Origin of the sequence: Rhodococcus sp. ACS1, from assembly GCF_002300155.1 — a bacterium.
GTDB classification, from domain to species: Bacteria; Actinomycetota; Actinomycetes; order Mycobacteriales; family Mycobacteriaceae; genus Rhodococcus_F; species Rhodococcus_F koreensis.
This window is the reverse complement of sequence record NZ_NSDZ01000010.1, coordinates 278,275-335,374: the sequence shown is the minus strand read 5'-3', so window position 1 is coordinate 335,374 and position 57,100 is coordinate 278,275. Positions and strand designations below refer to the sequence as shown.

The 57,100-nt window shown below is 69.0% G+C and carries 56 protein-coding genes and 1 pseudogene (2 of these 57 running past the window's edge); 19 read left to right on the top strand and 38 right to left on the bottom strand.

Translation table 11 applies throughout. The features are described from left to right. Both CJ179_RS39855 and lepA read right to left on the bottom strand, forming a co-directional pair. A protein-coding gene (locus tag CJ179_RS39855) for a nitronate monooxygenase family protein (protein ID WP_072946600.1) crosses the window boundary here: on the bottom strand, positions 1-595 show its 5' portion. Its footprint begins 344 nt before the window's first position; only the first 595 of its 939 coding nucleotides appear in the window; its start codon is at positions 593-595; the stop codon falls past the left edge of the window. A 50-nt stretch (positions 596-645) separates the two neighbouring features. Further along, entirely contained in the window at positions 646-2,538 is a 1,893-nt protein-coding gene (gene lepA / locus CJ179_RS39850) for a translation elongation factor 4 (protein WP_095865176.1), read from the bottom strand. A 65-nt stretch (positions 2,539-2,603) separates the two neighbouring features. Here lepA and CJ179_RS39845 point away from each other — a divergent pair, with 65 nt between their 5' ends. Continuing rightward, entirely contained in the window at positions 2,604-3,167 is a 564-nt protein-coding gene (locus CJ179_RS39845; RefSeq protein WP_072946598.1) for a type II toxin-antitoxin system PemK/MazF family toxin, read from the top strand. Positions 3,168-3,172: 5 nt separating this feature from the next. Here the strand turns inward: CJ179_RS39845 and CJ179_RS39840 are convergent, their stop codons facing one another. From CJ179_RS39840 to CJ179_RS39820, 5 genes are all read right to left on the bottom strand, one after another. Beyond that, the gene (locus tag CJ179_RS39840; protein WP_095865315.1) at positions 3,173-3,994 is read right to left on the bottom strand and encodes an SGNH/GDSL hydrolase family protein; all 822 of its coding nucleotides are present in this window, start codon (positions 3,992-3,994) and stop codon (positions 3,173-3,175) included. A gap of 71 nt (positions 3,995-4,065) precedes the next feature. Then, complete coding sequence (locus CJ179_RS39835) at positions 4,066-4,839, bottom strand: aquaporin (RefSeq protein ID WP_072946597.1); 774 nt, start codon at positions 4,837-4,839, stop codon at positions 4,066-4,068. Between the two features lie 64 nt (positions 4,840-4,903). Then, positions 4,904-5,734 (bottom strand): transglutaminase family protein, encoded by an 831-nt coding sequence (locus tag CJ179_RS39830; RefSeq protein ID WP_095865175.1) that lies wholly within the window; start codon positions 5,732-5,734, stop codon positions 4,904-4,906. 8 nt (positions 5,735-5,742) lie between these two features. Beyond that, entirely contained in the window at positions 5,743-6,714 is a 972-nt protein-coding gene (locus CJ179_RS39825) for an alpha-E domain-containing protein (RefSeq protein ID WP_072946595.1), read from the bottom strand. Continuing rightward, positions 6,714-8,342 carry a circularly permuted type 2 ATP-grasp protein gene (locus CJ179_RS39820; protein ID WP_095865174.1) on the bottom strand — a complete coding sequence of 543 codons (1,629 nt, stop codon included), beginning with the start codon at positions 8,340-8,342 and terminating at the stop codon, positions 6,714-6,716. The genes CJ179_RS39825 and CJ179_RS39820 overlap by 1 nt, the downstream gene beginning before the upstream one ends. Before the next feature lie 305 nt (positions 8,343-8,647). Here CJ179_RS39820 and rpsT point away from each other — a divergent pair, with 305 nt between their 5' ends. Further along, positions 8,648-8,908, top strand: coding sequence for a 30S ribosomal protein S20 (gene rpsT, locus CJ179_RS39810; protein WP_012688238.1), 261 nt, complete (start codon positions 8,648-8,650; stop codon positions 8,906-8,908). A 79-nt stretch (positions 8,909-8,987) separates the two neighbouring features. Here rpsT and holA read toward each other — a convergent pair whose 3' ends face one another. After that, positions 8,988-9,965 (bottom strand): DNA polymerase III subunit delta, encoded by a 978-nt coding sequence (gene holA, locus CJ179_RS39805; RefSeq protein ID WP_095865173.1) that lies wholly within the window; start codon positions 9,963-9,965, stop codon positions 8,988-8,990. Positions 9,966-10,081: 116 nt separating this feature from the next. Here holA and CJ179_RS39800 point away from each other — a divergent pair, with 116 nt between their 5' ends. Beyond that, a complete protein-coding gene (locus CJ179_RS39800; RefSeq protein ID WP_072946591.1) occupies positions 10,082-10,831 on the top strand; it encodes a hypothetical protein in 750 nt (249 codons plus the stop codon). Here CJ179_RS39800 and CJ179_RS39795 read toward each other — a convergent pair. Next, positions 10,824-11,933, bottom strand: coding sequence for a glutamate--cysteine ligase (locus tag CJ179_RS39795; protein ID WP_072946590.1), 1,110 nt, complete (start codon positions 11,931-11,933; stop codon positions 10,824-10,826). The genes CJ179_RS39800 and CJ179_RS39795 overlap by 8 nt on opposite strands. Before the next feature lie 48 nt (positions 11,934-11,981). Then, a complete protein-coding gene (locus tag CJ179_RS39790) occupies positions 11,982-13,532 on the bottom strand; it encodes a carboxylesterase/lipase family protein (protein ID WP_095865172.1) in 1,551 nt (516 codons plus the stop codon). A gap of 133 nt (positions 13,533-13,665) precedes the next feature. Between CJ179_RS39790 and CJ179_RS39785 the strand changes: the two genes are divergently transcribed. Further along, positions 13,666-14,394, top strand: coding sequence for an ANTAR domain-containing protein (locus CJ179_RS39785; RefSeq protein WP_072946588.1), 729 nt, complete (start codon positions 13,666-13,668; stop codon positions 14,392-14,394). 6 nt (positions 14,395-14,400) lie between these two features. Here CJ179_RS39785 and CJ179_RS39780 read toward each other — a convergent pair whose 3' ends face one another. The 11 genes from CJ179_RS39780 to CJ179_RS39730 form a co-directional block, all read right to left on the bottom strand. Beyond that, complete coding sequence (locus tag CJ179_RS39780; RefSeq protein ID WP_095865171.1) at positions 14,401-14,655, bottom strand: hypothetical protein; 255 nt, start codon at positions 14,653-14,655, stop codon at positions 14,401-14,403. A gap of 156 nt (positions 14,656-14,811) precedes the next feature. Then, positions 14,812-16,368, bottom strand: a complete 1,557-nt coding sequence (locus tag CJ179_RS39775; RefSeq protein ID WP_095865170.1) for a ComEC/Rec2 family competence protein — start codon at positions 16,366-16,368, stop codon at positions 14,812-14,814. After that, on the bottom strand, positions 16,368-17,234 hold the full coding sequence (locus CJ179_RS39770; protein WP_072946585.1) for a ComEA family DNA-binding protein: 867 nt from the start codon (positions 17,232-17,234) through the stop codon (positions 16,368-16,370). The genes CJ179_RS39775 and CJ179_RS39770 overlap by 1 nt, the downstream gene beginning before the upstream one ends. Positions 17,235-17,303: 69 nt before the next feature. Beyond that, the gene (locus CJ179_RS39765) at positions 17,304-18,170 is read right to left on the bottom strand and encodes a DegV family protein (protein WP_095865169.1); all 867 of its coding nucleotides are present in this window, start codon (positions 18,168-18,170) and stop codon (positions 17,304-17,306) included. Positions 18,171-18,174: 4 nt separating this feature from the next. Next, positions 18,175-18,972 carry a diglucosylglycerate octanoyltransferase gene (gene octT, locus CJ179_RS39760; RefSeq protein WP_072946583.1) on the bottom strand — a complete coding sequence of 266 codons (798 nt, stop codon included), beginning with the start codon at positions 18,970-18,972 and terminating at the stop codon, positions 18,175-18,177. Continuing rightward, complete coding sequence (locus CJ179_RS39755; RefSeq protein ID WP_072946582.1) at positions 18,959-19,618, bottom strand: histidine phosphatase family protein; 660 nt, start codon at positions 19,616-19,618, stop codon at positions 18,959-18,961. Before CJ179_RS39755 ends, octT begins: the two co-directional genes overlap by 14 nt. Then, on the bottom strand, positions 19,615-20,037 hold the full coding sequence (gene rsfS, locus CJ179_RS39750) for a ribosome silencing factor (RefSeq protein ID WP_072946581.1): 423 nt from the start codon (positions 20,035-20,037) through the stop codon (positions 19,615-19,617). The genes CJ179_RS39755 and rsfS overlap by 4 nt, the downstream gene beginning before the upstream one ends. Before the next feature lie 34 nt (positions 20,038-20,071). After that, complete coding sequence (nadD, locus tag CJ179_RS39745; protein ID WP_072946580.1) at positions 20,072-20,767, bottom strand: nicotinate-nucleotide adenylyltransferase; 696 nt, start codon at positions 20,765-20,767, stop codon at positions 20,072-20,074. A gap of 19 nt (positions 20,768-20,786) precedes the next feature. Continuing rightward, positions 20,787-22,247, bottom strand: coding sequence for a VWA domain-containing protein (locus CJ179_RS39740; protein ID WP_095865168.1), 1,461 nt, complete (start codon positions 22,245-22,247; stop codon positions 20,787-20,789). 10 nt (positions 22,248-22,257) lie between these two features. Beyond that, positions 22,258-23,139, bottom strand: coding sequence for a MoxR family ATPase (locus CJ179_RS39735; protein ID WP_095865167.1), 882 nt, complete (start codon positions 23,137-23,139; stop codon positions 22,258-22,260). Between the two features lie 64 nt (positions 23,140-23,203). Next, positions 23,204-24,484: a glutamate-5-semialdehyde dehydrogenase gene (locus tag CJ179_RS39730; protein ID WP_072946626.1), complete on the bottom strand. Its 1,281-nt coding sequence runs from the start codon at positions 24,482-24,484 to the stop codon at positions 23,204-23,206. A 113-nt stretch (positions 24,485-24,597) separates the two neighbouring features. Here CJ179_RS39730 and CJ179_RS39725 point away from each other — a divergent pair, with 113 nt between their 5' ends. The 9 genes from CJ179_RS39725 (at position 24,598) to CJ179_RS39685 (ending at position 34,608) form a co-directional block, all read left to right on the top strand. Beyond that, complete coding sequence (locus tag CJ179_RS39725; protein WP_072946577.1) at positions 24,598-25,698, top strand: NADH:flavin oxidoreductase/NADH oxidase; 1,101 nt, start codon at positions 24,598-24,600, stop codon at positions 25,696-25,698. Positions 25,699-25,941: 243 nt separating this feature from the next. Continuing rightward, entirely contained in the window at positions 25,942-27,411 is a 1,470-nt protein-coding gene (locus CJ179_RS39720) for an MFS transporter (RefSeq protein ID WP_095865166.1), read from the top strand. A 9-nt stretch (positions 27,412-27,420) separates the two neighbouring features. Beyond that, positions 27,421-28,287: a ribokinase gene (locus CJ179_RS39715; protein ID WP_095865165.1), complete on the top strand. Its 867-nt coding sequence runs from the start codon at positions 27,421-27,423 to the stop codon at positions 28,285-28,287. 57 nt (positions 28,288-28,344) lie between these two features. After that, positions 28,345-30,444: an ATP-dependent DNA helicase RecQ gene (locus tag CJ179_RS39710; protein ID WP_095865164.1), complete on the top strand. Its 2,100-nt coding sequence runs from the start codon at positions 28,345-28,347 to the stop codon at positions 30,442-30,444. A 151-nt stretch (positions 30,445-30,595) separates the two neighbouring features. Beyond that, positions 30,596-31,108 carry a diaminobutyrate acetyltransferase gene (gene ectA / locus CJ179_RS39705; RefSeq protein WP_009474013.1) on the top strand — a complete coding sequence of 171 codons (513 nt, stop codon included), beginning with the start codon at positions 30,596-30,598 and terminating at the stop codon, positions 31,106-31,108. 27 nt (positions 31,109-31,135) lie between these two features. Continuing rightward, positions 31,136-32,398, top strand: coding sequence for a diaminobutyrate--2-oxoglutarate transaminase (gene ectB, locus CJ179_RS39700; protein WP_095865163.1), 1,263 nt, complete (start codon positions 31,136-31,138; stop codon positions 32,396-32,398). Between the two features lie 17 nt (positions 32,399-32,415). Next, positions 32,416-32,814, top strand: coding sequence for an ectoine synthase (locus tag CJ179_RS39695; RefSeq protein WP_012688262.1), 399 nt, complete (start codon positions 32,416-32,418; stop codon positions 32,812-32,814). 9 nt (positions 32,815-32,823) lie between these two features. Further along, positions 32,824-33,759: a D-isomer specific 2-hydroxyacid dehydrogenase family protein gene (locus tag CJ179_RS39690; protein ID WP_072946572.1), complete on the top strand. Its 936-nt coding sequence runs from the start codon at positions 32,824-32,826 to the stop codon at positions 33,757-33,759. A gap of 21 nt (positions 33,760-33,780) precedes the next feature. Next, positions 33,781-34,608: an NAD-dependent protein deacetylase gene (locus tag CJ179_RS39685; protein ID WP_072946571.1), complete on the top strand. Its 828-nt coding sequence runs from the start codon at positions 33,781-33,783 to the stop codon at positions 34,606-34,608. A 3-nt stretch (positions 34,609-34,611) separates the two neighbouring features. Here the strand turns inward: CJ179_RS39685 and proB are convergent, their stop codons facing one another. From proB to mihF, 12 genes are all read right to left on the bottom strand, one after another. After that, positions 34,612-35,712: a glutamate 5-kinase gene (gene proB, locus CJ179_RS39680; RefSeq protein WP_012688265.1), complete on the bottom strand. Its 1,101-nt coding sequence runs from the start codon at positions 35,710-35,712 to the stop codon at positions 34,612-34,614. After that, a complete protein-coding gene (obgE, locus tag CJ179_RS39675; protein ID WP_072946570.1) occupies positions 35,709-37,169 on the bottom strand; it encodes a GTPase ObgE in 1,461 nt (486 codons plus the stop codon). Before obgE ends, proB begins: the two co-directional genes overlap by 4 nt. 156 nt (positions 37,170-37,325) lie before the next feature. Then, on the bottom strand, positions 37,326-37,589 hold the full coding sequence (gene rpmA, locus CJ179_RS39670; RefSeq protein ID WP_012688267.1) for a 50S ribosomal protein L27: 264 nt from the start codon (positions 37,587-37,589) through the stop codon (positions 37,326-37,328). 42 nt (positions 37,590-37,631) lie between these two features. Then, entirely contained in the window at positions 37,632-37,943 is a 312-nt protein-coding gene (gene rplU / locus CJ179_RS39665; RefSeq protein ID WP_005248081.1) for a 50S ribosomal protein L21, read from the bottom strand. Positions 37,944-38,149: 206 nt separating this feature from the next. Then, complete coding sequence (locus CJ179_RS39660) at positions 38,150-41,515, bottom strand: translation initiation factor IF-2 N-terminal domain-containing protein (RefSeq protein ID WP_095865162.1); 3,366 nt, start codon at positions 41,513-41,515, stop codon at positions 38,150-38,152. Between the two features lie 458 nt (positions 41,516-41,973). Beyond that, the gene (gene ndk, locus CJ179_RS39655; protein ID WP_087559506.1) at positions 41,974-42,393 is read right to left on the bottom strand and encodes a nucleoside-diphosphate kinase; all 420 of its coding nucleotides are present in this window, start codon (positions 42,391-42,393) and stop codon (positions 41,974-41,976) included. An 18-nt stretch (positions 42,394-42,411) separates the two neighbouring features. Beyond that, entirely contained in the window at positions 42,412-42,822 is a 411-nt protein-coding gene (locus CJ179_RS39650) for a DUF4233 domain-containing protein (protein WP_095865161.1), read from the bottom strand. Further along, positions 42,819-44,246 (bottom strand): folylpolyglutamate synthase/dihydrofolate synthase family protein, encoded by a 1,428-nt coding sequence (locus CJ179_RS39645; RefSeq protein WP_095865160.1) that lies wholly within the window; start codon positions 44,244-44,246, stop codon positions 42,819-42,821. The genes CJ179_RS39650 and CJ179_RS39645 overlap by 4 nt, the downstream gene beginning before the upstream one ends. Continuing rightward, entirely contained in the window at positions 44,243-46,951 is a 2,709-nt protein-coding gene (locus tag CJ179_RS39640) for a valine--tRNA ligase (protein WP_095865159.1), read from the bottom strand. The genes CJ179_RS39645 and CJ179_RS39640 overlap by 4 nt, the downstream gene beginning before the upstream one ends. 56 nt (positions 46,952-47,007) lie before the next feature. Then, entirely contained in the window at positions 47,008-47,160 is a 153-nt protein-coding gene (locus tag CJ179_RS53440) for a hypothetical protein (protein ID WP_009474026.1), read from the bottom strand. A 230-nt stretch (positions 47,161-47,390) separates the two neighbouring features. Next, entirely contained in the window at positions 47,391-47,858 is a 468-nt protein-coding gene (locus tag CJ179_RS39630) for an SRPBCC family protein (RefSeq protein ID WP_095865157.1), read from the bottom strand. A gap of 151 nt (positions 47,859-48,009) precedes the next feature. Continuing rightward, positions 48,010-48,321, bottom strand: coding sequence for an integration host factor, actinobacterial type (gene mihF / locus CJ179_RS39625; RefSeq protein ID WP_005248100.1), 312 nt, complete (start codon positions 48,319-48,321; stop codon positions 48,010-48,012). 215 nt (positions 48,322-48,536) lie between these two features. On the opposite strand from mihF, the gene CJ179_RS53435 reads away from it, so the two are divergent. The 3 genes and pseudogenes from CJ179_RS53435 to CJ179_RS39615 all read left to right on the top strand — a co-directional run bounded on the left by CJ179_RS53435 (position 48,537) and on the right by CJ179_RS39615 (position 49,504). Further along, entirely contained in the window at positions 48,537-48,668 is a 132-nt protein-coding gene (locus tag CJ179_RS53435; protein ID WP_257016020.1) for a hypothetical protein, read from the top strand. Between the two features lie 72 nt (positions 48,669-48,740). After that, a pseudogene (locus tag CJ179_RS39620) lies at positions 48,741-49,179 on the top strand (HNH endonuclease). Between the two features lie 64 nt (positions 49,180-49,243). Beyond that, on the top strand, positions 49,244-49,504 hold the full coding sequence (locus tag CJ179_RS39615; protein ID WP_072946563.1) for a WhiB family transcriptional regulator: 261 nt from the start codon (positions 49,244-49,246) through the stop codon (positions 49,502-49,504). A gap of 43 nt (positions 49,505-49,547) precedes the next feature. Here CJ179_RS39615 and CJ179_RS39610 read toward each other — a convergent pair whose 3' ends face one another. From CJ179_RS39610 to CJ179_RS39590, 5 genes are all read right to left on the bottom strand, one after another. Then, positions 49,548-51,596 carry a prolyl oligopeptidase family serine peptidase gene (locus CJ179_RS39610; protein WP_095865156.1) on the bottom strand — a complete coding sequence of 683 codons (2,049 nt, stop codon included), beginning with the start codon at positions 51,594-51,596 and terminating at the stop codon, positions 49,548-49,550. 48 nt (positions 51,597-51,644) lie between these two features. Beyond that, a complete protein-coding gene (locus CJ179_RS39605; protein WP_072946561.1) occupies positions 51,645-52,652 on the bottom strand; it encodes an iron-siderophore ABC transporter substrate-binding protein in 1,008 nt (335 codons plus the stop codon). 61 nt (positions 52,653-52,713) lie between these two features. Continuing rightward, positions 52,714-53,337: a GNAT family N-acetyltransferase gene (locus tag CJ179_RS39600; RefSeq protein WP_095865155.1), complete on the bottom strand. Its 624-nt coding sequence runs from the start codon at positions 53,335-53,337 to the stop codon at positions 52,714-52,716. A 103-nt stretch (positions 53,338-53,440) separates the two neighbouring features. Next, positions 53,441-54,082 (bottom strand): 3-oxoacid CoA-transferase subunit B, encoded by a 642-nt coding sequence (locus tag CJ179_RS39595; RefSeq protein ID WP_072946559.1) that lies wholly within the window; start codon positions 54,080-54,082, stop codon positions 53,441-53,443. Next, on the bottom strand, positions 54,079-54,828 hold the full coding sequence (locus tag CJ179_RS39590) for a CoA transferase subunit A (RefSeq protein ID WP_087559495.1): 750 nt from the start codon (positions 54,826-54,828) through the stop codon (positions 54,079-54,081). Before CJ179_RS39590 ends, CJ179_RS39595 begins: the two co-directional genes overlap by 4 nt. A gap of 152 nt (positions 54,829-54,980) precedes the next feature. Here CJ179_RS39590 and pcaH point away from each other — a divergent pair, with 152 nt between their 5' ends. The 3 genes in view from pcaH to pcaB are tightly spaced (at most 29 nt apart) and all read left to right on the top strand, a layout consistent with a single transcriptional unit that may run on beyond the window. Further along, on the top strand, positions 54,981-55,709 hold the full coding sequence (gene pcaH / locus CJ179_RS39585; protein ID WP_072946557.1) for a protocatechuate 3,4-dioxygenase subunit beta: 729 nt from the start codon (positions 54,981-54,983) through the stop codon (positions 55,707-55,709). Then, the gene (gene pcaG, locus CJ179_RS39580) at positions 55,709-56,350 is read left to right on the top strand and encodes a protocatechuate 3,4-dioxygenase subunit alpha (protein ID WP_072946556.1); all 642 of its coding nucleotides are present in this window, start codon (positions 55,709-55,711) and stop codon (positions 56,348-56,350) included. The genes pcaH and pcaG overlap by 1 nt, the downstream gene beginning before the upstream one ends. 29 nt (positions 56,351-56,379) lie before the next feature. Then, positions 56,380-57,100: the 5' portion of a 3-carboxy-cis,cis-muconate cycloisomerase gene (gene pcaB, locus CJ179_RS39575; protein ID WP_095865154.1), read on the top strand. Its footprint extends 632 nt past the window's final position; the window shows 721 of its 1,353 coding nt (coding positions 1-721); the start codon lies at positions 56,380-56,382; its stop codon lies beyond the right edge, outside the window.

Here is a 57,100-nt window from a genome sequence, read left to right as displayed (position 1 = left end):
GCAGCGCGGTTCCGATCATCGCGCCCTCCGCGCCCGACGCAAGCACGGCCGCGAGACCACGGCCGGTCGCGATACCGCCTGCGGCGAGCACCGGCAGCGTCGTGGCCTCCAGGACCTCCTGCAGCAGCGGCAGCGTCCCGATCCTGCCGGTGTGGCCGCCCGCCTCGCCGCCCTGGGCGATCACGAAGTCGACGCCCGCCGCCTCCACGACCCGCAGGTCGTCGATCGTGTTCACCTGGGACGCCACCAGTGCCCCGGTGGCGTGGATCCGCTCCACGTACGGGGCGGGGTCACCGAACGACAGCGACACGACCCGCGGGTTCTCCGCCAGAGCGGCGCCGAGGAGAGCGTCGTCGTCGTCGAGCGCCCAGGTCATCAACCCGATTCCGAACGCGTCGCCGCCGATGCCCCGCGCGACCGCCGTCTCCTTCGCGACCCACTCAGGGGTTGCGTAGCGGGCCGCGCCGAGCAGGCCGAGCCCGCCCGCCTTCGACACCTCGCCGACGAGGGTCCCGCCGGCCCGTCCGCCCATCGGGGCGCCGAAGATCGGCACCTCGATTCCCAGTGTCCGGGTCAGCCAGGTTTCGAGGGCCACGTGCCGCACCTACTTTCGATCAGACGTCGACGGACAACAGGATCGGGCGTCTACTTCTTCGGCTTGTCCCCGACGGACTCGGACGACAACGCCGCCACGAAGGCCTCCTGCGGAACCTCGACCCGGCCGATGGTCTTCATCCGCTTCTTGCCTTCCTTCTGCTTCTCGAGCAGCTTGCGCTTACGGCTGATGTCGCCGCCGTAGCACTTGGCGAGCACGTCCTTGCGGATCGCGCGGATGTTCTCACGCGAAATGATCTTCGAGCCGATCGCCGCCTGGATCGGCACCTCGAACTGCTGGCGCGGAATCAGCTCACGCAGCTTCGACGTCATCCGCCCGCCGTACGCGCCGGCCGCGGAGCGGTGCACGATCGACGAGAACGCGTCGACGGCCTCACCCTGCAGCAGGATGTCCACCTTCACCAGATCGGCCTGCTGCTCGCCCGACTCCTCGTAGTCGAGGCTGGCGTACCCCTTGGTCCGCGACTTCAGGGCGTCGAAGAAGTCGAACATGATCTCGCCCATGGGCATCTCGTAGCGCAACTCGACACGGGTCTCGGACAGGTAGTCCATGCCGCCGAGTTCACCGCGCCGGTTCTGGCAGAGCTCCATGATCGCGCCGATGAACTCGCTCGGGGCGATGACGGTGCACTTCACCATCGGCTCGTAGACCTCGCGGATCTTGCCCTCCGGCCAGTACGACGGGTTGGTGACGACGTGCTCGGCGCCGTCCTCCATCACCACCCGGTACACCACGTTCGGCGAGGTCGAGATCAGCTCGAGCCCGAACTCGCGCTCGAGGCGGTCGCGGGTGATCTCCATGTGCAGCAGTCCGAGGAATCCGCAGCGGAACCCGAACCCGAGCGCCACCGACGTCTCCGGCTCGTACGCCAGGGCGGCGTCGTTGAGACGCAACTTGTCCAGGGCGTCGCGCAGCACCGGGTAGTCCGAGCCGTCGAGCGGGTAGAGGCCGGAGTAGACCATCGGTTTAGGGTCGCGGTATCCCACGAGGGGTTCCGTCGCACCGCCGCGCGCGGCGGTGACCGTGTCGCCGACACGCGACTGCCGGACGTCCTTCACACCGGTGATGAGGTAACCCACCTCGCCGACGCCGAGGCCGATGCTCGCCTTCGGTTCGGGCGAGATGATGCCGACCTCGATCAGATCGTGAGTGGTGCCCGTCGACATCATGGTGATCTTCTCGCGCGGCGAGATCCGGCCGTCGACGACACGGACGTACGTGACGACTCCGCGGTACGCGTCGTACACCGAGTCGAAGATCATGGCGCGCGCCGGACCGTCGGGGTCGCCGACGGGAGCGGGGACCTGCTTCACGACCTCGTCGAGCAGTTCCTTCACGCCCATGCCCGTCTTGCCGGACACGCGCAGCACGTCACCCGGTTCGCATCCGGTGATGTGCGCGATCTCCTCGGCGTACCGGTCGGGGTCGGCGGCAGGTAGGTCGATCTTGTTGAGCACCGGGATGATGGTGAGGTCCTTCTCCATCGCCAGGTACAGGTTGGCGAGAGTCTGCGCCTCGATGCCCTGCGCGGCATCCACCAGCAGGACCGCACCCTCGCACGCCTCGAGTGCGCGGGAGACCTCGTAGGTGAAGTCCACGTGACCCGGAGTGTCGATGAGGTGGATGACGTACTCGTCGTCGCCCACCTTCCACGGGAGCCGGACGTTCTGCGCCTTGATCGTGATGCCCCGCTCACGCTCGATGTCCATGCGGTCGAGGTACTGGGCACGCATCTGCCGCTCCTCGACCACACCGGTGAGCTGGAGCATGCGGTCGGCCAGCGTCGACTTGCCGTGATCGATGTGCGCGATGATGCAGAAATTCCGGATCCGGGCAGGATCCGTGAACGTCTTGTCGGCGAAGCTGCTGATGGGGGACCCCTTACCTGGACCGGCACCGGCCCGGTTCCGGGCCACTGTCACCTGTCAGGATATCCAAGCCACCGCGTTGCGGCTGCTGCGGCATACACGCACTAAGCTCGGCGGCCATGGCGAGCACGTGGAGCAGCATCGGGAAGACGTTGGGCCGACTTGCACGGGACAAGGGACCGCAGCTTCTGGCGCAGCTGCAGAAGTCCGGCGCGCTGGACCGCGCGGCCGGTGTCCTGACCGGGTCGACGGCCGCCGCGCCGAAGCCGGCGCCGGGCCGTCCGGTCACCGCCGACTCCGCCCCGACCGCCCACCGGGCACGGAAGGTGGAGTACTCCCCCGACCTGGACGGTCGCGCGGATCCGGGCGAGATCGTCTGGACGTGGGTGGCGTACGAGGAGGACGCGAGTCAGGGCAAGGACCGGCCCGTGCTCGTCGTCGGGCGGGACGGCGACACCCTGCTGGGGTTGATGCTGTCCTCGCAGAGCAAGCACGACGGCGACCGGGACTGGATCGCGGTCGGCTCGGGGTCGTGGGACGCGGAGGGCCGTCCGAGCTGGATCCGGCTGGACCGGGTGCTGGACGTGCCGGAGGCGGGGATCCGCCGCGAGGGCGCCGTCATGGACCGGGCCAAGTTCGAGATCGTCGCGCAGCGTCTGCGTGTGGACTTCAGCTGGCAGTGACGCGGTCACCGACCCAGGTCTTCGGCGACCATCTCGGCGATCGCGGTCATCGCGAGTGCGTTGGGATGTGCCGGTTCGGCGGGTGACTGCGGCGCGAGGCCCTCGAACCACCGCTGCCCCGTCGGCGCGCACGCGTCGTGCCCGCCGTCCACGGCGGCCTTCGCGATGTCGATGTAGTGCACTCCGTACCGGGCGGCGGCGTCGACGTAGATCTGGTTGAACCGTTCGAAGTACCGGTTGAGCCAGACCGCGTCCGCGTCGGACACGGGCAGGTTCGGCCAGCAGCCGTGTCGGCCGACGGAACCGCCGTGCCCGATCAGGTAGACCTCGGCGTGCGGTGCCTTCGCCACGATCGCGGCCACCACGGCATCGACCTGCGGCGCCATCTTCGCGATCCCCTCGACCGTGAGCTGCTCCGCCCGCGGGTCGTCGCGGCAGTCGGCGTCGGCGCCGGGAACGAGGGCGCCGCAGCGCACCGACACGGGCAGGTGGTTGGATCCGCCGCCCCCGATGCTGAGCGTCACGACGTCGGTGTCCGCCCGCAGCGCATCGATCTGCGGCGGGGCGAAGCGCGTCCCCACGAATTGCGCGGTGCTGATCACGTGGGCGGGCGTGGCGGCGGAGCACGTGACGTCGGTGAGAGTGGCGGCGCCGATCAGCCGCGCCAGCTTCGCCGGGTAGTTCAGGTCCGGCGATCGCAGGCACAGGTCGCGGTGCTCCGAGAATTCGATGAGCGGTCCGGACGCGCGGGAGTCACCGAGGGCGACATACGACGGTCCCGGCCGTAGCGCGTCCTCGGCGGTCGCGGTCGCGGGGACCGTTCCGATGAGCGCGACGACCGCGCACGTGAGAATTCCGGCCCGCAGGCCCCGGGCACCCGGCCCGGGTCGGTCGGAGCTCAGCTCTGCAATCGGTCGTACCGGCCGAACAGCGAACGGTAGACCAGCGCGCCCACCGCGCCGCCGATCAACGGGAACACGATGAACAACCACACCTGCGCGAGCGCGCCGTTCTGGTAGGGCGCCACAGCGAGGCTGCGAGCCGGGTTGACGGACGTGTTGTCGATCGGGATCGACACGAGGTGGATCACGGCGAGTGTGAATCCGATCGACACGCCCGCGAGGGGGACGTCGGAGATCTGGTCGGTGGACGCGAGGACCACGAACACGAGCAGCGCGGTGAGGAGGATTTCGACGATCATCGCGGCGCCGATGCCGTAACCGTTCTCGATGACCCCGCCGAGCGGTCCCTTGATGGCGGACGGGCTGTGCGCGCCCCAGCCGTTGGCGCCGAGACCGTCGTCCGCCCTGTTGTACGACGGCAGGCTCTGCGCGATCGTGTAAACCACCACACCGGCGACGAGACCACCGATGACTTGGGCGACAACGTACAGCCCCGCCTTCGCGACGGACAACCGGCCGAGCGCGAGGTGCCCCACGGTGACGGCAGGGTTGACGTGGCAGCCCGAGATGGGCCCGATGGCGTAGACGAGGAAGAGCAGGGTCAGTCCGAATGCCAGTGCCACACCGAGGTTCCCGACCTTGGCCCCGGCGAAGACCGCCGTACCCACCGCCGCGAAGACCAGTAGGAAAGTACCGACCGCCTCAGCTACGTATTTCTTGAGATCCGAGATCGGTTCGACTTCTACGTATTCCTGTGCGGTTGGAGACATTGAACCCACCTTCGTCGAAATGGATCGTTAGTCCTGCTTTCCACAGATAGATCTGGGTGGCACTTTACGCCAGGCGTGTGATCTCCACGACGACTTCGAGATCTGTTGCCCGGCCACCGGAGAAGATGCCCTTGAGCGGCGGAACGTCCGCGTAGTCCCGTCCGACGCCCACCGACACGTGCTGTTCATTCACCGCTACGGCGTTGGTCGGGTCGTATCCCCACCACGCCCCGGTCCATGCCTCCACCCATGCGTGACTCTCCCCCGCCACCGTCTCGTCGACCGCCGCATCGGGTTTCGGGTGCAGATAGCCGGACACGTAGCGACTCGGAATTCCCATGCTGCGCAACAGAACCAGAGTCAGGTGCGCGTAGTCCTGGCACACGCCCTGCCGTTCGGCCCAGGCGTCGACCGCGGAGGTGTGGACGCCCGTCGTCCCCGGGACGTAATCCATCTCCCGGTGCACCCAGTCCGCCGCCGCGACGACGGCTTCGTCGGGGGTCCGCCCCTTGCGCAGGTCCCGCGCGATGGTGTCGAGCTTGCGGCTGCGCGGCACGAATGTGGTGTTGCTCAGCTGCTCGTTGAACCGGTCGGTGAGCGGCGGGCTCGCCAGTTCGTCCCAGTCCGCCTTCTCCTCCGGCTCCCAGAACGGTTCGGTCTCGACGACGGACAGTCCGGTGACCTCGAGTTCCTTGTGCGGCGCATGCAGATCGAACGCGGTGACGGCGGTGCCCCAGTAGTCGGTGTAGCGGTACGACCGCGTCGCCGGCGTCGTCTCCACCCGGTTCAGGATCACCGTCTGCCTGCTGTCACCGCGCGGGGTGAGCCGCGCCTCGTTGTACGAGGACGTAACCGGTGCGTCGTAGGCATACCCGGTGGTGTGCACGACTCTCATTCGCCAGCTCACAGCTCTCCCTCCACGACGGATTCGCCGCCGACGGCCCGTGCATCGGTCCACGCCACCCACGGCGCGGCGTGAAAATATTGCAGCGCGATGGCTTCTCCCAGCTCGCGGCAGGTTTCCTGCAATCCCGCGAGCCGATCCTGGAGATCCTCGAGGAGCACGCCGGGCGGCAGGAACTCGAGTTCGCTCCGCGCCCTGCCGAGGAGGCGCTGCGCCTCGGCCCGGGGCCCGACGCGACTGTCCGGCTGGTGGTCGAGTTCGGCGAGGCACAGCTCCGCCTGCCGGATGGCGTGGAACACCGACCGCGGGAACAGCCGGTCCAGCAGGATGAACTCGACCACCCGGTTGGCGTCCAGCGCGCCGCGGTACGTGCGCAGGTAGGTGTCGTGAGCCCCCGCGGAGCGCAGCACCGTCACCCACGCGGGCGAGGACGGGCGGTCACCGGCACGGGACAGCAGCATCCGCGCGAGCATGTCGACGCGTTCGATCGAGCGGCCGAGCAGCAGGAAGCGGTACCCGTCGTCGCGGCTCATCGTCGAGTCGGCCAGACCCGCGAACATCGCCGCGCGTTCCTCCACGTACCGGAAGAACTCGTGCGGGCCGAGACGCTTGGACGCCCGCTCCCGTTCGGCGAGGCCGTTGTACGTGGTGTTGAGGCACTCCCACATCTCGCTGGACGTGACCTCGCGGGCGCCGCGCGCGTTCTCGCGGGCGCTCGCGAGGGAGTCGATGATCGAGCCCACCTGGTTGCGGCTGAACGCCACCAGTTCGGTCACCGACCGGACGTCGAGTTCGGTGTCGGGTGCCTCGATGCCGAGCACCCGCAGCAGCAACCGGGACGTGCGGTCCGGGTCCACCGACGCGTCGTCGAGCAGTTGGTGCACGGCGACGTCGAGAATGCGGGCCATGTCGTCGGCCCGCTCGACGTACCGGCCGATCCAGTACAGCGATTCCGCGTTTCTCGCCAGCATCAGCGATCACCTCCCGGGCCCTGTTGCTGTTGCTGTTGCTGTTGCTGTTGCTGCAGCTGCGTGGTGCTGAGTTCGGGTCCCTGCTCGGCCTCGGCCGATTGCGCCGGTTCGGCCACGATCTCCTCACCTGCGAGTTCGCGCTCCTCGTCGGAGCTCCTGCTCGCGAGCACCCACGTGTCCTTGCTGCCGCCGCCCTGGCTGGAGTTCACGACGAGGGATCCCTCGGGCAGGGCCACGCGGGTGAGCCCGCCCGGCAGCACCCACACGTCGTCGCCGTCGTTGACCGCGAAGGGCCGCAGGTCCACGTGCCGGGGAACCAGTTCGTCCCCGATCTTGGTCGGCACCGTGGACAGCTGGACGACGGGCTGGGCGATCCACCCGCGCGGGTCCGCCTTGATCTTCCGTGTAATCGTGTTCAGCTCCTTCGGTGACGCGTCGGGGCCGAAGACGATGCCGTAGCCGCCGGACCCCTCCACCGGTTTGATCACCAGTTCGTCGACCCGGTCCAGCACCTCCTCGCATTCCTCGTCGAGCCAGCAGCGGAACGTGTCGACGTTCGCGAGCAGCGGCTTCTCCCCGAGGTAGTAGTCGATGATCTGCGGCACGTAGGTGTAGACGAGTTTGTCGTCGCCGACGCCGTTCCCGACGGCACTCGAGATCACGACGTTGCCCGCGCGGGCCGCGTTCAGCACACCGGCCACCCCGAGCACCGAGTCCGGCCGGAAGTGCATCGGGTCGAGGTAGTCGTCGTCGATGCGGCGATAGATGACGTCGACCTGGCGTTCACCCTCGGTCGTGCGCATGTAGACCATGTTGTCGCGGCAGAAGAGGTCGCGGCCCTCGACGAGTTCGACACCCATCTGGCGCGCGAGCAGCGAATGCTCGAAGTACGCCGAGTTCGCGACACCCGGTGTCAGGACGACGACGGTCGGGTCGGCCTCGTTGAGGGCGGCGGACGCCCGCAGCGCCCGCAGCAGGTGCGAGGCGTAGTCCCCGACGGACCGCACGCGGTGCGACATGAACAGGTCGGGGAACACGCGCGCCATCGTGCGGCGGTTCTCCATGACGTAGGACACTCCCGACGGCGAACGCAGGTTGTCCTCGAGGACGCGGAACACCCCGTTCTCGTCGCGGACGAGGTCGATTCCGGCGACGTGGATCCGCACCCCGTTCGGCGGGACGATCCCCGAGGCCTCCCGGTGGAAGTGCTCGCAGGAGGTGACCAACCGTTTCGGCAGCACGTGGTCACGCAGGATGCGCTGTTCCCCGTACACGTCGTCGAGGAACATCTCGAGCGCCTGCACCCGCTGCTTGATGCCCTTCTCGAGCCGCGTCCACTCCGCTGCCGCGATGACGCGGGGCACCAGGTCGAGGGGGAAGGGCCGTTCCTGACCGGACAGCGAGAACGTCACGCCCTGGTCGATGAACGCCCTGCCCAGCGCGTCGGATCGGGCGGCGAGGTCGGCCCGGTCCGCGGGCTCGAGCGCCTTGAACACGCCCTTGTAGGGCGGACGTACGGTGCCGTCGCGGTCGAACATCTCGTCGAACGCCAGCCCGTAGCGGCCGATGTCGGTGTACCCGTCGAAGACGTGGGCGGGTTCCGCGGGCTTGCGCGGCCGGGCGGTCACCCGCGTCCGCGGCGGGGTTCCCGCAGCCTTCGCACCCGCCTGTGTGCTGCCCCCCGATTTTCGGCCGGGGGCTTTCGAGGTTGCCGACGACTTCGTTATTGTTGACGACTTCGATGCTGGGGGCGTCATCCCAGACATGCTGCTACATGTACCCCCGTTCAGCAGCACAGCCGCAGGATTTGTCGGCGCGTCCGGCGCCGGTTTGAGATCGGACACCGATCACTGGTAATCTCGCCTGTCGGTGCATATGTGTGCGCCCAGAGCTTTCTCGACCGTAACCAGCTTAAGACGACAGGATTTTACGCGTGGCCAACATCAAGTCCCAGGTGAAGCGGATCCGTACCAACGAGGCGGCCCGACTCCGTAACCAGTCGGTGAAGTCCTCGCTGCGCACGGCGATCCGCTCGTTCCGCGAGGCTGCGGCGGCCGGTGACAAGGACAAGGCCAACGAGCTCCTCGTCGCCACCAGCCGCAAGCTCGACAAGGCAGCCAGCAAGGGCGTCATTCACGCCAACCAGGCTGCCAACAAGAAGTCTGCTCTTGCGCAGGCTGTCAACAAGATCTGACGGTTCTTCCGTCGTAGGCTCTCCAACAGCCGCTCGGTCCTCGGACCGAGCGGCTGTTGTCGTGTCTGCGTTGTCGTCGTCAGATCTGGCGTAGCCGGGAGACGCGTCCCACGGCACTCTCGACGGCGTAGTCCGCGTCGGCCGCCGCGCCCTTGACGTCGGCGTTCAGGGCGGCGACGATGCGCAGCGCCTCCCCGACCGACGTCGGTGTCCATCCCTTCGCGAGGGCCTGCGCCTTCTTGATCTTCCAGGGCGGCATACCCAGTTCCGACGCCATCCGGAACGGGTCGCCCCGCCCGGCCGGAGCGACCCGGGCGATCGAGTGCACCGCGTCTGCCAGTGCGTCCGCGAGCAGCACATGGGGCACGCCCCGCAGCATCGCCCAGCGCAGCGCCTCGATCGCGCCCGCGGTGTCGCCGGCGACGGCCTTGTCGGCGACGTCGAATCCGCTCACCTCGGCCTTGCCCGAGTAGTACCGCTGCACGGCGGCGACATCGATCTTTCCGCCGGTGTCCGCCGTGAGCTGCGAGCACGCGGCGGCCAGTTCGCGCAGATTCGAGCCGACTCCCTCGAACACGCTCTGCACCACGTCCGGCGACACCCGGACCCCGAGGGTGCGGAACTCGCCGCGGATGAACCCGATGAGTTCGCCGGACTTCAGTTTCGCGCACGGGTGCACCACGGCCCCGAGCTTCTCCAGTGCCCCGGTCATCGCTTTCGCACGCCCACCGCCCGAGTGCAGGATCACCAGGACGACGCCCGGAGGCGGGTCGCCCGCAGCGTCGAGGACCAGCGCCACCGCGTCCTTGCCCGCCTCTGCGGCGGCCTCGAGAACCACCACGCGGTCTTCGGCGAACAGGGACGGGCTGAGCAGTTCGGCGAGTTCGGCCGCCCCGGCGTCGCCCGCCCGCAGCCGGTTGACGGGGAGCTCGGCGCCGGCGGCCACGTTGGCGCTCGCGCGGACCTGGCTGACGACCTGCGCCACCGCGCGGTCGACGAGGAACTCCTCGTCGCCGAGGACCAGATGGAGCTGTTCGAGCTGAGTTGGAGTGCTCACGCGAAGATCGTGCCACGTGGGGCGGACACGTTCGCCGACACCCCGGAACCGGGCCGAGCACGGCGAACACCGGCGATCACCACGCAACGACGGCGTCGGCGGTGGACACTCGTGATATGACCGCGGAATCCGAGGTGGACGGCGTCACGCGCGAGGGCTTCGCGCACACGATCGACCTCGACGACGACCGCGCGGCAGGGCAACGGTACGAACTGAGTTTCCGGTACACCTGCCGCGACGGGCTGCTTCTGCGGTGGTCGGTGCAACTGGTGGCCCGCTGCTCGGTCTCCGGGCACGCCGAGGCCGTGTTCGCCGGTGGTCGATCCGCCCTCGAGCCGGTACTCGGAGTGGGCACCGCGAACGGCGCCGACGACGACTTCGACGCCGCGTGCGGCGTGTACGAGCACCAGTGGCGGTCGCTGCTCGACCCGGCGGGCGGCAGCCCGCGAGGCGAGGACGAGAGGCGTCACCTGTCCGACGCGCTCGCCCTGTACGGACGCACGTGGCGCAACGTCTCCGGCCGTGCGGTCGCCGACCGGCTCGCGTCGTTCGCGAATGTCACCGTGCTCGCACTGGGCACCGATCCGGCATTCCAGGTGATGCGCCGCACCGCCGCCCACTATCCCGAACCGGTCGTCCTCGCCGTGTATCACCCCGAGGGGCAGCGCATCGACCTCAGTCTCGCCGACACCGCGACGGTGGAGGCGCTGATCGACGATCCCGGTCCGCTGCGCACCGGACCGGATTCCAGCGCGGGCACCCTGCTCGCGGGGCCCGGATCCACCGGGCTGCTGCACCCCGGCTACCTCGGCTCCACCACCGCAGCCGGTCTCACCGAGCTGACTCCGCCACCACCGCTCAGCTGACCACTTCGCGGGTCAGCAGGTCGACCACCGCCGCGAGGGTGCCGACGCGCCCGAACTCGGCACGCTGTCGCTCGGCGCCGGTGCCGTCCCGCAGCACGGTGTCGAGTCCCGATTCGAGGAAGGCCCGGTCGCTCGCGCCCAGCCCCGGGGCCACACACTCGTTCAGCAATTCCAGGTGCCGGCGGATCGGCAGGGAAAGATCGGTCGCCGGGCTGGTGCATTCCCCGTCGAGTCCGTCCCGGGCCGCACGCCACAACTGCGCCCGCAGCAACTCGACGCGCAACCACGGCACGGCGACGCCGTCCCTGATCGAGCGCAGCGCCCACCCGACGAGGCCCTTCACCACCACCGCGTAGAGCGCCGCGTGCGCCGCGGTCATGGCGACGTCCGCGATCCGGACCTCGATGGTCGGCTGTCTGTCGGAGAGCCGGACGTGCCAGTAGATCATTCCCCGGTCCATGGCGGCACCGGTCCCGATCATGGCGCCGACCGAAGACTCGTACTCGTCCGCGGAATCGAAGTGCGGCGGCGGTCCCGCCGACGGCCACCGCGACCACATGATGTGCCGCCAGCTGTGATAGCCGGTGTCGTGCCCGCTGTGGAACGGCGAGTTCGCGGCGAGAGCGAGCAGGACCGGAAGCCAGCTGCGCACCTGGTTGCTCACCAGCACACCCACGTCGCGGCTCGGGATCCCCACGTGCACGTGACAGCCGCACGTGGTCACCGTGTCCACGATCGACCCGAAGTGGCGGGCCATCTCCTCGTACCGCGGGCTCGGGGTGATCGCCGGGGGCAGCCCCTCGGCGATCAGGGAGGTACCACTGGGCACCAGCAACAGGTCGCGGCCCGCGGCCGCCTTCGCCAGCCGGCGTCGGAGGCTCCGCAACTCCTCGTGCAGTTCCTCCCCGGTATGGCACACGCCCGTCGCCGTCTCGATCTGGCACCGGGCCAGCTCGCGCTGGAGCCCGTGAATGTCGTGGCCGGCCTCCGCGACCACGTCGGGTCCGGAGGAGGAGAGGTGACCGGACTTGTCGGCGAGGAAGAACTCCTCCTCCACGCCCACACTGAGGTCGCGATCCGATTCCGTTGCTGCAGGACTCATTCAGCAGGTATCCCCGACTTCCGCGGAGACGAAACCGGGCGCCGCCGGTCAGGTGAACCCGATGACTTCCTCACCCCACGCCCGGCGCAGTTCCCGGTCCGGATCGTCGACGACCGCGTCGGATCGGCCGATCAGCAGGGTCGTGCGGTCCGCCTCGTCGTACCGCGGCCAGCCGATGTCCGCTCGGGTTCCGTCCGGGGTGCCCTCGGTGGCGAAGGACAGCCACCGGCGCTGGATCCGCTCCGACACGTGACCGGCGGTCCGGTGCCCACCGAGCTTGAACGTGGGGTCGTGCGGGACCACGCCGAAGTTGCCGAAGACGTAGGGCACCTCGGTGCCGTGGGTGGCGCCGATCCGTGCGGCGCGCAGGAACGGCGTGGCGTAGTCGAACCGGTACAGCCAGGTGGGCGCGACACGGCTGTGCGCCTCCGCGATCCACAGCGTCGGCATCCGGAACGCGGCGTCCCGCGAGATCTCCATGGCCGAGCGTTTCTTCGGGTAGTCGGGATACGCGGCGGCCACCTCCTGCTCCTCGTCGGCGGGGAGGTCGGGGTGGTCGGCGGCGATCGCCACGAACATCTGGTGGACGGCGTCCGGGGTGATCGGCATCAGGGGCGATTTCATCAGCCGGAACATCGAGGCCTCGTCCTTGTTCGTCCCGATCAGCAGCGGAATCCGATGCGCGAGGCCTTTGCGGAACGCCGCGACCGGATAGTGCGGGACCACGTCCCCGTCGACGGTCGGGGCCACGGCCAGCGTGCCGGGAACGCGCGCGGGCACCTGCTGGACGAGTTCGACGCACGCCTTCGTCAGTACGTCGACGGGCAGGTCGCGCAGACGGCCCGCGTCGGCGGGCGCGATGTCGAGCAGTTCGAGGAACGACTCGGCGATGCTCTCGGCCCGCGCACTGCCGTACACGGACGTCGCCGGCGAACTCTCGGCGATCGCGCGATGGAACAGCCCCTCCGCCTGCGGCGACGTCATCAGCGTGGTGACCGAGCCGCCACCGGCGGACTCCCCGAACAGGGTGACGTCGCCCGGGTCGCCGCCGAACGCCGCGATGTTGTCGCGGACCCACATCAGGGCCGCGATCTGATCGCGCAGGCCGAGGTTCGTGTCGAACGGGTGCTCCTCGGTCGAGAACGCGGAGAAGTCCAGGAACCCCAGCGCACCGAGCCGGTAGTTGAACGTCACCACCACGACGTCGCCGCGTTCGACCAGCCGAGCCGGATCGAACATGCGCTGACCGGACGAACCGAGGTAGTACGCCCCGCCGTGGATCCACACCATCACCGGCCGTGGTCGCCCGGCATCCGCCGCCGGCGCGAAGACGTTCAGGGTGAGGCAGTCCTCGTCGATGGTCAGTCCGGGATCGATGGGCAGCGGCCCGTGCTCGTTCTGCGGCGCGATCGGACCGAACCGGGAACAGTCGCGCACCCCGTCGAAAGATTCGGGCGCGCGCGGCGCGCGGAGCCGCCACTCACCGATCGGCGGCGCAGCGTAGGGAATGCCCTTCCACGACAGAACGCCGCCCTCGTGGACGCCTCGCAGCAGGCCCTGGTCGACGGCCACGAGCGGGTTCTCGGTGTGCGAAACCATGACGTCATCTTGGCCCGGGCCGCCCGCTCCCGGAGTCCGTTCGCGAATTCCTCCGGCTCGGAGCGGCGCCGACCGCCCACTCTGGCAGACTGAATCAGTGAGCCGGGCACATGCCCGCACGCTGGAGGAACCGATGCGAGACACCGTGCCCGATACGACACGCTCGCAGGCTGTCGGCAAGTCTGCGGTGACGTTCGCGACCCTCGCCGATCTCCTCTACGCGGGCCAGGATTTCGGGCAGGTCCACCACGCCATCTGCGACGCCGCACCGCTACTCGTCGAGGGCTGTCAGCACGCGAGCCTGATGCTCCGGCAGGGGTCCCGCTACGTGACGGTCGCGGCCAGCGACGACATCGCCGCCCGCGTCGACGAGCTCGAGCGCGTCGAGAACGAGGGGCCGTGCGTCGACGCCATCGTCAGCGACACCCCCCAATTCGAAACGGACCTGTCCACGTCGTCGCAATGGCCGCGGCTCTCGCGGCGGGTGCTGGCCGAAACGCCGGTGCGCGGGGCGGCCGGATTCCGTCTCGTCATCCTGGGACGCAAGGTCGGCGCCCTCGATCTGTTCTCCGACACACCGGGGGCCCTGAACACCACCTCGGTCGAGCAGGGCATCATGCTCGCCTCGTTCGCTGCGGTGGCACTGGCGGCGGTGCACGAGCACCTCGAGGCCGAGACGCTGCGAGCCGGCCTCGCGAGCAACCGTGAGATCGGGAAGGCGGTGGGTCTGCTGATGGCGTTCCACAACATTTCCGAGACCCAGGCGATGGAAATTCTCCGTACGACCTCGCAGGACATGAACATCAAACTGGCGACTGTGGCGCAGGAGATCGTGGCGCACCATCACCGGAAGATCACCTGACCGGGGTCAGTCCGACTCCGGCGAATCTGGGTTACCCGCGATGCCGAGCATGGACAGCAGCATGCGGCAGTCTTCGGCGTCGAGTGACTGAGCAGCGACGACCCGCTGCGCTCTCCACACCTGTCCGGCGTCGAGTTCGTCGTCCGCGTCGAGATCCGTCCGCTCCGATTCCGACATCTCGCCCTCCAACGCGGGTGTGTTCCAAGACCGTTCGCCCTCGACATCTGCCACCGGATGGTAGTCGGTGTTCGGGGGTCTCATACCCACATCGGGAATCGAATTCGAAACGATACAGAAATCGCCCCACCCCCGGAATTTCAGCGTGCCGCCGGCCACCCTCCGCGCCCACTCCCCACAGGAGCAATGCGGTACAAACCATTGCAGCACAACTGGATTCACGTTTCCATTCGGGCGCATTCACACGAGGCGACCCATCCACGGCGGCCAGATCGGCGCCCACAGCACCAGCACCCCGACCACGATTCCCGTGAGCACCAGCCGGGTTCCCCGGCTGCGCAGCGCCGCGCCGATCGCCAGTACGGCACCGAGGACGAGGACCGCACCGGCGGGCCCCGAGGGCACCGGAACGGAGGCCCCGGGGATCCGCGCGCCCCGCTCGGCCACGGTCACCAGCCACCACAGCGGCCACTGAGTCAGGCGCACCACCACTTCCGCGACGGGCACACTGACGCCCGCGATCAGCGCGGTGATCGCGCCCGTCACGGTGATCACGCCGATCACGGGGGCCACCAGGATGTTCGCGCAGATCGACACCAGACTCACGGTGCCTGCCATCGCGGCCACGATCGGCGCGGTCACGGCGAAGGCGGCGGCGGACACCGCCAGCGTCTCCGCCGCCGCCCGCGGCCACCCGCGGCCCACCAGCGCGTCGACCCACACGGGCGCGATCACGATCAGCCCGGCGGTGGCCGTCGCCGACAGAACGAACCCGAAGTTCACCGCCAGTTCCGGCGCCCACACCAGCAGGGCAGTCACGCCCGCCGCCAGCGCGGGCATCGCCTGTTTCCTCCGCCCCGTGACGAGCGCCAGCAGGGCGACCGAGCCCATCGCGGCGGCGCGCAGCACGCTGGGTGACGGTCGCGCGACCACCACGAACGCGATCAGTGCGGCGGCGGCCAGCGCCACGCCGGCCCGCGGACCGAGCCCCACCCCGCGGACCACGAGCAGCACCGCCCCGAGCAGGATGCTGACATTCGCCCCCGACACCGCCGTGAGGTGCGTCAGTCCGGTCGCGGTGAAGTCGTCCTTCACCTCCCGGGGCAGTGCCGAGGTGTCGCCCACCACCAGTCCCGGCAGCAGTCCCGCCTCGCCGGCGGGCAGGACGGCGGCGGCCGCGGCGAACCGGGTTCGCAGGGCGCCGGCCCACCGCTGGTGCGCAGGCGCGGGACCGACCTCCGCCGGTGGTCCGGACACCCGGACCGTCGCCAGGCTCAGGTCCCGGCGCCGCGGCGGGCTCAGCTGCCCGCGCAGCACCACGTCCTGTCCCGGCAGCAGCCCGAGCCAACCGTCCGCCGGGGCGAGGAGGACCACCGCGCCGCCCGCGTGGATCGTCTCGCCTGCCCGGCGGATCTCGACGACGTTCGCGTTCACCAGGACGTGCCGTCCGAAGCCGGCGATCTCCCGGGGGTCGTCGACCGGGGTGACGACGAGCGTGACCCACGTCTCGTTCCGGGCGAGTTCGGTCAGCGGGTGCCGTTCCACTGCCTGAACCCGCCAGGCCACCCCTGCCGCACAGCACGACCCGAAGAGCAGTAGCGCGAGCGTTCCCGCCGTCCATCGCCGCGGTGACCGTAGGGCACAACCGGCGAGGAGGGCGGCCGTCCCCGACAGGGTCGCCAGAAGCATCCACGCCGCACGGGAGCCGCCGAGGATGCCGATCAGCGTTGCCGCCCAGCAGATCCCGGCGAACGGGAGCAGCCGCAGGTCGAGGAGCCGCGGCTCGCTCTCGGGCATCAGAGGGTGACCTGGGCGCGCAGCTTCTCCAGCCGCACCGGCCCGATCCCGTCCACCTCCCCCAGTTGTGAGATGTCGGTGAACCTGCCGTTCGTCGTGCGCCAGGCAACGATCGCCGCCGCCGTGACGGGTCCGACACCGGGAAGCGCGTCGAGTTCCGTCTCCGTCGCGGTGTTGAGGTTCACCAGCCCACCGGCCGCGGGGGTCGCCGTACCCGCGGTTCCCGGCGATCCCGAGGAGGTGCCGCCCACCGCACTCGGCGGCGCCTGGGTGGTCGCGGCACCCACGAGCACCTGATCGCCGTCCGAAAGCCGTTGCGCCAGATTCAATCCGAGGGTGTCACCGCCGGCGCGCACTCCCCCGGCCGCGGCGAGCGCGTCCGCGACCCGGGCGCCCGGTGGCAGCCGGACGAGGCCTGCCGACACCACAAGGCCCACCACGCTGACGACGATCTCCTCCTCCGGTGCGGCTGCAGGCGCCGTTGCGGCGGCGGGAGCCGTCGGTTCCGGCGCCGGACTCAGGGAATGCACTCCCGCGGCGGGCAGCGACGGAACCGCCTGCGTCGCCGGCCGATCGCTGCGCACCGCCAGCACAGTTACCGTGGCGACGACGATTCCCACCACGATCAGCGCGATCGCCCCGGACCGCCCGGGGTCGAATCGTGCGTCCCGCCACCGGTCGGGCAGCGAGAAGCCGACTCGGCGGCGCGCAGCGGACCACGTCTCGTCGCCGTCGAGGCCGGCCTCACCCGGCTCGGCCAGCCACTCCGGCGCCGCCGGAGTGTCGGGCGGCAGCACTTCGCGTTCCCCCGAGGTCAGGAACGCGAGCCGGGTTCGCCCTCTCGAACGTTCTTCCCTGATGCCCATGGACGCGACGCTAGAGTGCGGCGCCCTCAGAATCGCGGCGCCGACCCGGCATTCGAATCGGCCTGTGGATCAGTGCGAAGTTGTGGATGAATCGTGGTTTTCGTCCTGCAATGCGGGTTCCGGGCACAGCACGATGCCGATGGCGCCCGCCCCGACGTGCGCACCGAGAACCGAACTGAAATCGGTGACGACCAGATCGCTGACCTGCGGAATCCGGTCTTTCAGTTGCTGCGCCACCGCTTCGGCGCGCCGCTGGGCGTGCATGTGATGCACAGCGACGGCCGTCCTGTCCAGGCCTGCCTGCTCCACCGCGGCGTCGACCATCCTGGCCATGGCCTTGGTCGAGGTCCGCGTCTTCTCTTTCAGCACCAGCCGGCCGTCCACGAGATGCAGCACCGGCTTCATCGCCAGTGCGGTGCCGAGCAGTGCGGCGGCGGTGCCGATCCGCCCGCCGCGACGCAACTGGTCGAGCCGGTCGACGACGATCAGGCAATGCCCACGGCTCGCGACGTCGACCGCCCGCCGGTATGCCGTCTCGAGGTTCGCGCCGGCCTGCGCGGCCCGCGCCGCCTCGAGCACCGGGTACCCCAATCCCATTCCGGCGGACTGGGAGTCGACGATCCGCACACGGCCGTCGAACTCCTGCGCCGCCTGGCGGCCCGCCTCCCATGTGCCGGACAGCTGCCGCGAGATGTGGACCGCGAGAACGCCTGAGCCCTCACTCAGTTCCAGCGCTTCGGCGTAGGCCTCGGACAGCTCGCTGGGCGAGGCGCCCGACGTGGTGACGCCGGCGAGGTCCTCGGGGACCTCGTCGATTCCCTCCCGGAAGTCCCGGCCGCCACTGAGGACGTGGAGAGGGACCACCCGGATCCCGTACTGCTCGACGTGTTCGGGCAGGATCGATGCCGAAGAATCGGTGACGACGACGACGGGCATCGGACTACTCGGCTCCGCTCGACACCGGGTCGGCCGGAACCGCGCCCTCGGCGGAGTCCGGCACGACAGCCGCCGCGCGGATCGCGGTCAGCATCGCCGCAGCCACCTCGGTGTGTCCGTCCCAGCCCCAGTGGATGCCGTCCGGGTTGCCCTGATTGCTGAAGACGTTGGCGCGCACCGCCTCCGCGAGGTCGACGAGCGGCACGTTCTTCTCCTCCGACCACGTGGTGATGGCGGCGACGGCACCGGGACGTCCCGCGTGGACCTTGCCGTAGGCCTCACTGCGGTGCACGGATGGCAGTGTTCCGATGACGGGCAATTCGGGGCGCATGTACTCGAGCGCCGCCCGTGAGCTCTCCAGGTATTCGACACTCAGCCGCGGCGGCAACGCCACCGGCCACCCCAGCGGGGCGAGGCGGGGCTGGAGCCACTGGTAGCCGCTCCGCACGACGCGCCGCAGCGCGGGCGGGCGGACGTAGCGCAATTGTTCCCGCAACGCCGTCGGGAGCGGGGACGGCAGCGAATCCATGCCGCCGACGGCGAACACCACGGCGCCGGCGCGGGGAACCGCGGACCAGACCCGCGGGTCCTGGGTCAGCGCCCACCACACGTCGCGGCTGGTCCAGCCGATCCGCGCCACCAACTCGACATCCCAGCCGAGTTGACGGGCAACGATATTGGGCCAGATGCCGGGGTGGTCGGACGGGAGCCCGCCCTTGGGTCCGTAATACGACAGCGAATCGGCGAGCACGAGCAGGACGGGGCGTTCCCCGGAACCGGCACCCACCTCAGAGGACGTCACTGGCCACACTCGCGGAAGCGTTCCACACGTCGAGGCGCCAGCTGAGCGAATCGGGGTTCCCGTACGCGCTCAGCTGCACCCAGCTGGTGTTCCCCAGGCCGCCCAGCACCGGCCAGCGGTCGACGGGCAGATCCAGCAGGGCGGCGGTCAGCGCGGCGATCAATCCGCCGTGAGCGACCAGGACCACCGGCTTGTCGGCCCAGTCCTCGTGCTTCTCGACGAGTTCCGCGACCACCGGCTTGCTCCGGCGGGCGACGTCGATGCGGCTCTCACCGCCGGGCGGTGCCCACGTCGCGTCGCCGCGCCATGCGGCGCGGGCGCCGGGTGCGCGCGCGTCGACGTCGAGGTGCGTGAGCCCCTGCCAGTCGCCGAGATGCGTCTCACGGAGGCGTTCGTCGATCTGCACCGGCAGACCGGCGTTGTCGCCGACCTCCACGGCGGTGTCGTAGGCCCGCCGCAGATCGGAGGACACGATGGAGATCGGTCTGCGACCGACGAGCGCGGTGGCGGCGGCGCGGGCCTGCGACCGCCCCAGCTCCGACAGTTCGGTGTCGAGCTGGCCCTGCATGCGGTTGTCGGCGTTGTACTCGGTCTGTCCGTGGCGGAGCAATATCAGTCGCCGCGGGGCACGGGGAGCATCCGTCACAGCTCGGACTCCTCGGTCTCGGGGGCGCCCGCACCGTTCGCATCGGCCGGGCCGTGCTGGCCGATGCCCTCGACCGGCACGGCCGGGCAGTCCTTCCACAGCCGGTCTAGGGCGTAGAAGTTGCGTTCCTCGTTGTGCTGGACGTGGATGACGACGTCCACGAAATCGAGCAGTGCCCAACGGCCTTCGCGGGTGCCCTCGCGCCGCACCGGCTTGTGACCTGCCTCACGCAGCCGATCCTCGATGTTCTCGACGATCGCGTTCACCTGACGCTCGTTGGGGGCGGAGGCGATGACGAAGCAGTCGGTGATGACCAGCTGCTCGGAGACATCGAGCACCACCACATCGGAGGCCAGCTTCTCGTCGGCAGCCACTGCCGCGATGCGTGCCATCTCGATGGCTTCGGTCGTTGCGCTCACGCGATGTTCTCCCAGTTCGTTCGGAAAGTGCTGTCTAACTCTTGGTCTTGTCCGGGGCCGGTTCGGACATCGTCGTCGCGCCGTCGAGGCGCTCGGAGTCCGGTGGCCGGTACAGGTTCCGCTTGGAGATGTACTGGACCACACCGTCCGGCACGAGGTACCACACAGGACGATGGCGACTGGCGCGCCGCCGACATTCCGTCGAGGAGATCGCCAGAGCCGGGATCTCGATCAGCGTGACCGCGTCCTCCGGCAACGCATCCAGGTGCCCGGCCAGATGTTCGGTGTTGAGATCGAATCCCGGACGCGACACCCCGACGAACTTCGCCAGCGAGAACAGTTCCTCCCAGTCCTGCCAGGACAGGATACTCGCCAGGGCGTCCGCACCGGTAATGAAGTACAGCTCGGCGTCCGGGTGGTAGCTGCGCAGATCCCGCAGGGTGTCGACGGTGTACGTCACCTTCTCGCGGTCGACGTCCACCCGGCTGACCGAGAACCGCGGGTTCGACGCGGTGGCGATGACCGTCATCAAGTACCGGTCCTCGGCCGGGCTGACGCCCTTGCCCTGCTTCTGCCACGGCCTGCCGGTGGGTACGAAGACGACCTCGTCGAGGCTGAATCGGTCGGCCACCTCGCTGGCGGCCACCAGGTGACCGTGATGAATGGGGTCGAAGGTGCCGCCCATGACTCCCAGGCGGCGCCGACGCGCGCCCGTTGCTCCCTGTTCCACGAGTGTCGAGCTTACGTGTTCACACCGGCAGCAATCCGGCGACCACCGACGCCAGCTGCTGAGCGGATCGGCATTCGTGCATGCTGATGACCTCGTTGTACACCTTGGCCGCCGAGTCGCCCGATCCCCACTGACCGCGGGGCTCCGGGTTGAGCCAGTGCGCGTGTTTCGCCACCGACACGAGTCCGGCCAGTGCCTCCAGGTTCGGGTCGCGGTAGTTGTTGCGGCCGTCGCCGAGTACCAGCAGGGACGTGCGGGACGTGATGCTCTGGGTGAACCGCTCGGCGAACACCCCGAACGCGTTGCCGTAGTCGGAGTGCCCGTCGTAGCCGACCAGGTCGGCTTCCCGGATCATCCGCGACATGGCGCTGCCGAGGTCGGCCCCCGCGTCGAAGAATCGGGTGACCTCGTCGGTGGTGTCGATGAACGCGAACACCCGCACCCGGGAGAACTGTTCGCGCAGCGCGTGGACGAGCAGCAGGGTGAAGTGGCTGAAGCCGGCCACCGAACCCGACACGTCGCACATCACGACGAGTTCGGGACGCGCCCGCCGGGGTTTGCGCTGGACGAGGTCGATGGGCACGCCGCCGGTGGACATCGACTTGCGCAGGGTCCGGCGCAGGTCGATCGAACCGGCACTCGCCCGGCTGCGCCGCACGGCCAGTCGGCTGGCGAGCAGCCGTGCCAGCGGGGTGACGTTGCGTTTCAGCGCGGTCAGCTCGGCGTCCGAGGCGCGCAGGAAGTCGACTTCCTCGGCCAGCCGGGGGACGCCGTACGACGCCACCCGTTCCTTGCCGAGGTTCTCGGCCGACCGGCGCCGCGTCTCCTTCTCGATCATCTTGCGGAAGTCGGCGATCCGCTGGGCGGCGGTGCGCTTGGCCACCTCGGATTCGTAGCTTTCCGTCGTCCGGGCCCCGGTGTCCTGCTGATTGCCCAGCAGTCCGTCGAGGATCTTCTTCAGCAGGGTTTCCGGTGCGACGTCCCGCAGCGCCTGGTAGGCGGAGAACGACGGGCCGTTCGCCGACTGGTACTGCCCCAGTTCCTCGACCATCTGCGCGGTCAGCAACTCGGTGAGCTCGAGCGCCTCCGGCGACCCGTCGGTGAGGAGGTCGACGATCAGCTCGCGCAGCGCCTCGTAGTCGATGTCACCCTTCGCGTTGCGCGGCAGGCTCGTGTCGATCGCCCCGGCCGCCCGGTTCCCGACCGCCGCCGGGAACCAGAGTTCGAACAACGCGTCGAAAGTGGGCCGATGGGTGGGCCGCCGCAGCAACGCACACGCCAGACCCTCCCGCAGGGATTCGCGGTCCAGCAGGTCGAGGACCGACATCACCTGTCCGGCGTCGACCGTCTCGGACGGTCCGACCGTGATCCCGCGCCGCCGCAGCGCCTCGACGAAGTCGACGAGATGCCCCGGCAGCCCGTGTGGCGCCGCGGGACCGCCCGGCTTCGACGGGGACGCGAGGGGACCACCAGCAGCCATGGGGAGTCCTTCAGTTCAGTCGCAGCTCGGCAGAGGCCCGCAGCTGGTCGGATTGGTGCTTGAGAACGACACCCAGCGTCGCGCGCACGGCGTCGTCGTCGAGGGTGTCGAGCCCGAGCGCCAGGAGGGTGCGACCCCAGTCGATGGTCTCGGCCACCGACGGCAGCTTCTTCAGCTGCATGCCGCGCAGCACACGGATCGTCTTGACCAGCTGCTCGGCCACCGCCTCGGGCAGTTCCGGCACCCGGCTCGCGAGGATCCTCCGCTCGAGTTCGGCGTCGGGGAAGTCGAGGTGCAGGAACAGGCACCGACGTTTGAGCGCCTCCGACAGTTCGCGGGTGGCGTTCGAGGTGAGGACGACGAACGGCTTGCGCGTGGCGGTGATGGTGCCCAGTTCGGGGACGGTGACCGCGAAATCGCTGAGCACCTCGAGAAGCAGGCCCTCGATCTCGACGTCGGCCTTGTCGGTCTCGTCGATCAGCAGCACCGTCGGGTCCTCGCGCCGGATGGCGGTCAGCAACGGCCGCGACAGCAGGAACTCCTCGGAGAAGACGTCCGCCTTGGTGGCGTCCCAGCTGTGGTCGCTGCCCGCCTGGATGCGCAGGATCTGCTTCGCGTGATTCCACTCGTACAGGGCGCGGGCCTCGTCGACGCCCTCGTAGCACTGCAACCGCACCAGTTCGGCGCCGGTGGTCTCGGCCACGGCGCGGGCCAGCTCGGTCTTGCCGACTCCGGCGGGACCCTCGATGAGCAGGGGCTTTCCGAGCCGGTCGGCGAGGAACACCGCGGTCGCGGTGCCCTTGTCGGACAGGTAACCGGTTTCGGCGAGCCGAGCGATGACGTCGTCGACGCTGGCGAAGAACGGCTTCGTGGTGGGCAGTGCGCGGTCCACGCTCGCTCCTTTCAGAAGGGGTGACGGGCAGAGGGGGCTTGACGGAAGGGACGGCCGGCGGGGTCTAGACCGGGCGGGTGTGCCCGTCTCCCCACACGATCCACTTGGTGGACGTCAGTTCGGGCAGGCCCATCGGTCCGCGGGCGTGCAGTTTCTGCGTGGAGATCCCGATCTCGGCACCGAATCCGAACTGCTCGCCGTCGGTGAAGGCGGTGGAGGCGTTGACCATGACGGCGGCCGCGTCGACCCGGGCGGTGAACTCGCGGGCGGCCGCGAGGTCGGACGTCACGATGGCCTCGGTGTGGCCGGTGCCGTACCGGTCGATGTGCTCGACCGCGGCGTTCAGGTCGTCGACCACCTTGAGTGCCACGTCGAGGGTGAGGTACTCCTCGGACCAGTCCGACTCCGTCGCGGGCACCAGCCCGGGCAGGTCCCCGTGCACGGTCACACTGTGCATCTGCAGGGCCTGCAGGAGCTTCGGCACCGCCGTCTCGGCGATCGCGGCGTCGACCAGCACGGTCTCCGCGGTGTTGCAGACACTCGGCCGCCGCGTCTTGGAATTGAGCAGGACCCGTTCCGCCATCTCCAGATCGGCCGCCGCGTGAACGTAGACGTGGCAGTTGCCGACGCCCGTCTCGATCGTCGGGACGGTCGCGTCGCGCACCACGGCGCTGATCAGACCGGCCCCGCCGCGGGGAATCACGACGTCCACCAGCCCGCGGGCCTGGATCAGGTGCGTCACGCTGGAGCGGTCCTCGCTCGGCAGCAACTGCACGGCGTCCTCCGGCAGCTGCTGCGCCGCCAGCGCCGCCCGCAGCGCCACGACCAGCGCTGCATTCGACTTCGCCGCGGACGAGGAGCCGCGCAGCAGGGCCGCATTACCCGACTTCAGGGCCAGCCCGAACGCGTCGACGGTGACGTTGGGCCTGGCCTCGTACACCATGCCCACCACGCCGAGCGGAACCCGCAGCTGACGCAGTTCGAGACCGTTCGGGAGTGTGGAGCCGCGCACCACCTCACCGACCGGGTCGGGCAGCCCGGCAACCTGACGCAGACCGGACGCGATCCCCTCGATCCGTTCCGCGGTCAGCCGCAGCCGGTCGAGCAGGGAGTCCTCGGTGCCCGACGCCCTGGCCGCCTCGATGTCGGCGGCGTTGGCGGCGAGGATGTCGGTGGACGCGGCGAGCACGGCGTCGGCCGCCGCGTGGAGCGCCGCATCCTTCTGCGCGGTGGTGAGCAGCGCGAGGACCCGCGACGCGGTGCGGGCGCGACGGGCCGCTGCGTGGACGGCTTCACGGGTATCCACCGTGGCACCGGCCGACGAGGTGGAAGTCACTGCAGTCATGAACACAGCCTATATACAGGGCTGGACACCCCGCGGAGCGGGAAGGGCGGGAATGATTTCATCCCCAGGACGGGTTGCGACTGGTCGAGACCATCAGAGGTAGGAGTGCTGCAGTGAGCGTGTTGTTCGAACCCATCACCTTCCGTGGAGTCACCGTCCCCAATCGAGTGTGGATGGCGCCGATGTGCCAGTACTCGGCCGACGTGAGCGGCAGCGACGTGGGGGTGCCGGGCGACTGGCACCGGACGCACCTCGTGACGCGGGCCATCGGCGGTGCGGGCCTGATCCTCACCGAGGCGACGGCCGTCAGCCCGGAGGGCCGCATCAGCCCGGCCGACCTCGGCATCTGGAACGACACCCAGACCGAAGCCTTCGCGCAGATCAACGCGCAGCTCGAGTACTTCGGCGCGGTTCCCGGCATCCAGCTCGGTCACGCCGGGCGCAAGGGGTCCGCGCACGTCCCGTGGCGCGGCGGGGGGAGCCTCGACGACGACGATCCGTTGTCGTGGCGGACGGTGGCGCCGAGCGCGATCGGTTTCGGCGGCCACACCCCGCCCGCGGCGGCGACGGACGAGGACATCCGGAAGGTGGTCGCGGACTTCGCCGCCGCCGCCGAGCGGGCGTCGCGCGCAGGCTTCAAGGTGGTGGAAGTCCATGCGGCACACGGCTATCTGCTGCACCAGTTCCTCTCGCCGGTCAGCAATCACCGCACCGACGAGTACGGCGGCAGCTTCGCGGGCCGCATCCGTCTCCTGCTGGAGGTCGTCGACGCGGTGCGCAGCGTGTGGCCGGCCGAACTGCCGGTCTTCGTCCGGGTGTCGGCCACCGACTGGTTGTCCGAGGAGCCGGGGCTGGACGCGGACAGCTGGACCCCGGATCAGACCGTCGCCCTCGTGCAGGCGCTCGCCGACCTGGGCGTCGACCTCGTCGACGTCTCCAGCGGCGGCGTCGCGTCCGCGCGGATCCCGGTCGGCCCCGGATACCAGGTTCCGTTCGCCCGCCGCATCCAGAACGAGACCACGGTCCCGGCCGCCGCGGTGGGGCTCATCACCGAGCCGGAGCAGGCCGAGCGGATCGTGGAGTCGGGAGAGGCCGTCGCGGTGTTCCTCGGGCGTGAACTGCTGCGCGACCCGTACTGGCCACGAAAAGCCGCACTGGTATTGAATGCCCAGGTGACGCCGCAGATTCCGGCGCAGTACGCACGGGCGTACTGACACTCGGGCCGACAAGCCCCCACATCCTTTGCTACGGTAATCGCTCTTACAGCTGGTAGTCCCGCACCCCGGACAGTGGAGCGGGACCGACCGACGAGCCAGAGCCGATCGGCGGGGGCCGCATCGCGCCGAAGGGCCGTGGGTTGCCGAACCCGACCAGCAATCGCCGTGCGGGCGACGAAAAGATGCGTGCATCAGGTACGTGCCCCGTGCGGGTGATAACTGCGCTGGGGAGCGCAAGACATGAATGCACCAGATCACTCGATCACGTCGGCCGAGGTGGCCGAATCACCTGATGTCACGGTCACCGACGAAGCCTCCGTCAAACGCGCCGTCAAGGCCACCATGCTCGGTAACGCCATGGAGTGGTTCGACTTCGGCGTGTACGCCTACCTGGCGACCACGATCGGCAAGGTCTTCTTTCCCGAGGCCAGCGGCACCGCACAGCTGCTGTCGACGTTCGCGATCTTCGCCGCCGCCTTCGTCGTCCGCCCGCTCGGTGGACTGTTCTTCGGTCCGCTCGGCGACCGGATAGGCCGCAAGAAGGTGCTCGCCACCACGATCATCCTGATGGCGGGCAGCACGTTCGCCATCGGCCTGATCCCGAGTTACGGATCCATCGGGCTCGTGGCACCGATCCTGCTGGTGCTGTTCCGGCTCGTGCAGGGCTTCTCCACGGGCGGCGAGTACGGCGGCGCCAGCACGTTCGTCGCCGAATACGCACCGGACAAGCGCCGCGGGTTCTTCGCGAGCTTCCTCGAATTCGGCACCCTCGCCGGGTATGTCGCGGCCGCGGGACTGGTCACCATCATCAGCACCGTGGTGAGCGCCGACGCCCTGGTCGACTGGGCCTGGCGGATTCCGTTCCTGCTCGCCGGTCCGCTGGGTCTGATCGGTCTCTACCTGCGGTTGCGGCTCGAGGAGACGCCCGCGTTCCAGCAGATGGAGCAGGCCGAAGAGCGTTCGCTCGCAGACGAATCCACGGGACGCAAACTGCGCGAGACGCTGGTGGAGAACTGGCGTCCACTGGTGCTGTGCGTGATCCTGGTCGCCACCTACAACATCGCCCACTACGGCCTGCTCAGCTACATGCCGACGTACCTGTCGAACACGCTCGGCTACGACGAATCGCACGGTCTCGTCCTCATGATCATCGTCATGCTCATCATGATGGTAGCGATCAGCTTCGTCGGAAAGCTGTCCGACCGGGTCGGTCGTAAACCGTTGCTGCTGGCCGGTTTCGTCGGATTCTTCGCGTTGTCGCTGCCGGCGTACCTCCTCATCGGGGTCGGCCACTACTTCACCGTCTTCCTCGGCCTCGCAATCCTCGGCGGCCTGCTGCTGCTGTTCGTCGGAGTCTTCCCGTCGGTCCTTCCCGCGCTGTTCCCCACCGGGATCCGATACGGCGGCCTGGCGATCGGATACAACCTCGCGGTGTCGATCTTCGGTGGCACCACTCCCCTGGTGCTCACGGCGCTGCAGGACGCGACGGGCAGCGACCTCGTCGCACCGATGTACATGATGGCCGCGGCGGTCGTAGGCGGGATCGCGGTGCTCCTCATCTCGGAGACCGCCCGCAAGCCCCTCGAGGGTTCGCCGCCCGCCGTGGCCACGGACGCCGAGGCCCGCCGCATCCTGAAGCGTCTCCGCCGCACCAAGGGCGAGGCATCCACGACGCCCGCACAGGAGACGGCGGCCGCCGACGCGGGCTAGTCTCGGAATATGTCCGCTCCCAGGGTCGCCGTGGTCGGCAGCGTCAACATGGATCTGCTGACGGCGACCGAACGGTTACCCGGGCCCGGGGAGACGATCCTGGGCAGCGCCTTCGCCGCCACCCCCGGCGGCAAGGGCGCCAACCAGGCGATCGCCGCGGCGCGGGCGGGCGGGGCCGTGACATTCATCGGGGCGGTCGGCTCCGACGTGTTCGCCCTCGATCTGCGGCAGGCCCTCGTCGACGCCGAGGTCGACACCCGGTACCTGCGGGAGGTCGACGGGCCGAGCGGGATCGCGGCGATCACCGTCGACGCCGCAGGCGAGAACAGCATCGTCGTGGTCCCGGGCGCCAACAGCACCGTGGTGGACCTGACACCCGCCGAACTCGCCGCGGTCGCGGACGCCGACGTCCTGCTCTGCCAACTCGAGATACCTCTCGGCACCGTGGTGGCCGCGGCGGCGCACGCCGCGGCCCACGGCACCGTCGTGATGGTGAATCCGTCACCGGCGCAGCCACTTCCGACCGAACTCGTGGAGCTGATCGACGTGCTGCTGGTGAACCAGACCGAGGCCGCGCAACTCGGCGCCGAGGTCATCGGCGCCGTCTCCCACGTCGTCACCACGCTGGGGTCGTCGGGCGCGGACTACGCGGGCAGTGACGGCACCACGCTCCACGCCGACTCGCCGGCGGTCGTGGTGGTCGACACGACCGGCGCGGGCGACGCCTTCGCGGGCGCCCTCAGCGTGTCGTGGCGCGGCGGCCCCGGGACCGCCGTCCCGTTCGCGTGCACGGCGGGCGCACTCGCGACCACCCGCCGCGGCGCCTCCACGTCGTCGCCCACCCGCACCGAGATCGAGGCGGCCATTCCCGGCTGAGCGCCCCCTGCACTCGCCTGGATCGTCCGTGTCACCCCGGTCGTGCACCATGGGGGCATGACGACCGCCACCGAACCCGCACTCCGTGACGAGGCCGAACGGCTGCTCCGCGAGCTGGCAGGCGAGCACGCCACCCTCCGCGACGACCAGTGGACGGCGATCGAGGCGCTCGTGGTGGGCCGCAGACGGGCGCTCGTCGTCCAGCGGACGGGCTGGGGCAAGTCGGCGGTCTACTTCATCGCGGCGAAGCTCCTGCGGGCACACGGGCACGGTCCCACCGTCATCGTGTCGCCGCTCCTGGCGCTGATGCGGAACCAGGTGGCCTCGGCCGAGCGCGCCGGTGTGCGCGCCGCCACCATCAACTCCGGGAACGTCACCGAGTGGGACGACATCCACACACGGGTCGCGGACAACGAACTCGACGTGCTGCTGGTCAGCCCCGAGCGGCTCAACAACCCCGACTTCCGCGACCAGGTCCTGCCCTCCCTCGCCGCCGACGCCGGCCTCGTCGTGGTCGACGAGGCGCACTGCGTGTCGGACTGGGGTCACGACTTCCGTCCCGACTACCGGCGGATCCGCACGCTGATCGCCGAGCTGGGCGAGGGTATCCCCGTGCTGGCCACCACGGCCACGGCGAACGACCGCGTCGTCTCCGACGTCTCCACGCAGCTCGGGGTGGGCGGCGCGGAGACCCTCGTCCTGCGCGGCGGCCTCGAACGCGAGTCGCTGCACCTGTCGGTCGTGCAGATTCCGGAGGCCACCGCCCGGGCCGCGTGGCTCGCCCAGAAGCTCGACAGTCTGCCCGGCTCGGGCATCATCTACGCGCTCACCGTGTCGGCGGCCCGGGATCTGGCAAGCCTGCTGTCCGAGCAGGGGCACACGGTCGCCGCATACACCGGGCAGACCGACGCCGCCGAGCGCGAGACCCTCGAGCAGGACCTGCTCGGCAACCGCGTCAAGGCGCTGGTGGCCACGTCCGCGCTCGGGATGGGGTTCGACAAGCCCGACCTGGGGTTCGTGGTACACCTCGGTGCGCCGTCGTCGCCCATCTCCTATTACCAGCAGGTCGGGCGCGCAGGCCGGTCCACCGACCGCGCCGAGGTGATCCTGCTGCCCGGATCCGAGGACAAGCAGATCTGGAGCTATTTCGCGTCCGTCGCGTTCCCCCGCGAGCACGTGGTGCGCCGGGTGATCGAGGTCCTCGATACCGATCGGCCGCAGTCCACGCAGGCGCTCGAACCACTCGTGGAGCTCGGCCGCACCCGGCTGGAGATGGTGCTGAAGGTTTTGGACGTGGACGGCGCCGTGCGCCGGGTGCGGGGCGGCTGGGTGGGCACCGGGGAGCCGTGGGCGTACGACGCCGACCGGTACGAGCGCCTCGAGCGGGCCCGCGAATCCGAGCAGCAGGCGATGATCGAGTACCAGCGGATCACCACGTGCCGGATGGCGTTCCTGCGCGAGCAGCTCGACGACCCGGGTCTGGCGGCGGGCACGTCGGACTGCGGGCGGTGCGACAACTGCACCGGAGAGCGCCACGACGCGACCGTCGACGCCGAGGCGGTGCAACAGACCAGAGCGCGCCTCGAGCGCCCAGGCGTGGATCTGGCGCCCCGCAAACAGTGGCCCACGGGCCTCGCGAAGCTCGGCGTGAAGCTGTCCGGGAAGATCTCCGACGGTCCCGAACCGGGTCGCGTGCTGGGCCGGCTGTCCGATCTGGGCTGGGGTCAGCGCCTGCGCTCCCTGCTCGACGAACCGGACGGACCGGCGCCCGACGCCGTCCTGAAGGCCTGCATCCAGGTGCTGGCGTCCTGGGACTGGGCCGAGCGTCCCACGGCGGTGATGGCGGTCGAATCGGCCACCCACCCGCTTCTGTCGGCGTCGATCGCGGGGCAGCTGGCCACGGTGGGCCGGCTCACCGACCTGGGAGTTCTGCGGCTGCGCCCCGAGCATCCGCCGGTGTCCGCAGCCAACTCCGCCTACCGGGTGGCGGGGCTCGTCGACGCCTGGGAGACCCCCGGCGTTCCCGAAGGCACCGGACCGGTGCTGCTCGTCGACACCCTCACCGACACCGGGTGGACCCTCACGATGGCCGCGCGGACGGTCCGCGCGGCGGGTGCCGCGTCGGTTCTCCCCTTCGCGCTCGCGAGTCTCAAATAGGCGCAGTGTGTCGCTTGCGGTTCACCCAAAAGTTACATAATGTGATCAGCATCACTTTGCATGTCTCACCTGCAAAGCTCTGCCGCCTGAACTGTCCAATTTCGCGAGGCACGTGAAATCGAAGGGGATGGTTGTTAGGTTCGAATTTCCAATGACGCCTGTTCAGAAGAGTGCCATCCCGACCACCGCGCCGGACGCGGTGTTGTTCAGAAGTCCAGAGATCACTGACGGAGTCCGGCTCTGGGAGATCGCCAGGAACACGGAAGTGCTCGATCTCAATTCGAGCTACGCATACCTGTTGTGGTGTAGAGATTTCAGCCGATCGTCGGTCGTCGCAGTCGTCGACGAACGCGTCGTGGGGTTCGTATCGGGCTTCATCCGCCCAGAATCCCCTGCGACGCTGTTCGTCTGGCAGGTTGCCGTAGACGCCGACCAGCGCGGCAAGGGAATTGCAGGTCGTATGTTGAGCGCGCTGCTCGATCGCCTTGCACCCGAAGGGATTACCCATCTCGAAACGACGATCAGCCCCGACAACGAGGCTTCGATCGCACTGTTCACAGCATTGGCGCGTCGCCGAGATACGGCGATCAACAAGCAGGAACTGTTCTCCCCTAACGATTTTCCCGATGGACACGAAGCCGAAGATCTGTACACGATCGGCTAAGAGCATGCCCCGGAGGAATGCAGCAACATGACTAACATCGATACGAACATTTTCGAGAGCCTCGAGTCCGAGGTTCGCAGCTACAGCCGCGGCTGGCCCGCCGTCTTCGAGTCGGCGTCCGGATCGTGGATCCGCGACGAGAACGGCCGCGACTACCTCGACTTCTTCGCCGGCGCCGGTTCGCTGAACTACGGCCACAACAACCCGGTCCTGAAGTCGGCGCTCGTCGACTACATCGTCGGCGACGGCATCACGCACGGCCTCGACATGTCGACCGTGGCCAAACGTGACCTGCTCGAGACCTTCCAGGACAAGATCCTGAAACCGCGAGGTCTCGACTACAAGGTCCAGTTTCCCGGACCCACCGGCACCAACACGGTCGAGGCCGCACTGAAACTGGCGCGCAAGGTGACGGGTCGTTCGTCGATCATCAACTTCACCAACGCTTTCCACGGCATGACGCTCGGCGCCCTGTCGGTCACCGGTAACTCGATGAAACGCGCCGGCGCCGGAATCCCGCTGGTGCACGCCACCCCGATGCCGTTCGACAACTACTTCGACGGAGTCACCGAGGACTTCCACTGGTTCTCCCGCGTGCTCGACGACTCGGGCAGTGGCCTGAACCGTCCGGCCGCCGTGATCGTCGAGACGGTGCAGGGTGAGGGCGGCGTCAACGTCGCTCGCCCCGAGTGGCTGCGCGCCCTCGCGGACCTGTGTGCCGAACGCGACATCCTGCTGATCGTCGACGACGTCCAGATGGGCTGCGGACGCACCGGGCCGTTCTTCTCGTTCGAAATCGCCGGCATCACCCCGGACATCGTCTGCCTGTCGAAGTCCATCGGCGGATACGGCCTCCCGATGGCGCTGACCCTGTTCAAGCGTGAGCTCGACGTGTGGGGCCCGGGCGAGCACAACGGCACGTTCCGTGGCAACAACCCGTCGTTCGTCACGTCGAAGGTCGCCCTGGACCACTACTGGTCCGACGACACCCTGCACAAGTCGACGCTGGCCAAGGGCGAGAAGATCCACCAGGCGTTCACCGAGCTGGCGAACCAGTTCGAGGGTTCCGTCTCCACCCGCGGTCGCGGCCTCGTCCAGGGCCTCGTCTTCGACGAGCCGGAGCGCGCGGGCAAGGTCTGCGCACTCGCCTTCGACGAGGGACTGCTCGCGGAGACGTCCGGACCGTCCGACGAGGTGGTCAAGCTCCTGCCGGCGCTCACCATCACCGACGAGGAACTGGACCACGGCCTGGCCATTCTCGCCGACGCCACCGGCAAGGTCTGCAGCTAGAGAGAGGACTGACACCCATGATCGTTCGCACCACCGCAGAAATCACCGACACCGAGCGCGACATCACCAGCGAGGACGGGAACTGGCGCAGCAAGCGCATCATCCTCGGCGGCGACAAAGTGGGTTTCTCGTTCCACGAGACCACGATCAAAGCCGGTTCGGTCAACGAGTTCCACTACGCCAACCACGTCGAGGCCGTCTGGCTCGTCGAGGGAACCGGCAAACTGATCGACCTCGACAACGACAAGGTCTACGAACTCGGCCCCGGTTCGATGTACCTGCTCAACGGTCACGAACGTCACCGCGTCGAGCCGGAGACCGAAATGCGGATGCTGTGCGTGTTCAACCCGCCCGTCACCGGCCGTGAGGTCCACGACGAAAACGGTGTCTACCCCTTGATCGAGGTTCCCGCGTAAGTTCGACCCATGGCCGACGACGCTGCTGTTCCAGCTATAGCCATCGGACCCGCCCCGGACCCGCTCCTCGAGGATGCGGTGCGCCGGGGCGGTGCCCGTGTGGCACCCCTCGAGTCCGCGGACGCACTGGTCTGGACCACGGGTCCGATCGGGTTCCCGGATCCGCTTCCCGAGAAGATCCGCTGGGTGCAGCTGAACTCCGCGGGTGTCGAGGAGTGGTTCGCCGCGAAGGTGATCAGACCCGACTCCACCGTGCTGTGGACGTCGGCGGCGGGCGCGTTCGCCGCCACCGTCGCCGAGCACGCGCTGACCCTGCTGCTTGCCGGGGTGCGGGCGCTGCCCGAGCACCTCGAGGCGAAGACCTGGCGCCAGCAGGAGTTCTTCTCGAAGGTCGGCACCCTGCGGGGCACCACGGTCGCGATCGTGGGCGCCGGCGGTATCGGCCGGGCGCTGATCCCGATGCTCGCGGGCGTCGGTGCCGACGTGATCGCGGTGAATCGCTCCGGCAGCCCGGTGCCGGGCGCGATCGAGACGCTCCCCACCACCCGGCTGGGCGAGGTGTGGGCCCGGGCGGATCACTTCGTGCTCGGCGCTCCCGCCACCGACGCCACCCACCATCTGGTCGGGGCGGCGGAGTTCGCGCAGATGAAGCCGACCGCGTGGGTCATCAACGTCGCGCGCGGCTCACTCGTCCACACCAATGCACTGGTGAAAGCGCTGCGGGACAACACGATCGGCGGAGCGGGACTCGATGTCACCGACCCCGAGCCGCTACCCGACGGTCACCCGTTGTGGAATCTGCCGAACGTGATCATCACCCCGCACGATTCCAACCCGCCTGCGGTGCGTCCCCCGGCGTTCGCCGAGCACGTAGCGCTGAACGTCACCCGCTTCGTCGCAGGTGAGAATCTCACCGCTCTGATCGATCCCGTCGTCGGGTACTGAACCGGCGCTATTCTGGAGTGCGTGTTCGCCCCACTGATCGACGTACTCGGGGGCCGGCGCCTGTGTGTGATCACCGGCGCCGGCATCTCGACGGACTCCGGGATCCCCGATTACCGCGGTCCGGATTCACCCCCGCGCAACCCCATGACGTATCAGCAGTTCACCGGTGACCCCGAATTCCGCCGCCACTACTGGGCACGGAACCACCTCGGGTGGCGGCACATGGACGCCGCCCGGCCCAACTCCGGCCACCGCGCCCTCGCCGGGCTCGAACGGGCCGGGGTCGCGAGCGCGGTCGTCACCCAGAACGTCGACCTGCTGCACACGAAGGCCGGAAGTCGCCGGGTGATCGACCTGCACGGCACGTACGCCCAGGTCCGGTGCCTGACGTGCAACGCACTGATCTCGCGGGCGACGCTCGCCGACCGGCTCGAGCGCGCGAACCCGGGATTCGCCGAAACCGTCGCCGCCGCACAGGGAGTGGAGATCGCACCGGACGCCGACGCGGTCGTCACCAGCACCGAGCATTTCCGGATGGTCGACTGCGAGGCGTGCGGAGGCATGCTCAAACCCGACATCGTGTACTTCGGCGAGTCCGTCCCGAAACCGCGGGTCGCGGCCGCCTACGACGTGGTCGACGAGGCCGAGGCACTGCTGGTGGCCGGGTCTTCGCTCACCGTCATGTCGGGACTGCGCTTCGTCCGGCGCGCCGCCAAACGCGGAATCCCCATCGCGATCGTCAACCGGGGAGCGACGCGCGGCGACGAGTTCGCGACACTCACCGTGCACGCCGGCTGCTCGGAAGCCCTCACCGCGCTGCTCGACGCGTCGTCCGCGCTGCCCGCCTGACCTCTAGAGCGGCACCAGGTCGTCGGCGTGGACCACGGGGCGCTGCATTTCGGCAGGCAGTTCCTGGGTCGACTTGCCGAGGATGTCGCTGATCTCGGCCGAGTCGTAGGCCACCACTCCCCTGGCCACGGGACGTTCCTCGGGGCCGAGGAGTGACACGACGTCGCCGCCGTAGAACCGTCCCGACACCGCCGTGATGCCCGCGGGCAGCAGCGACCGGCGCCGGGTGACGACGGCCCGGACGGCGCCCTCGTCGATGTGCAGGATCCCCTGCTCGTCCGCGGCGTGCCGCACCCAGAACTTGCGCGCCGACAACCGGGACGGCCGGGCCGCGAACGCGGTCCCCACACTGGCGTCCCGCAGCGCCGCCCCGGCGTCCGAGGCGGCGGCGAGCAGCACCGGAACACCGGCATCGGCCGCGAGGCGCGCCGCGGACAGCTTGGACGCCATCCCGCCGGTGCCGAGGGCGCCGCCCGAGCCGGCGACCACCCCGTCCAGATCCTCGGGGCTGTTCACCTCGGGAATCAGCGTCGCATTGCCCTTGCGGGGGTCGCCGTCGTACAGCCCGTCGACATCCGACAGCAACACGAGTGCGTCCGCGCCGACCAGGTGCGCGACGAGTGCCGCGAGCCGGTCGTTGTCGCCGAATCGCAGCTCCGCGGTGGCGACGGTGTCGTTCTCGTTGACGATCGCGACCGCGTGCAGGGCGCGCAAGCGGTCGAGGGTGCGCTGCGCGTTGCGGTGCTGTGCGCGGCGGGCGATGTCGTCCGCCGTCAGCAGCACCTGTCCCACCGTGCGCCCGTATCGGGCGAACGAGGTACCCCAGGCGTGGGCCAACGCCAGTTGGCCGACGCTCGCGGCGGCCTGCTTCGTCGCCAGGTCCCGCGGCCGCTTGGTCAGCCCCAACGGGGCCAGACCCGCGCCCACCGCCCCGGACGACACGACGACCACGTCGGAACCGGCACGCATCCGTGCCTCGATCGCGTCGGCCAGCGCGTCGAGCCGACCGACGTCGAGCCCGCCGACCAGACTGGTCAGCGCCGACGAGCCGATCTTCACGACGATGCTGCCCGCCGACGCGACCGTGCGCCGGGTGGCGCTCACTGGTCTTCGGGGTCGAGGCCTTCGAGACCGCGACGGACCCTGGATGCGTGCTTACGCTCGGTCGCGCCGATGCGCTCCACCTGATCCAGACGTGGGTCGGTGCCGCGCCCGGTCCGGGTGAGGTCGACGCCGGCGGGTGTCTGGGGCTCCCAGTCGAAGCTCACGTTGCCGATCGTCACGGACGCACCGGGCTCCGCCCCCTGCTTGACGAGTTCGGTTTCCACACCGAGCCGCGCGAGGCGGTCGGCGAGGTAGCCCACGGCCTCGTCGTTGTCGAACTGTGTCTGCCGCACCCAGCGTTCCGGCCGCGTGCCGCGGACGATGAACCCACCGGGGATCTCGGGATCGGCGATGACGCTGAAGCTGTTCTCGTTCGCGATCACCGGGCGGATCACCTGACGCTTCGGCTCGGCCTTCGGGTTCGCCTCACGGTAGTCCGCAACCAGCTTCGCCAGCGCGAACGTCAACGGGCGCAAGCCTTCTCGACTGACGGCCGAGATCGTGAAGATCGGCCATCCGCGGGCCTCGAGATCGGGGGTGACCATCTCGGCCAGTTCGGCCGCCTCCGGCACGTCCGCCTTGTTCAGGATCACGATGCGGGGGCGGTCCGCGAGGTCACCGAGCCCGGTGTCCCCGGACAGCGCGCCCTTGTACGCCGCGAGTTCGGCCTCGAGCGCATCGATGTCGGAGATCGGGTCGCGGCCGGGGTCGAGCGTCGCGCAGTCGACGACGTGGGCCAGCACGGCGCACCGCTCGAGGTGGCGCAGGAAGTCCAGCCCGAGTCCGCGGCCGTCGCTCGCGCCGGGGATCAGCCCGGGCACGTCGGCCACCGTGAACGTGGTGTCGCCGCTCGACACCACGCCGAGGTTCGGCACGAGGGTCGTGAACGGGTAGTCGGCGATCTTCGGCTTCGCCGCCGACAGCACGGACACGAGCGAGGACTTGCCCGCCGACGGGAACCCGACCAGCCCGACATCGGCCACGGACTTCAGTTCGAGGACCAGTTCCCGCTCGACACCGTCCTCACCGAGGAGTGCGAAGCCCGGCGCCTTGCGTGCCTTGGACGAGAGGGCCGCGTTGCCCAGTCCGCCGCGGCCGCCCTGGGCGGCCTCGAAGCGGGTGCCGACACCGATGAGGTCGGCGACGATCCGGCCGTCCTTGTCGAGGACGACGGTGCCGTCGGGGACCTTCAGGATCAGGTCGTCGCCCTGGGCGCCGTCGCGGTTGCTTCCCATCCCCTGCTTGCCGTTGGTGGCCTTCGCGTGGGGGTGGAAATGGAAGTCGAGAAGGGTGTGGACGTTGCCGTCCACCTCGAGCACGACGTCACCGCCACGCCCGCCGTTGCCGCCGTCCGGGCCACCGAGCGGTTTGAACTTCTCCCGGTGTACGGAGGCGCAGCCATTGCCGCCTTTTCCGGCGCTGACGTGCAGCACGACGCGGTCAATGAATCGGGACATGACTGCCGGATCCTTCCTCAGTCAATTGTGTTGATCTCTGAAACTGTGTTGATCTCTGAAACGAACAATAGGGGCGGACCGGGTATCTCGACCCAGGTCCGCCCCTATTGGGAGCTTGAAACGTCCCTCACGGGACGATGCATACTCGCGGCAGGACTAGACCTCTGCCGCCGCCGGAACGATGTTCACGGTCTTGCGTCCACGCTTGGTGCCGAACTCGACGGCACCGGCGGAGAGAGCGAACAGCGTGTCGTCGCCGCCACGACCGACGTTGACGCCGGGGTGGAAGTGGGTTCCGCGCTGACGCACCAGGATCTCGCCGGCGCTGACGGACTGGCCGCCGAAACGCTTCACGCCGAGTCGCTGAGCATTTGAATCGCGACCGTTACGGGAGCTGGATGCACCCTTCTTATGTGCCATGTTCTTGACCCTCCTCGGGTGAAATCAGCTCTGAAGCTCTAGCTACTTGATGCCGGTGACCTTGAGGACCGTCAGCTTCTGCCTGTGGCCCTGACGCTTGTGGTAGCCGGTCTTGTTCTTGAACTTGTGGATCCGGATCTTCGGGCCCTTGGTGTGCTCGACGACCTCACCCGTGACCGAGATCTTGGCCAGCTTGTCGGCGTCGGTCGTCAGATCGGATCCGTCGACGACGAGAACGGGAGCAAGCGAGACAGCAGTGCCGGGCTCACCCTCGATCTTCTCGACCTTGACGAGGTCACCAACAGCGACCTTGTACTGCTTTCCGCCGGTCTTGACGATCGCGTACGTTGCCATCGGAGGGCTACCCCTTGCTTCTTCGAACTTGCTCGCGCCACAGTGTGCGCGACTGGTCTGGTGTGACGGCTAGCTCGGTCGAGATCGCGCAGCCTTCACAGGTGAGGGCACAGCTGACCTTCATCGCCGAGTAGCGACTGGTCAAGGTTACAGGAAGGCAACCGTTCCGTACAAACCGGCGTCGATTGCCTTCCCGTGTTCCCTCGTCAGTGGTCGGCGTCGACCGGCGGGCCTGCCGGACGTGCCGCGGCCCGTCGACGCCGCGGCTTGCGCGGCGCTGCCTGCGGATCCGCGCCGTCCGACGAGGACGCCGCCGGTCCGCTCACGGTCGAAGCCGACATGGCCGGCTCCGGTTCCGGTGCGTGCTCCGCGCCGGGCTCCGGCGTCGGAATCACGAACACGGTCCCGGCACTCGGGGTTTCGGACACCGGCGCTGCCGCTGCCCTCGACACTCGGCGACTCCTGCGCCGCGTCGGGGCCACCGGCTCCGGTGCGGGCTCGGGTTCCGGTGCGGGTTCGAGTGCGCGCTCCACGACGGGTTCCGGGGTCTCGGCGACCGGAGCCGCTTCGGCCGGTGCCGCTTCGACAACGGGCGCCTCGGCCGCAGCTTCCACGGCTTCCTCGACGACAGCCTCTTCGACGACGGCTACCTCGGCCTCGGGTGCCACGACGGCTTCCGCAGCCGCCGCTGCGGGCGCCTCGGCCACGGCCTCCTCGATCCCGGGCAGCTCCGCCTTGTCCGCGGCCGCAGCCTCCGCCTTGTGCGCGGCCTCCTCCTCGTGATGGTGGTGTGCCATCGCGAGAGCGACCGGGTGGGCCCGCTTCACGGTGGCATCCACCGTCGGGGCCTCCTCGTGCACGGGAGCCTGCGGAGTGTCCCCGCCGGACGACTTGTCGCGTCCCCGCTTCTTGCGGGAACCGCCGGCGTCGCCGCCGCGGGAAGACCCGCGTGCACCGGTGTCCTCGGACGTCTTCACCTCGATCGGCTCGGCATGGACGATGATGCCGCGGCCGTGGCAGTGCTCACACGTCGTGGAGAACGCCTCGACCAGACCGGTGCCCAGCTTCTTCCGGGTCATCTGCACGAGCCCGAGCGACGTCACCTCGGACACCTGGTGGCGGGTGCGATCGCGGCCCAGGGCCTCGGTCAGACGTCGCAGCACCAGGTCGCGGTTCGACTCGAGCACCATGTCGATGAAGTCGACGACGATCATGCCGCCGATGTCCCGCAGGCGCATCTGCCGGACGATTTCCTCGGCAGCCTCGAGGTTGTTCCGGGTGACGGTCTCCTCGAGGTTTCCGCCGGCACCGGTGAACTTGCCGGTGTTGACATCGACCACGGTCATGGCCTCGGTGCGGTCGATCACGAGCGTGCCACCGGACGGCAACCAGACCTTGCGGTCGAGCGCCTTCGCCAGCTGCTCGTCGATGCGGTGCGCCTCGAAGACGTCGACGCCGTTGTCCGACGTGTGCTGCGCGAGCCTCGGCATGAGGTCGGGCGCGACGGACTTGATGTACGACTCGACCGTCGACCAGGCCTTCTCGCCCTCGATCACGAGCTTCGAGAAGTCCTCGTTGAACAGGTCGCGGATGACCTTCACGAGGAGATCGGGCTCCTCGTAGAGGGCCTGCGGGTTGCCGGACTTGCCGGATTCCGCCTTCGCGGCCTGAGCCTCGATCCCGGCCCACTGCTCCTGCAGGCGCGTCACGTCGCGGGCGAGTTCCTCCTCGCTCACACCCTCCGACGCGGTCCGGATGATGACTCCGGCGTCCGAGGGCACGATGTCGCGCAGGATGTCCTTGAGGCGCTTGCGTTCCGTGTCGGGCAGCTTGCGGCTGATCCCGGTGGACGTGCCGCCGGGCACGTAGACGAGGAACCGGCCCGCGAGGCTGATCTGCGTGGTCAACCGCGCACCCTTGTGCCCGACCGGGTCCTTGCTGACCTGGACCAGCACCTGGTCGCCGGGCTTGAGCGCCTGCTCGATCTTGCGGGAGTTGCCACCGAGCCCGGCGGCCTCCCAGTTGACCTCACCGGCGTACAGCACGCCGTTGCGGCCGCGGCCGATGTCGATGAACGCCGCTTCCATGCTGGGCAGCACGTTCTGGACGCGCCCGAGGTACACGTTGCCGACCATCGAGGCCGACGCCGACGTGGTCACGAAGTGTTCGACGAGGACACCGTCTTCGAGCACGGCGACCTGCGTCGTCGCGTGCGGTTGCCCGGTGGCGACGCGGTCGCGCACGACCATGACACGGTCGACGGCCTCGCGGCGTGCCAGGAACTCCGATTCCGTGAGGATCGGCGGACGGCGGCGGCCGGCATCGCGGCCGTCGCGGCGACGCTGACGCTTCGCTTCGAGCCGCGTCGAACCGGTGATGCCCTGGACCTCGTCCTTCGAGCGGCTCTTGTTGCGAGGCTCACGCTCGTGCACGACGGTGTTCGGCGGATCGTCCTCGGACGTGGCGTCTCCCGACCCCTCGCCACCGGACTTGCGACGGCGACGACGGCGGCGGCGACGGCTCGAACCGTCGGAGTCACCCTCACCGGTCTCTTCGTCGCCGGACTCCGCTTCCGCCTGCTCGACGTCCGCGGGCTTCTCCTCGGACTCCTTCTTCGGCTTCTCCTCGGGCACCCGGCTCGGTGTCTCCGCGCCCTTCTCCGTGCCCGTGTCTTCGCGGCCCTTGTCCTCGCCCGCGGACTCCTCGGCCTCGGCACCCTCGGTGTCGGTATCGGTGTCCTGTTCGTTCGGCTGCTCGCCCCGGCCGCGGCCGCGGCCGCGACGGCCACGTCGACGACGACGCGGCTGATCGCCGTCGACGTCGGACTCGTCCGATTCGGTGTCGGCGGTTCCGGTGTCCGTGGCCTTCGCGGGCTCGGCGACTTCCTCGCGCGACTCGGCGACGGGCGGCTGCTCGGTGGTGGGTTCGGGCGTCCCGGCGTCCCGGCGACTGCGCCGGCGACGCGGCGGCGTCTCGACCGCCGCGAGGTCGGGCTGCAGGAAGAGCGGGACCTGAGAAACGGCGGGAGTCTCGGCGGGCTCCTCGGCAGCGGGCGCCTCGGCCTGGTAGGCGGCGGTGGTGAACAGGTCGTGCCCGAGGTCGGGTTCGGAAACCGCGGCCTCCTCGGCGACGGGTTCCGGGCTTTCCTGGGCCGGGGCTTCCTCGGCGGGAGCCTCCGGCTGCTCGGCCTCGGCAGCCTTCTCGGCCTCGGCAGCCTTCTCGGCGACCGCTTCCTCGACGTCCGCAACCGGTTCCGGAGCCACCTCGACGACGGCCTCCGCAGCCGGGGCCGCCGCTTCCGGTGCAACCTCGGCGGGCGCCTCGGCAGGAGTGGTCTCCGTAGCGGTGAATCCGGCGTATACCCGCTCGGCGATGTCGCGTTGCAGGCTCGACTGCGCACTGCGCAGTTCCAATCCGAGGGCCGCGGCCTCGGCGAGAACCTGCTTGCTCGTCACGCCCAGCAACTTCGCGAGGGCGTGAACGCGAATCTTCTCCGGAAGAGCGGGAACCGCGCTCCCGGCGGTGGCCGTATCGTTCGGCTCTGAATTTGTGGGCGGCGCTTGATCGGCCACGTAGTCTCCTCAGCCCCCGGGCGCGTCCACTCCCCTGTCTGGGAATGTCACGCGGCCACGCGAGGGCGCAGTATGTGTACTCGCGCCCCAGATGTGAGCGCGAGATTGTCTGGTCTCGCTCCACACAGCGCGTGCAGTGTCCGTTTTCACTGCACACCCATGTAGTGCCTTGCGGATGGCCGTGGTCCGCGGTGCGAGCGCCTGATCATCCAGCGTGCCGATACGCCCAGGTATTTCCTGTTGACGTAGGGGCAGCGATGAAGGGCATCGAGCCGTGGTGTCATCCGGTCGAAGCCACGTGGTGCACAAATTGCGGTCCGACCACCCTCAGTATCCCACACGTGTGCCGCGGTCCGTGCCAGCGGCGCACGTATCGTTCTGGAACATGTTCCGTTCGCGATGGCGCCGCCGGCCCGGAGGGCAGGTCGGTGGATCGAGGGGTGGGTGGAGAGGGTGGGTCAGTTGGCGGCGAGCTGGGGGAACCAGAGGGCGATCTCGCGCTCGGCGGACTCGACCGAGTCGGAGCCGTGGACGAGGTTCTCCTGGGCTTCGAGCCCGAAATCACCGCGAATCGTGCCCGGAACAGCCTTCTCGACCGGGTCGGTGCCGCCGGCGAGCTGCCGGAACGCCGCGATCGCCCGGGGACCTTCGAGGACTGCCGCGACGAGCGGGCCGCCCGTGATGAATTCCAGCAGGCCGGGGTAGAACGGGCGGCCTTCGTGCTCGGCGTAGTGGGCGGCGGCGATGTCGCCGGGAGCGGTGCGCAGCTCGAGCGCGGAGATCGTCAGACCCTTCCGCTCGATACGACCGAGGATTTCTCCTACATATCCGCGGGCAACGGCATCGGGCTTGATCAGTACAAGGGTGCGCTCAGTCACGGCGCACAGCCTAAATGGTCAGCCGCGCTGCCCCGGCAGCAGGCCCCGCTCCATTCGCTGACGCACATTCCGGCGGAAGTAGAGGAGGTAGCCCCACAGGATGGCGAAGACCACCCCGACCGAACCGATCGACACGTGGACGAAGAAACCGAGCAGGAGCCCCACCTGCAACAACAGGTTGTACTTCATCGCCCAGGGGCGGCCCTGCAGGCCGGCCCCGAGGATCATGAGCACCGCGAGCCCCACCAGGTACGTCCCGGACCACCAGGTGAGTCCGCCGCCGACCGTCGCGACGACCGGCAGGGCGAGAAGCACCACGATCGCTTCCAGGATCAGAGATCCCGCGACCACGCCGCGGAAGCCCTTCCACGGGTCCTTGGTCGGCGGGCCGAACTCCGGTTCCGAAGCACGGTGGTCCTGCTCGCTCACGCTGGGTCCTTTCCGAAGAGGGTGCGGGCCGCACCGGCGGTCACCACGGATCCGGTGACCACGACGCCCGCCCCCGATACTGCCTCACCGGGCTCGGCGACCTCCTCGGCCAGTCCGATGGCCGTTTCCAGCGCGTCCGCGAGGGTCGGCGCCACCACGACCCGTTCGTCGCCGAATTTGGCGACCGCGAGATTGGCGAGATCCTCGACGTCCATCGCCCGCGCCGAACCGTTGTGGGTCACCACGAGCTCGTCGAACACCGGTTCCAGCGCCGACAGAATGCCGTCGACGTCCTTGTCCCCCATCACGCTGACGACGCCGACAAGCTTGCGGAAGTCGAATTCGGCGGTCAGCGCGGCGGCGAGCGCACGGGCGCCGTCCGGATTGTGCGCGGCGTCGAGGAAGACGGTCGGTGCGCTGCGCACGCGTTCGAGCCTGCCGGGATTGACGACCGAGGCGAACCCCTCCCGGATCGCGTCCTGGTCGAGCTGCCGTTCCGGGCCTGCACCGAAGAACGCCTCGACCGCCGCGAGTGCGAGGGACGCGTTACGCGCCTGGTGCTCCCCGTGCAGGGGCAGGAAGATGTCGGTGTAGACCCCGCCGAGGCCCTGCAGTTCGAGCTGCTGGCCGCCGACGGCGATCTGCCGGGCGAGCACCGTGAATTCGGAGCCCTCCCGCGCGACCGCGGCATCCACCTCGACGGCACGGCGGAGCAGCACGTCCATCACTTCCGGCGCCTGTTCGGCGAGGATGGCGACCGTGTCGCGGGGCACGAGCGCGTCCTCGCGACCCTTCTTGATGATGCCGGCCTTCTCCTGCGCGATCCCGGCGAGGTCGTCGCCGAGATACTCCGCGTGGTCGAGGCTGATCGGGGTGATCACCGCGATCTGCCCGTCGATGACATTGGTTGCGTCCCAACGCCCGCCGAGGCCCACCTCGACGACGGCCACGTCGACGGGCGCCTCCGCGAACGAGGCGTACGCCATCGCGGTGAGCACCTCGAACTTGCTCATCGCCGGGCCGCCCGCCGCCTGCGACTGCTGGTCGATCATCTGCACGTACGGTTCGATCTCCCGGTACGTGTCGACGTAGCGGCGCGGCGACACCGGGCGTCCGTCGATGCTGATCCGCTCGGTGGCGAGCTGCAGGTGCGGGCTGGTGGTGCGGCCCGTGCGCCGGTGCAGCGCGGTGAGCAGTGCGTCGACCATCCGCGTCACCGACGTCTTGCCGTTGGTGCCGGTGACGTGGATCGCCGGGTACCCGTGCTGCGGTGACCCGAGGATGTCCATCAGGGCCGCGATTCGGCTCAGCGACGGCTCGATCTTCGTCTCGGGCCACCGCTTGTCGAGTTCCGCCTCGACCAGCGTCAACTCCGCGAGGTCGACGGGGCTGACTTCCTCCGGCGTGAAGTCGGGCGAGGTCACGCGCCTTCCAGCTCCTTCAATCGCTTGGTGATGCGTTCGATTTCTTCTGTCGCGATCTGCTGACGCGTCCGGATCTTGTCCTTGACGGCGTCGGGAGCCTTGGCCAGGAACGCCTCGTTGGAGAGCTTCGCGGTGGTTCCGGCGAGTTCCTTCTGCGAGGCCGCGAGGTCCTTCTCCAGCCGCGCCTTCTCGGCGCCGAGGTCGACGTTGCCGGACGTGTCGAGGTCCACCGTGACGGTCGCCTTGCTCAGGCGCACCTCCACCGAGGCCGACGCGGCGAACCCGTCCTCCGGGTCCGTCAGCCGGGCCAGCGACGTAACCGCGGCGAGTTGCGTGTTCAGATCGGCCTCGGCGATCCCGCTGATCCGGGCGGGCACCCGCTGCGACGGCTTGAGACCCTGATCGCTGCGGAACCGGCGCACCTCGGTCACCAGTCGCTGCATGTCCTCGACACGCTGCGCCGCAACCACATCCGCGGCGTCCTCCGCTGCCTGCGGCCACTGCGCCACGACGACGGACTCGCTACCGGTGAGCGCCTTCCACAGGGTCTCCGTGACGAACGGGATGACCGGGTGGAGCAGGCGCAGCAGCGCGTCGAGGACGTTGCCGAGCACTGCCCTCGTGTTCGCGGCGACCGTGTCGTTCTCGGCGAACTGCACCTTGGCCAGCTCGAGGTACCAGTCGCAGACCTCGTCCCACGCGAAGTGGAACAGCGCCTCGCACGCCTTGCTGAACTCGTACCGGTCGAACGCGGTGTCGACGTCGCCGCGCACCTGGTCGAGGCGGTCGAGGATCCACCGGTCCGCGTCGGTCAGTTCGCCGCGGGCGGGCAGCGGCGCGGGTGCGGCCCCGTTCATGAGGGCGAATTTGGTCGCGTTGAACAGCTTGGTCGCGAAGTTCCGGGACGACTGCGCGTGGTCCTCGCCGACGGACAGGTCGCTGCCGGGGTTGGCGCCGCGGGCCAGCGTGAAGCGGAGCGCATCGGCGCCGAAGCGGTCGACCCAGTCGAGGGGGTCGATGCCGTTGCCCCGCGACTTCGACATCTTCTTGCCGAACTGGTCGCGAACGAGGCCGTGCAGGAACACGTCCTGGAACGGCATCTGCGGTCCGGACTTGCCTTCGCTGAACACCCCGTCGCTTCGCTCGCCCCGCCCGGCAATCGCGTCGTCCTCCGACACGTACGTGCCGAACATCATCATCCGCGCCACCCAGAAGAACAGGATGTCGTAACCGGTGACGAGAACACTTGTGGGATAGAACTTCTCGAGCTCGGGCGTCTTCTCGGGCCAGCCCATGGTCGAGAACGGCCACAGCCCGGAGGAGAACCAGGTGTCGAGGACGTCGGGGTCCTGCACCCAGCCCTCGGGCGCGGCCTCGTCCGGTCCGAAGCACGCGACCTCGCCGTCGGGGCCGTACCAGATCGGGATCCGGTGACCCCACCACAGCTGCCGCGAGATGCACCAGTCGTGCATGTCGTCGACCCAGGCGAACCATCGCGGTTCCTGACTCGCCGGGTGAATGACGGTGTCACCGTTGCGGACCGCGTCACCCGCCGCCTTCGCGAGAGACTCGACCTTCACCCACCACTGCAGCGACAGGCGCGGCTCGATGGACTCGCCGGTGCGCTCGGAATGCCCGACGCTGTGCAGGTAGGGCCGCTTCTCGGCGACCACGCGGCCCTGCTCGGCGAGCGCCTCCCGCACCTTGACCCGCGCCTCGAAGCGGTCGAGACCGTCGAATTGCGTTCCCGTGTCGGCGATCTTGCCGGTCTTGTCCATGATGGTCGGCATCGGCAGGTTGTGCCTCAGGCCCATCTCGAAGTCGTTGGGGTCGTGCGCCGGAGTGATCTTGACGGCGCCGGTGCCGAATTCGGGGTCGACGTACTCGTCCGCGATGATCGGGATGTCGCGGCCGGTGAAGGGGTGCTCGAGCGCCGTCCCGATCAGGTGCTTGTAGCGCTCGTCATCGGGATGGACGGCGACGGCGGTGTCGCCGAGCATCGTCTCGACACGGGTGGTGGCGACCACGACGTGCGGTTCGTCGTCGTTCAGGGAGCCGTACCGCAGGGAGACCAGCTCACCCTCGACGTCCTCGAACTTCACCTCGATGTCGGAGATCGCGGTCTGCAGCACGGGCGACCAGTTGACGAGTCGCTCGGCCCGGTAGATCAGACCGTCGTCGTACATGCGCTTGAAGATGGTCTGGACGGCGCGGGAGAGCCCGTCGTCCATGGTGAAGCGGTCGCGGCTCCAGTCGACGCTGTCACCGATGCGGCGCATCTGGCCGCCGATGGTGCCACCGGACTCCCGCTTCCAGTCCCAGACCTTGTCGATGAACAGTTCGCGGCCGAAGTCTTCCTTCGTCTTGCCGTCGACGGCGAGCTGCTTCTCGACCACGGTCTGCGTCGCGATGCCCGCGTGGTCCATGCCCGGCAGCCACAGCACCTCGTAGCCCTGCATCCGCTTGCGTCGGCTCAGCGCGTCCATCAACGTGTGGTCGAGAGCGTGACCCATGTGCAGGCTGCCGGTCACGTTGGGCGGCGGCAGAACGATGGAGTACCCCGGCTTCTCGCTGTGGGGGTCCGCACGGAAGTAACCGGCGTCTACCCAGCCCTGATACAGATCGTCCTCGACGGAACTGGGGTCCCAGCTCTTCGGGAGGGCATCGGCACGGTTCTGGGGATTTTCTGGAGCTGCACTGGTCACCCGTCGAGTCTAATGAACGCGCGGACGACCCACGACGGGGCTACCGTGCGGCCCCGCTACTGGTCGCTGAACAGCGCGCGGTGCACTTCGGTGGCGGTGCGGTGTTCCGGGTCGACGGGACGTAGCGCCTCGCCGGCGTCTTCTCCGCCTGCCTGGGATCCTGCGGTGCTGTGCAGCTCGGAGAAGAGCTGCACGTGGTGGTCGTTCAAGGGATTCCTCCGGTTCGTCTGCCGCATCCGATGCGGCAACCACTCGAGAATGTCGAGTATGCATCGAAACCCCCGCCGATCGGCGGCGACACGGCGACGGCGCGCCGGTGGTAACGAAATGCGCTGACCCGACGACTATCCGGGCGTGCCTGCCGGAACCGGCGGGACACCGACCTCGCTGACCGCAACCCCCGACTGTGGTCAGCGAGGTCGACACATCAGCTGCCGCGCTATTCGCCCCGGCCTCTTTCGGCGTCCCGCTTGGCGAACGCGAGTTGAATCTCCCAGCCTTCGACATTGCCCTCGATAGCGGACGCGCGACGCTCGACGCTCGGGTACAGGGCGGCGAATCCGGACTCGACGACGCGCAGGAGGGTGCCACCGTCCCGCTCGGACAGGAAGAATTCGACCAGGGTGGACGTGCCCTCCCCGAGGGGCCGCGCGGGATCGTCTCCGCCGCGGAACGAGACGTAGTGGGGTGCGTCGGACTTGACGGGAAGAATCGGGAAGCGTCCGTACGGGGGGAACTCCACGACGAAGACGTCGCCTTCGCGTGTGGTGGTGGTCTTGCCGGGATCTCCGTCGCCGATGAACCAGCCGGGTTCACTCACCAGCCGGAACACCCGCTCGATGGGGGCGTCGATCTGGATCTCGCGCTCGATCCTGTCCTGGGACGTATCCGCAACGCTCATGATCATCCTCACCTCTCGACAATGTGCTACCCCACGGTTGCACATCGGCGGTTCCTTGTGCAACCCTTAGATTGCACTCGATCGGAACAATGAGGGAAACGCATCCGGGTGCCCACCCCGACGCCGGACGGTGTGGGACGGGCACCCGGGAAACGTGTCAGCTGAAGTGCGCCAGCAGGGCGTCGCGCTGACGGTCGCCGAGGCCACGGAGGCGGCGGGTGGGCGCGATCTCCAGATTGGCCATGATCTCCTGGGCCTTGACCTTGCCGATCTTCGGCAGGGCCTCCAGGATGGCGCTGACCTTGGTCTTTCCGATGATGTCGTCGACATCAGCCTTGGAAAGGACCTGCTTGAGGGTGATGTCACCGGACTTGAGCTTGTCCTTGAGCTCTGCGCGTGCCTTACGAGCGGCGGCGGCCTTCTCGAGAGCTGCTGCCCGCTGTTCGTCAGTGAGCTGGGGAAGTGCCACGATGTCTCCTTCATTCGGGGTACGTATCGAACACCGTAGCGATTGAACGGCCACTTCACCGCATCCATCGGACGTGTCGCGCATCCTTGTCCGATTCGAAGGTCCCCTGTTCGCGGGTCCCACGGCGCGAAAAATGCCAGGACGCGGGCGCAGCGGTGTGCCATGCTCGACGTGTTCCGATCGGTGCACACGTCGACTCGAGGAAGGAAGTAGCCATGCGCGCACCGCCTGCTGCCCACGCAGTCGCGTTGCGCCCGTCACACCCGGGCAACGCCCCTTCCTTCCCGGCCTGCCGGCAAGGCGAACGCGGGATCATGCCCGCCGCGAAGACCCAGCGCTCCGCCTGACACGCAGAAATCGACGACCGTCGCCCGGCGTGCCTCCACCGCCACGAACCGACGACAGAACCGAGAACACCCGTGAGGTACGTATCCCGTAACCCGCCCTCGACCACCCTCGACGCCTACAACTGGTCACGCGCGGCCGTGCTGGTCCTCAACGTCACATATGAGGCGCTCTGTGAGATTCCCGCGGAACGCGCAGTAGTGCTGATCGGTGTCGGCGCGGCCGAGACGGTCGCCGATCGGGAGCCGCCGTTCCCGATCCGGTCGCAGCACGTCGAGATCAGCCTGCCGCAGACCATCCGTCTGCTGCGGTACGTCTACGTCCAGCACTCCGTGCTGGTGACCGACAGCAGTCGCGCGACGTTCGCGGGTGGCGTGCTGCGCCCCCTGTAACCAGAGGAAGGCCGATCGCACACCGGAGGAGGCAGGGATGCCGCTCCTGTGGGAGCCGAAGGCGCCGCGGCACATCGAAAAGGCGCAACGGCAGATCTGGCGGGATCTCGCGGCGGTGTAGCCGCGAGATCCCCGGGTATTCCGCCTCCACCGACCGAGTTCTCCCGGAAAGGGGAGATATCCCGATGACCGACGTCCTGGACACGACCCTGTCCACACTGCTGCCCGTCTCCGACGATCCCGCCGGATGGGTCGACGCCGCGTGCCGCAACGACCCCGAGCCGGACCGGTGGTTCCCTTTCCCGACAGAGGATTTCGCGTACGCGCGTGACGTGTGCCGGCACTGCGCGCTGCGGATCCGCTGTGAGCTCTTCGCCAGGGCGACCGCTCAGTCCGGGGTGTGGGGCGGCAAGGAGTTCGACCGGGGCCGCGAGAGGCGGGCGTGACTCCGCCCGGCGCGGCCCCTGCCCCCGCCCTACCTGCTGACGCCTACTTGCCCAGGATCTCGGGCAGCGCGACGTCCTCGCCCCGCACGTGCTCCGAGAGGAACGACAGCACCACCTGGTACCAGACCTTCGCGTTCTGCGGGGTGAGGATCCAGTGGTTCTCGTCGGGGAAGTAGAGGAAGCGGTGGTCGGTGACCCCGTCGTCGTCCGCGGGCAACCCCGACTCGGACAGCAGCTCGAACCACAGCCGCAACCCGTCACCGATCGGGACGCGAAAGTCCTTGTCGCCGTGGATGACCAGCATCGGTGTCACGATGTCCGCGACGTACAGGTGCGGTGAGTTCTCCACCGCCATCTCGGGAGTCATCTCCCGCTGCCAGTACCAGGCGGCGTCGGTGGTGGGGCCGAACTGGTCCAGCGCCCACAGGCTCGCGTGGGTGACGATCGCCTTGAACCGGTCGGTGTGCCCGGCGATCCAGTTGGCCATGTATCCGCCGAACGATCCGCCCATCGCCGCGGTGCGCTTCTCGTCGATCTCGGGCAGCGCCACCGCGGCGTCGGTGATCGACATGAGGTCGGTGTACGGCGCCTTGCCCCACTTCCCCCAGCCGCGTTCGACGAACGCCTGCCCGTAGCCGGTGGACAGGGCCGGATCCGGCAGCAGCACGGCGTATCCCCGCGCCACCAGAAGCCACGGGTTCCACCGCCACGACCAGGTGTTCCACGAACCCAGGGGGCCGCCGTGCACCCACAGCGCGAGCGGCACCGGCGCGTGGGCAGAGGCGCCGGTCGGCACCGCGAGCCACGCGCGCACCGCCGCGCCGTCCGCGGCGACCGTCTCGACCTCCGTCAGCGTGCCCGGGAGTTCGGGGAGGTCCGCGGGCGCCTTCAGCAGCGACACGGCGCCGGTGGTGATGTCGATGCGCACCGGGTGCGGCGGCGCCGCGTACGACGCCCGCAGCGCGAACACCGTCGACCCGTCCGGAGCGACCTGCAGGTCGGTGTAGGCGGAGTCGTCGGTCGTGACCGGCGTGGGGTCCGCGCCGTCGCGGAGGAGGAAGATCGGTGCGCGCCCGCGGTCGTCGGCGGTCACGAGGAGACCCGAGCCATCGGACAACCAGGCCACGGACGTGGCCCACCGGTCCCATCCGGGCGCCACGTCCGTGACGGTGCCGGTGTCGAAGCTGTACCGGTGCAGCGTGAATCGCGGCGCGGAGTCGGGTGCCGCATGCGATTCCCGCGTGAACACGACGTGCCGTCCGTCCGGGGAGATCACCGGGTCCGACAGGTCGGCGTCGCCGTCGTCGACGAGGACGGTGCGCGCCCCCGTCTCGGTGTCGACGCGCACCAGGATGTTCCGGATCGACGCCAGCGGGCCGGGAACCGTCCACGACGTCACGACGAACGCGCCGTCGTCGCTCAGCGCGTAGTCCGCCTCCCGCAGCGCCGGACCCGGCATCGGTGTGAGGTCGGTGAGCTGCGGCTCCTGCCCGTTCTCCGCGAGCGCGTCCAGCGGGGCGGACAGCAGGTGGGGCACGTCGGGACCGAGATCGTGGTCCCAGTAGCGGATCGGGTAGCCCGTGTGCAGGATCGCCGAGACCTTCTTCTCCTTGCGCTCGGCGCGCACCCGCTCGTCGTCGGCGGACTCGCCGGATCTCCCCAGAACGCCCGTGGTGACGACGAAACGCGGCGCGCACCGGGCCGCACGCACACCGGTGATGCCGCCGCCGCGTCGCGCGACGATCACGGCCTCGCCGCCCCGCGCGGGCAGGCGCCACAGGTCGTCGGGAAGGTCGTCCTCGTCCTGCGTCGGCCGGGAAGACGTGAAGAGCAGGTCGCCGTCACTGGTGAACGTCGCGTTGGACTCCCCGGTGCGGCCGCGGGTGAGCCTGCGCGCCGCGAACTCGCCGGTGGGATCGATCTCCCACAGCGCGGTGACGTACTTCGTCGACTTCTCGTCGAGCGTCGACTGCGCGACGACGAGCCTTCGCCCGTCCGCCGACAGCGCGAGGCCGCCGACGCGACCGAGCGCGAGATAGTCGTCGAGGTCGTCGAAAGGAGTTCCGGCGTGGAGTTCAGGAATGGCGGTCACGAGTCGTTGGTATCACGAATCGGGCTCACCCCGTCACACATCCGCGTCTCAGGCGAGCAGGGGCGCGACCCGCGGCGGGATCTCGTTCAGTGCGTACGGCAGGCTCAGTACGGTGCTCCACGCCATCGCCTCGGCGGCGTCGTCCTCGAGCGTGATCGTGCGGCCGGCCTTCACCACGTCGAGTTCCTGATAGATCGGCGTCTTGTCGAGTTCCGCGCGCAGCTTGTCGCCGTAGCCGCCGCCCGCGTACCAGACGAGGAGGTCGACGTTCGCCAGCGACAGCTGTTCCGTGCTGATTTCCGCGAAGTTGCCGGTGATCTGTTCCGTCACAGGGGGGTTCACGAAACCGAGTTCGGTGAAGAAGCGGACCTTCGGGTCCTCCGGGCCGTACACACCGAACTGTCCCGGCCCCTTGAGCGCACCGACGAGGACGGTCTTTCCCGCGAACGCCGGGTTGGCGGCCCGGACGTCGGCGAACTGCGTCTCGACGCCGGACACGAGTTCGGCGGCCTTGTCCTTCTTGCCGAGTGCGTCGCCGAGAATCCGCGTCTGGTCCTGCCACGGGACGCCGTAGTCGGCGAACTCCTTGGGCTGCGCGATCGTCGGCGCGATGGCGCTGAGCTTGTCGTACTGGGCCTGGGTGAGGCCGGAGTAGGTGCCGACCACCAGGTCCGGTGCGACCGCGGCGACCTTCTCGAAGTCGATGTTGGTGGACGCCGTGCCGACGATCTCCGGCTTCGCGTCGCCGAGGAGGTCCTGCGCCCACGGCCACACGCCGTAGGGGTAGTCGCCGTACCAGTCGAACGTGCCTGCCAGCGGGCCACCGAGCGCGAGGATCGTGTCCTGGTCGTTGTAGCCGACGCTGACGATGCGCTGCGGGTCCGTCGGCACCTGGGTTTCGCCGTACTTGTGGGCGACGATGGGGCCCGTGGGCTCGTTGCCGCCGCCTTCGCCGTCCGAGCTGCTGCAGGCCGCGGCGAACGCGAGCAGCGCTCCCCCGGTACCCAGGAGGAATCCGCGTCGGCTGACGCCGATCCTCTGTTGTCCCACGTTCATGCGGCGACCCTCTCGTCTACCAGGTTTCCGATCCACTTAGGTAAGGCTTGCCGAGCTTAGCCTAAGGGTTCACGCGGACGGGTTCCCGCCACATCGCCCACAGTGTCGGCCCGCCGTCCGGGATCCGGATCTCACCGGTGACGTCGAAGCCGAACCGCTGGTAGTACGAAATGTTGTCCTTCTTGCTCGACTCCAGGTACGCCGGGATGCCGTCGGCATCACACCGGTCGAGCCGCGACCGCAACAACGCCGTCCCGTAGCCGCCACCCCGCCCCGTGCTCGACGTCCCGATCGTCGCCAGGTACCAGTGCTCGGGGTCCACCGGGTGCGCGTCTTCGACGGTTCCGCTCACCGCGGCCCCGACGCCCAGCCGGGTGCCGAACGCGCGGACCAGCCCCGGCAGACTGAGGAGCGACGACAAAGTCGACTCCTTCCAGCCGCCCGGCGGATCCCACATGGCGGCCCCGCGGATCACACCGTCGCCGTCTTCGGCCAGTTCGGCCCCGCCCCCGGCGAGGTGGTGATGGCCGATCTCCACCGAGAACAGCCTCGGCAGACCACGCCGCCTGCGCTCCGGATCCGGCCACATCCACACCATCACGGGGTCGTCGAAGAACGCGTCGGCGAGGACCCGCGCCAGTTCGGGGATGTCGGATTTGGTCGCGGCCCGCACGCTCACACCCATGCCCAGAGGGTACGGGCCTGCCATCGCTGTGGGCGGGAACGACCGGCCGCCACCCGCGGTTCGTGTCGGGCGGCGGCCGGTCGGACCTTCTAGGTCGGACCTTCTAGACGGTGGCGTCGACCAGGAGTTTCGCGCCGGTGGCCGCCTGGACGTCCTCGACACTGTGGCCGGGTGCGGTCTCGACGAGCCGCAGGCCGTCGGGGGTGACGTCGATGACGGCGAGATCGGTGACGATCTTCTGGACGCAGCGCTTGCCGGTGTACGGCAGCGTGCACTCCTCGAGGATCTTGTGCTCACCCTTCTTGGTGACGTGGTCCATCATCACGATGACCTTGCCTGCGCCGTGGACGAGGTCCATCGCGCCGCCCATGCCCTTGACCATGGCGCCGGGGACCATCCAGTTGGACAGGTCGCCGTGGCTGCTGACCTGCATGGCGCCGAGCACGGCCACGTCGACGCTGCCGCCGCGGATCATCGAGAAGGAGTCGGAGGAGGAGAAGAACGCGCCGCCGGCGACCACGGTGATGGTCTCCTTGCCCGCGTTGATCAGCTCGGGGTCGACCTCGTCCTCGGTCGGGTACGGCCCGACGCCGAGGATGCCGTTCTCCGAGTGCAGGATGACGTCCTTGCCGGCCGGGATGTGGCCGGGGATCAGGGTCGGCATGCCGATGCCGAGGTTGACGTACTGCCCGTCCTCGAGTTCGGCTGCGACCCGGGCCGCCATCTCGTCACGCGTCCAGCTCATGCCCGCACCGTCCTGTTCTCGATTCCCGTTTCCTGCTTGCCGACCTCGACCACACGCTGGACGAAGATGCCGGGGGTGTGCACCTCGGCGGGGTCGATCTCGCCGGGCTCGACGAGGTGTTCGACCTGCGCGATGGTGATGCGACCGGCGCCCGCGGCGTCGGGGTTGAAGTTGCGGGCCGTCTCCCGGTACACGAGGTTGCCGAGCCGGTCGCCCTTCCACGCGTGGACCAGCGCGAAGTCGGTGCGGATGGCGCGTTCGAGAACGAAGGCCTCCCCGTCGAACTCGCGCGTCTCCTTGGGCTTGCTGGCGACCGCGATGCCGCCCTTGCCGTCGTAGCGGATCGGCAGACCGCCGTCGGCGACCTGCGTTCCGACACCGGCGGGGGTGTAGAAGGCGGGGATGCCCGCTCCCCCGGCGCGCATGCGTTCGGCCAGCGTGCCCTGCGGGGTGAGCTCGACCTCCAGCTCTCCGCTGAGGTACTGCCGCGCGAATTCCTTGTTGGCGCCGACGTACGAGCTGATCGTGCGCCGGATCCGGTGCTGCTCGAGGAGCAGACCCAGACCGAAACCGTCGGTGCCGCAGTTGTTGCTGACCGTCTCGAGGTCGGTCGCACCCTGTGCGAGGAGGGCGTCGATGAGGACCGAGGGGATACCGACGAGGCCGAAGCCACCCACTGCGAGGGACGCTCCGTCGGGGACGTCGGCAACGGCCTCGGCCGCCGTTGCGAAGACTTTGTTGACCATGTGACCCAGGCTACCGCAAAATGTTCGAGTAGTGAACACCCATCCACATTGCGAACAAATTGCGCCCCGCCTATTGGCCCCATCACAGAACGCGACTACTATGTGCGAATAGCGGCCGACTGTTCACATCGAGAACGTGAGGATCTTCTTCCATGCTGCATCTGCCAGCCCACTACCAAGCCGGGCACGAAGCCAATGCCCCGCTGCTGTTCCCCGAGTACAAGACGACTCGGCTGCGCAGCCCCAAGAACGACCTGATCCTGATCCCGCAGCGACTCGGCGAGATCACCGGTCCGGTCTTCGGCGACGCCGACGTCACCAAGGGTGAGAACGACATGACCCGCGCCAACGGCGGCGAGGCCCAGGGTCAGCGGATCATCGTCCACGGCCGGGTCCTCGACAGCGCCGGGAAGCCCATCCCCGACACCCTCCTCGAGGTGTGGCAGGCCAACGCCGGCGGCCGCTACCGCCACAAGAACGACTCCTGGCCCGCGCCGCTCGACCCCCACTTCAACGGTGTCGCGCGCTGCCTGACCGACAAGCAGGGCCACTACGAGTTCACGACGATCAAGCCCGGCGCGTACCCGTGGGGCAACCACCACAACGCGTGGCGGCCCGCACACATCCACTTCTCCCTCTTCGGTCAGGCGTTCACCCAGCGCCTGGTCACGCAGATGTACTTCCCGGACGATCCGTTCTTCTTCCAGGACCCGATCTACAACTCGGTGCCCGAAGCGGCGCGCGAGCGGATGATCAGCACGTTCGACTACGACCAGACCCGCGAGAACTGGGCCGTCGGATTCAAGTTCGACATCGTCCTGCGCGGCCAGGACGCCACCCCGTTCGAGGACACGCCGTTCAACAAGACGGAGGGCCACTGATGATCGACACCCAGAACCCGGACGCCCCGCGCTACCCGGTCTTCGCCAAGAGCCAGGACGAGGTGCCGTTCGGCGTCACCCCGTCCCAGACCGTCGGCCCGTACGTCCACATCGGCCTGTTCCCCACGTGGGAGAACAGCGGCGACGCCGTCCCCGAGGATGCTCCCGGACGAATCGACGTGTCCTTCAACGTCATCGACGGCGCCGGTCAGCCCATCGGCGACGCGATGATCGAAACCTGGCAGGCAGATGCCGCGGGGCGGTTCGACAGTCCTGCCGATCCCCGCGGTGCCGCCGAGGCGACTCCCGCCGGATTCCGCAGCCTGGCACGCGTGTTCGCCGACGAGAGCGGCACGATCGTGGTGCACACCGTCAAGCCGGGCACTCTCCCCGCCGAGGACGGCGCAGTCGAGGCCCCGCACATCAACGTCGGGCTCTTCGCCCGCGGCATGCTCGAGCGCCTGTACACGCGCCTCTACTTCCCGGAGGATACGGACGCCCACGCATCGGACCCCGTGCTCGCCGCCGTCCCGGAAGCCGACCGCCCCAAGCTGATCGCGGAGAAGACCGATCGCGGATACCACCTGACGATTCACGTGCAGGACACGGACGGACGGGAAACCCCGTTCTTCGCCCTGTAATCGGCCGCAAACCCAGAAAGGTGTCGCGTGTGAACTCTCCGGAGACCTCCCGGGGTGCCCTGTTCGATCCGACGTTCGGTGCCGGCGAGTTGTCGGCGCTGCTCTCCGACCGGGCGTGGGTCACCGCGATGGTCGAGGTCGAGGGGGCACTGGCCCGGGCGGAGGCGAAGTGCGGCGTCATCCCCGCCGCGTCCGCCGACGCGATCTCCTCCGTGTTCGCGCGAATCGTCGCCGACGGCTCCGTGGACGTCGGGGCCCTCGGCGACGCGGCGGCCGCGGGTGGCAATCCGGTGATCCCGCTGGTGAAACTGCTCCGCAGCGAGGTCGCGGCCACCGAGGCCGGGGTGCCCGGAGGCCACGTGCACAAGGGCGCCACGAGTCAGGACATTCTCGACACGGCCCTGATGCTGCTGTGCCGCCGGTCGGGCGCGCACGTACTGGCGTCCCTCGACGAGGCGGTGCTGTGCGCCGAGGCCCTCTCGCGGGCCCAGCGCGGCACCCCGATCGCCGGCCGCACCCTGGGCCAGCAGGCCTTGCCCACCACGTTCGGCGTCCTCGCCGCCGGGTGGATGACCGCACTGCACAGGGCTTCTCGCGCACTGTTCGACGCACTCGACGGCCTTCCCGTGCAATTGGGCGGCGCGGCCGGAACGTCCGCCGCGCTCTACCCGCACGGCCTCGACGTCGCCGACATCCTCGCCGACGAACTCGGACTCGCACGCCAGGACGTGCCCTGGCACACCGACCGCA

Excerpts from the sequence above, each read along its gene's own strand:
- CJ179_RS39845 (WP_072946598.1), top strand. The coding sequence starts at position 2,604 with ATGGCGAGCACGTGGAGCAGCATCGGGAAGACGTTGGGCCGACTTGCA.
- CJ179_RS39835 (WP_072946597.1), bottom strand. The coding sequence starts at position 4,839 with ATGTCTCCAACCGCACAGGAATACGTAGAAGTCGAACCGATCTCGGAT.
- CJ179_RS39830 (WP_095865175.1), bottom strand. The coding sequence starts at position 5,734 with ATGAGAGTCGTGCACACCACCGGGTATGCCTACGACGCACCGGTTACG.
- CJ179_RS39825 (WP_072946595.1), bottom strand. The coding sequence starts at position 6,714 with ATGCTGGCGAGAAACGCGGAATCGCTGTACTGGATCGGCCGGTACGTC.
- CJ179_RS39800 (WP_072946591.1), top strand. The coding sequence starts at position 10,082 with ATGACCGCGGAATCCGAGGTGGACGGCGTCACGCGCGAGGGCTTCGCG.
- CJ179_RS39795 (WP_072946590.1), bottom strand. The coding sequence starts at position 11,933 with ATGAGTCCTGCAGCAACGGAATCGGATCGCGACCTCAGTGTGGGCGTG.
- CJ179_RS39790 (WP_095865172.1), bottom strand. The coding sequence starts at position 13,532 with ATGGTTTCGCACACCGAGAACCCGCTCGTGGCCGTCGACCAGGGCCTG.
- CJ179_RS39785 (WP_072946588.1), top strand. The coding sequence starts at position 13,666 with ATGCGAGACACCGTGCCCGATACGACACGCTCGCAGGCTGTCGGCAAG.
- CJ179_RS39780 (WP_095865171.1), bottom strand. The coding sequence starts at position 14,655 with ATGAGACCCCCGAACACCGACTACCATCCGGTGGCAGATGTCGAGGGC.
- CJ179_RS39775 (WP_095865170.1), bottom strand. The coding sequence starts at position 16,368 with ATGCCCGAGAGCGAGCCGCGGCTCCTCGACCTGCGGCTGCTCCCGTTC.
- CJ179_RS39770 (WP_072946585.1), bottom strand. The coding sequence starts at position 17,234 with ATGGGCATCAGGGAAGAACGTTCGAGAGGGCGAACCCGGCTCGCGTTC.
- CJ179_RS39765 (WP_095865169.1), bottom strand. The coding sequence starts at position 18,170 with ATGCCCGTCGTCGTCGTCACCGATTCTTCGGCATCGATCCTGCCCGAA.
- CJ179_RS39740 (WP_095865168.1), bottom strand. The coding sequence starts at position 22,247 with ATGGCTGCTGGTGGTCCCCTCGCGTCCCCGTCGAAGCCGGGCGGTCCC.
- CJ179_RS39730 (WP_072946626.1), bottom strand. The coding sequence starts at position 24,484 with ATGACTGCAGTGACTTCCACCTCGTCGGCCGGTGCCACGGTGGATACC.
- CJ179_RS39720 (WP_095865166.1), top strand. The coding sequence starts at position 25,942 with ATGAATGCACCAGATCACTCGATCACGTCGGCCGAGGTGGCCGAATCA.
- CJ179_RS39715 (WP_095865165.1), top strand. The coding sequence starts at position 27,421 with ATGTCCGCTCCCAGGGTCGCCGTGGTCGGCAGCGTCAACATGGATCTG.
- CJ179_RS39710 (WP_095865164.1), top strand. The coding sequence starts at position 28,345 with ATGACGACCGCCACCGAACCCGCACTCCGTGACGAGGCCGAACGGCTG.
- ectA (WP_009474013.1), top strand. The coding sequence starts at position 30,596 with ATGACGCCTGTTCAGAAGAGTGCCATCCCGACCACCGCGCCGGACGCG.
- ectB (WP_095865163.1), top strand. The coding sequence starts at position 31,136 with ATGACTAACATCGATACGAACATTTTCGAGAGCCTCGAGTCCGAGGTT.
- CJ179_RS39695 (WP_012688262.1), top strand. The coding sequence starts at position 32,416 with ATGATCGTTCGCACCACCGCAGAAATCACCGACACCGAGCGCGACATC.
- CJ179_RS39690 (WP_072946572.1), top strand. The coding sequence starts at position 32,824 with ATGGCCGACGACGCTGCTGTTCCAGCTATAGCCATCGGACCCGCCCCG.
- obgE (WP_072946570.1), bottom strand. The coding sequence starts at position 37,169 with ATGTCCCGATTCATTGACCGCGTCGTGCTGCACGTCAGCGCCGGAAAA.
- rpmA (WP_012688267.1), bottom strand. The coding sequence starts at position 37,589 with ATGGCACATAAGAAGGGTGCATCCAGCTCCCGTAACGGTCGCGATTCA.
- rplU (WP_005248081.1), bottom strand. The coding sequence starts at position 37,943 with ATGGCAACGTACGCGATCGTCAAGACCGGCGGAAAGCAGTACAAGGTC.
- CJ179_RS39630 (WP_095865157.1), bottom strand. The coding sequence starts at position 47,858 with ATGATCATGAGCGTTGCGGATACGTCCCAGGACAGGATCGAGCGCGAG.
- CJ179_RS53435 (WP_257016020.1), top strand. The coding sequence starts at position 48,537 with ATGCGCGCACCGCCTGCTGCCCACGCAGTCGCGTTGCGCCCGTCACAC.
- CJ179_RS39615 (WP_072946563.1), top strand. The coding sequence starts at position 49,244 with ATGACCGACGTCCTGGACACGACCCTGTCCACACTGCTGCCCGTCTCC.
- CJ179_RS39605 (WP_072946561.1), bottom strand. The coding sequence starts at position 52,652 with ATGAACGTGGGACAACAGAGGATCGGCGTCAGCCGACGCGGATTCCTC.
- CJ179_RS39600 (WP_095865155.1), bottom strand. The coding sequence starts at position 53,337 with ATGGGTGTGAGCGTGCGGGCCGCGACCAAATCCGACATCCCCGAACTG.
- CJ179_RS39595 (WP_072946559.1), bottom strand. The coding sequence starts at position 54,082 with ATGAGCTGGACGCGTGACGAGATGGCGGCCCGGGTCGCAGCCGAACTC.
- CJ179_RS39590 (WP_087559495.1), bottom strand. The coding sequence starts at position 54,828 with ATGGTCAACAAAGTCTTCGCAACGGCGGCCGAGGCCGTTGCCGACGTC.
- pcaH (WP_072946557.1), top strand. The coding sequence starts at position 54,981 with ATGCTGCATCTGCCAGCCCACTACCAAGCCGGGCACGAAGCCAATGCC.
- pcaG (WP_072946556.1), top strand. The coding sequence starts at position 55,709 with ATGATCGACACCCAGAACCCGGACGCCCCGCGCTACCCGGTCTTCGCC.